The organism is Flectobacillus major DSM 103 (genome assembly GCF_000427405.1).
GTDB lineage: Bacteria > Bacteroidota > Bacteroidia > Cytophagales > Spirosomataceae > Flectobacillus > Flectobacillus major.
Window position 1 is genome coordinate 3,530,132 of record NZ_KE386491.1, and the last position, 57,671, is coordinate 3,587,802.

Below are 57,671 nucleotides of genomic sequence, written 5' to 3' on the forward strand. Positions count from 1 at the left end.
AAATCTCTGCATCATCGACTCAAGTGGGTTCTCTTTGTCTTTAATTGGAGCAGGTTCTATGTATGTCATGTTTTGTTCCTGTTTGTGGAAATTTAAGCTGGAGTCTAGGAATATTTACGGTTTTTATTAAAAAAATCACCATTTTTTTATTCTTGATAAAATCCAAATTAAACACCTAAAAAATCAATTTGTTAATGAAATATTCACAATATTGCATACCTTAAATGACAAAGTCAAGTGTTTTGTTTTTGAGTAGAAATACCTGATTTTAAGGCAAAAAGCACATTTTTACACTTTTTTTGATTTTTGCTTTTTAACTTTATGGATAATACTATCTTTTACCAAATAAGTATTGGCAAATTGCTAAAATTACGAAATTGTTATTTTTGAGAAAAATTTTATTATTTCTTGAAATATTTCAATCCAAGCAAAAACACACGTATATTTGCACAATTTTAAGGAAGTTCCCTTATCTTGGGATATTGACTAACTAAACTCATTGGTCCTATTATGATGAACACAGCATCGGCAGAAGAAAGAACCCGCTATTCTGAAGAAGAATTGAAAGAATTCGAGGAGTTAATCACTAAGAAATTAGAAGATACCCGTGGCGAATTAAATTACATTCGTGAGGCATTACACAAACGCAACGACCCTGGAACCGATGTAACTTCTGGTAGTTCAAAGCTTATGGAAGATGGTGCCGATACTTCTGAAAAAGAAAGTATGAGCCAATTGGCTGCTCGTTTGCAGAAATTTGCTACTCAGCTTGAAAATGCGTTGATTCGTATCAAAAATGGTACTTATGGCGTATGTATCGACACTGGAAAGCTGATTCCGAAAGAACGCTTGAGAGCAGTACCTCACACACAACAAACCATTGAGGCTAAGTTGATGAAACAACGTTAGGCCGTTTGTTGCTTTTTTGTATTTACCTGATAATTGTTGTGCTACTTGTGTAGTACAGTGTCCTTTTATCGTCTTTTCTTTATCAACCAACTTATCATTTAATTTATGAATTATCGCTACTCAAAAGGTATTAGCAATATAAAGCGGGCAACCGCTTTTTTGCTTTTTATGATTGTCCACTGTAGTTTTGGACAAGTCCCAAACAGTTATTATCTCCCTCAAAATGTTAGCTACGACCCTGCTATTCCAACGCCCCAACAATACTTTGGCTTTCAGGTAGGCGACTGGCATATTCAGCACGAGCAGTTGGTGGGTTATATGAAAAAAATTGCGGAGGTTTCTAACCGTGTCAAGATTACTGAATATGGCAGAACTTACGAAAACCGCCCTCTTCTTTTATTGACTATTTCATCACCCAAAAATCTGGCGAATATCGACCAAATCAAAGCTGAACACCACAAGATTGTTGAACCCGACAAAGCAAATAGCCTCAAAACTGAGAATATGCCTGTGGTAGTATGGATGGGCTATTCGGTACATGGCAACGAAGCCAGTGGTACAAATGCCGCCCCTTTGGCGGTATATTATTTGGCAGCCGCACAAGGTGCTGAAATAGATTCGCTTCTGAATGAGTCGGTTATTTTGGTTGACCCTCGTATCAATCCCGATGGTGGCGAGCGTTTTTCGAGTTGGGTAAATGCCAACAAAAGTATGAATTTGGTGAGCGATGGCAATAGCCGTGAACTCAACGAAGCTTGGCCAGGTGGACGTTATAACCACTACTGGTTTGACCTAAACCGTGACTGGCTTTATACACAACACCCAGAAAGTAAGGGGAGAATCCAGAAATATCACGAATGGAAACCAAACATTTTGACCGACCACCACGAAATGGGTAGTGCTTCGTCATTCTTCTTCCAGCCTGGTATTCCTGCTCGTACACACCCGCTAACGCCTAAAAAGAATATCGACCTTACCGAAAAAATCGGAACATTTCATGCTGCCGCACTAGACAAAATTGGTTCGCTATATTTTACCAAAGAAGGATACGATGATTTCTATTATGGAAAAGGCTCTACCTTTCCCGATGTACAGGGCTGTATTGGTATTTTGTTTGAACAAGCTAGCTCAAGAGGCCATTTGCAAGACACACCTAATGGCCCAATGAGTTTTGCGTTTACGATTCGTAACCAATTTACAACAACACTTTCTACATTAAGAGCAGCCAAAGCTATGCGTCAGGAATTGTTGGATTATCAGCGGGCTTTCTATCAAGAAAAATCTACTTCTGCTACTAAAGCATACGTTTTTGGGAATACCACCGACCGCGTAAAAACATGGGAAATGGTAAAAATACTTCGTCAACACGAAATTGATGTGTATAACTTAGCCAAAGATGAAACCCTAGAAGGCAAAACTTTCAAAAAAGAAAATGCTTATGTTGTTCCGTTGAGCCAACCTCAATATCGTTTGATTCAAGGAATTTTTGAAAAGCGTACAACATTTGAAGATTCTCTTTTTTATGATATTTCGGCATGGTCAATGCCTCATTGTTTCAATGTGCCTTATGCAGAAGCCAAAGTTCCTGTAGCTCTGGGCGAAAAACTTAATAAAAATGATTTTCCCAAAGGCCAAGTTATCGGAAAAAGCAGTTACGGTTATATTTTTGAATGGGACGCTTATTTTGCTCCAAAGGCGGCTTATGAACTCCAAAAAAGAGGTTATAAATTAAAAGTAGCTACCGAACCATTTACGGCCATAATAGCAGGTGGTACAAAATACTTTGATTATGGCACTGTCGAGATAACCGCAGGTGGTAATCAACTGGGCAACCTTGATGCCCTGCATACTTTGTTACAAACCCTAGCCGAACGTGACGGTGTCGATTTCTATGCAGCACCTACAGGCCTAACCCCTTCGGGAATTGACTTAGGAAGTAGCTATTTTGCTCCGCTCAAAATGCCTAAGCCATTGATGATTACAGGAGCAGGGGTTAATCCAAACGATGCAGGTGAAATTTGGCACTTACTAGACACTCGTGTCAATGTTCCTTTAACGATGTCTGATATTGCCCAAGTAAACCGTATCAACCTCGACCGCTACAATACCCTCATTTTGTCGAGCGGTGACTATACTAGCTTGAACGACGAGAAAATCAAAGCTTGGGTACGTAATGGCGGTACACTAATTGCCCTTACCGATGCCGTACAATGGGCTTCGGGCAAGGGTTTGTCGCCTGTAAAAATCAAAAATATTCCAGCAGATACAACGGGGGCAAAACCTTATGCTTTGGCCGAAAGATACAAAGGGGCTCAGCAAATTGGAGGGGCTATTTTCCAAGTGAAGCTCGACCCTACTCACCCAATTGGCTATGGTTATAAAGACCAAACTTTGAGTGTTTTCAGAGATAATACTATTTTCTTAGAAAAAATAAAAGACCCGTACAATGCCCCATTGATTTATACCAACGAACCTCTCGTAAGTGGCTATATCACAGAACGTAACAAGAAGCTTCTAAGAAACACTCCAGCGGTAGTTGCTACGGCTTATGGAGCAGGAAAAGTTATCGTTATGACAGATAATCCTAACTTTAGGGCTTTTTGGTATGGAACTAATAAGTTATTTTTGAATGCTATTTTCTTTGGAAGCACTATTCTCTCAGGAGTTAGAGGTGGCGAAGAAGATTAATTAATAGCCCGAACCAACGTTCGGAGTTCGTACAAACCTCCGAACATTGGTTCGGGCTAATTCAAAAATATGAAACTTTTAGAACCAAACGGCTTAGTCGATAACTTGTACAGATATGTACAAACCCAAATAGAACTCACACAAATTGAGGTTCAAGAACGTATTGAGGCGGCAATCAAAAAACTTGTTCTGCTATTTGTTCTTGGTATTATCAGTGCTATTTTTCTTGTATTTGTTTTTATTACCCTCTCGTTATTTCTGAATCATATCACTCATAGCTCTTATTGGGGCTTCCTGATTGTTACCTTTCTACTAGGCATTATTACAGCATTGGTATTTTACGCTGTTAAAAAACCCCTAGAAAAAGAAGATATCCCCAAGCCTCAAGAGGCCATTGCCGAGGATATAGAAGTATAGCCATTCAATCATTTCTGTCGATAGCCTAACAATAAATAGGCTTTTTTCGCTACTTTTGAGCTATTATATCAACGCAAATCAAGCTCTTTATAAAGCATTATTGCGTATTCTTGCTCTTTAGGCATATCGTATTTTTGTATCTTTGCATGATAGTCTCATTTAGTACTACATAAAATCTAACGTTATGTTACCAGTAATAAGCACTCAAAATACGGCTGCTCGGAAGGAACAACTCCAACAAGAAGCACAACAATACAAAAACAATATAGACACACAGGTAACTCAGCTCAAAACCGACGCTACTAAAATCGGAACAACCACCTTGATTATTGGCGGGGTATTGGCGAGTGCCTATTTGTTATTTCGACTCTTTACTTCGTCGGATTCAAAAAAGAAAAAGAAAGATGAAGAAGCCTACTCTTCACTTCCTGTCGAAAAAAATACAGATTCAGATAAAGAATCATGGATTGTAAGTTCTATCAAAGGATATATTTTGTCCTTTTTAATAGCTATTGCCAAAGACAAACTACTGGAAGCAATATCGATGATGAAAGAAACTAATGCAACAGAAGAAGAAAGTACTAATCAATAAAATAAGTGCCTTAAAGGCTACCAACAAAAAGGCTATTGCTGTTTTGATAGACCCCGACAAAGTGGTTTTGGAGCAGTTTACTCGCCTGCTAAATCTTAGTATAGAACACCAAGTAGATTTTTTCTTCGTGGGAGGAAGCCTTATTACTACCCCAAATATCCATGAGATTATTAGTCAAATCAAAAAACATACATCTATTCCTGTAATACTATTCCCTGGCAATAGTATGCATATAGATACCTCGGCCGATGGTATATTGTTCCTTTCTTTAATTTCTGGTCGTAATCCTGATTTTTTGATTGGACAACACGTTGTGGCGGCTCCGTTGCTTAGGCAGAGCAACCTCGAAATTATATCTACGGGCTATATGATTATCGAAAGTGGGCGTCCTACAACGGTTTCGTATATTTCTAATACAACGCCTATTCCTCATAACAAGCCCGACATAGCAGCTTGTACAGCTATGGCAGGCGAAATGCTGGGAATGCAACTTATGTACTTAGATGCTGGAAGTGGGGCTCAATACCCCGTTACGGGCGAAATGATAAAAGCTGTACGTAAGTCGGTAGATACACCTTTGATTGTGGGTGGAGGTATTAATTCGGGCGAAAAAGCCCAAATTGCATTTGAGGCTGGTGCCGATATTATTATTATAGGTAATGGTATTGAGAAAAACGTAGATTTACTTACCGAAATAGCCCAAATCACTACAAAGTTTAACCAAAGATAAGTAGCTAGGACTTCAATGATTTATAAACTACATCCATGATTTTTCTTCTTATTTTGAGGGTATTTATTTTCGTATTATTTGCAGAAGGGTGTACTCGGTTAGATAAAAAGACAAACACCAATTCTTTTACTGGGTCGACCCACACCAACGTTCCTGTATAACCAGAGTGCCCATACGAGGCAGGCGATACCATCGACGAAATATAATTGCTATCGCCATCGCTTGGCAGTTTGTCCCAGCCCAATGTACGATGGCTTCTTGGTGATTTTGTTTGTGAAAAATATTGAATCGTACTTTCCTCTAAATACTTTTTGCCTGCATACGTTCCTTTTAGCAAATTCATTTGCATCAATACAGCCAAGTCGCTAGCTGAACTAAACAAACCTGCATGTCCCGAAACACCACCCAGCATAGCTGCTGTTTGGTCTTGTACTGTACCTTGTAATAGTTTTCCACGAAAAGCCATATCTTGCTCGGTAGGTGCAATTTGATTTTTAGGAAAACTTTGTAGAGGATTAAAACCCGTTGTTGCAATACCTAATGGTTTATAGAATGTATTTTTCACAAAAACATCTAAGGGCTGAGCTGTTACCTTTTCAACCAAATGATGTAGCATAATTAATCCTAAATCGCTATAAACAAACCCGAATTGTCCTTCTTTACTTTTCTTTTGGCTTAGTGGCGACTTAATAACCCATTGCCACACAGAATCTCGAATAGCAGGCTTGGCATACATTCCATCGGCTACTAACAACGAATATTCGGTAGAGGCTTGCTGACTATAGTATTCGGTTTTCCAACCCAAAGGAACACGGGTTCTTTCCCAAAAAGGAATATATGCCACCAAGCCAGCTTGATGCCAAAGAATATCTTTGATAAGCATATTTTCTTTATTTGTACCTTTTAGCTCAGGCAGGTAAGTGCCTATGGTTTCGTTTAGGTTAATTTGCTTGCGGTCGTACAAATACATAATTGCCTGTAATGTGGCCGATACTTTGGTTACAGAGGCCAAATCATAAATTGTTTTGGTGTCGACAGCGGCACTATTAGCTTCATAACTCAAATTACCAAAATTTTTGTTATAAACAATCTGGCCTTTACGTGCTACTACAATCTGGCACCCAGGAAACGCCTTTTGTTCAATAGCACTTTTTACGATGGGGTCGATGTCGGCAAAGCCTACAGCATTAAAGCCTACACTTTCGGGGTTGCCATTGAACAATAGCCCAGTTTGGTTTGTCATAATACCATCGCCTGCTTTATAAAGCCCTTCTACCGAAACAGGCAATTTGCCTCGTGCGGGCAATGTTCCAAACAATACATTGGCAACAGCCTTGTGAGCAGCCTCGACATCTTCATAGCCACATACTACCGCCGACGATTCGGCAAAATATTTGAGGCTATATGGATTACCAAATACACATAAAATCACATTGGTTTTTTTTTCTAGTTTTTTTACAAACTCCTGCAGGCCTACACTTATACCATAACGAGCATACGGGCTATTTCGGAGGTCATGAATTCCCAATATTACGGTTTTGGTAGAGTCTACATTTCGTAAAACTTCGTTGAAAAATGCTTCTGTGGGTTTTCCTGTAAAATGCTGAAATGTACCAAAACGATTAAGAGCCTGCTGAAAAGTATTGTCATGGCCAATGTCTATTCCTACCGACACAAATTTGCGGTCGATATTACTTAATGGAATTTGATTTTGGGTATCTTTCACCAAGGTTACGGCATTATTAAATAACTCTTGACGTACCAAAATCGCCTCTGGTGAATGAAGGTCTTGATAAAGGTTTTCGGTTTCTACGTATTTGAATTTATGTAACCCTACCCAATATTTAGCTCTTAGAATTTTCTTCACCCGGGCATCTACCTCAGCTTGTGATATAGTACCATTAGTGACAGCCTCTTTGATTTTTTTGATACCTTCTGGGATATTTTCAGAATAAAGCAAAATATCGTTACCCGCCAAAAATGCCTGTAGGTCTATTCCTCCTGGTACATACGCCCCTGTGCGAACACCCCGCATATTGAGGGCATCGGTAATCACTAAGCCTTTGAATCCCATTTCATTTTTGAGCAGATTAGTAACAATGGTAGGCGAAAGGGTAGCGGGCTTCCAGTCATAAATAGGAACTTGCAAATGTCCAACGATAACCGATTTGATAGAGTCGTCGATAAGACGCTGAAAAGGATATAATTCTACATCGTGTAGACGGTCGGCATTATAAGCCAGTTGTGGTAATGTATGGTGCGAGTCGCCATGAGTGTCGCCATGCCCAGGAAAATGCTTGGCACAAGCCAATAGCTGTTGGTCTTGCATACCTCGCATATAGGCACTGCTTTTGGCTGCTACGTTTTCACGAAGCTCGCCAAATGAGCGATGCCCAATAATAGGATTATTGGGATTGCTATTTATATCGACTACCGGGGCAAAGTTGAGATGCACCCCAAGGCGTTTGCATTGACGGGCAATTTCTTGTCCCATTCTATAAATCAAACCATTGTCTTGAATCGCCCCTAAGGTTATTTGCTTTGGAAAAGCCATGGTATAATTCATACGCATAGCCAATCCCCACTCGCCATCAATAGAAACCAACAAAGGTATTCGAGCTGTTGACTGCAAGCGGTTATTGATTTGAGCCTGCAAATGTGGCTCACCTTTAAAGAAAATAATTCCACCTACCCCATTATTACTTACCAAAGATTCTACCTTTCTGAAGTGCCCTTCACCATTGTTGGGGTGTACAGCTACCATAAAAAACTGCCCAATTTTTTGTTCGTCGCTGAGCGTAGCAAATACACTATCTACCCACTGATTTTCTTCTAGGAGGCTATTTTGCGAAAATAAGGGAGATGAAAGTGGCGGAAAAGCCATACGGGCAATCGGTGCCAGAATGGCGATTTTTCTGGCCTTATATTTACGATGTTTTTTAACAGTATGTCTTTTTTTTCGACCTCTGTCTTGGTCAAAAAAACCTGTAGAAAATCCATCTGTAGCGATAGACAATACTCCTAAAAACCATAAAATGGTGCAAATACAATATATGACTCTTTTGAACATGATAAATATCTAGGGTTATTAGCACTAGGCGGTCCTAAAGCTAAAGTAAATCAATGGTTAGGTTATCTTTTTTTGTATGTATTGTACATCCAATTAAGCGTCTCAGTAGGTCTATTTCACAGAATAATCTTACCACAAGACCACAAAATTACCATAATTTGTTTGGCATAAAAAACCTCCTACCCAAGTTCTTAATTTTATGTTTTGAATTCTTGTGGCAAAGCATCGTGTACAATGCTCTTATAATACAGCTGATATTAGTTATAAAACGAAAAAAGGCTATGACCTATATGATAGGATAGCCTTTTTTATCAATGTGGTATTTTGTTTACTGTTCCATCAAATATGCTTTGATAAAGTCGTTGATTTCACCATTCAACACGGCATCGGTATTGGAGGTTTGATGATTGGTACGATGGTCTTTTACACGACGGTCGTCCAATACATAACTTCTGATTTGTGACCCCCATTCGATTTTCTTTTTGCCTGCTTCAACTTCGGCACGAGCAGCGTTACGTTTTTCGATTTCTATTTGATACAATTTTGATTTCAATAATCGTAGAGCCACCTCTTTGTTTTGCAACTGTGAGCGTTCTTGTTGGCAAGCAATAATAATACCCGAAGGCTTGTGGGTTAAACGAACGGCCGTTTCTACCTTATTAACATTCTGGCCACCAGCCCCACCCGAGCGAAAAGTATCCCATTCAATATCGGCGGGGTTAACATCAATTTCGATGGTGTCGTCGGCCAAGGGATACACATACACCGAAGCAAATGATGTATGACGACGGGCGTTGGAATCGAAAGGCGAAATACGTACCAAACGGTGAACTCCATTTTCTGATTTCAGATTACCGTAGGCAAATGCACCATCTATTTCGAGCGTAACAGACTTTATTCCAGCTACATCACCATCGTTATGGTCGACTTCACGAACCTTGAAGCCATTTTTTTCGCCCCACATAATATACATACGCATCAGCATAGAAGCCCAATCCTGTGATTCTGTACCACCAGCCCCTGCGTTTATTTCGAGTACAGCCGACATATTGTCGCCTTCGTCAGACATCATCTTACGAAACTCCAATTCAGCCAGTTGGTCTTCCAGTTTTTGTCCTTCGACATCCACTTCGGCTTCAGTAGCTTCGCCTATGTCATAAAACTCAAATATGGTTTCGAGGTCGCCCAAAAAACCATTAGCTTTATCAAAACCACCCGTCCAAAACTTCAGCTCACGCATTTGACGCATGGTTGATTCTGCTTTTTTAGGGTCATTCCAAAAATTAGGGTCGAGCGTAACCGTTTCTAATTCTGATATTTGGTACTTTTTGTTATCGTAGTCAAAGATACCTCCTCAAAGCCTCTACTCTGGCTTTCAGGTCATTGAACCTGTCTCTTGTCATGTTTTTGTGTTTTTTAAAGATAGACTACAAAGATAGGATATTTTTTGGCATGAAACGTACACTTCACTCAGGGCAATCGGTTAGCAATACCCCCAAGACACCCTCACACAATCATGTGACAAGCCCATTTGGGTATTTTCTAAAAAACCCCTATTATCTATATTTTTCTTCATTTGTCATCACATCATTGTGTTATATACACATCTATTTAGCTTTTTTTCTCGTTTATCATATACCAAAGTATACAAAACTTGGCTTTATAATCCTTACTTTATTTCCTTAAAATCAATCAGTATGAAAACTAACAAAATCCTTACTTATGCTTTCTTATTATTGGGAGCAAGCTTATTTCAATGGTCATGCAGCAAAGAAAGTGATTCGCTAGAACCTGTTCCACAAGACCCCAACGCCCCCAAAGGTCAGGTACGAATAGGTATTACCGATGCTCCGATTGACAACGCCGAAATCAAAGGAGCTTTTGTCACAATTACAGAAGTACGACTTGATGGTAAAAAATTTGAAGCATTTCAAGGCCCCAAAACCATCAATATTGCCGAACTAAACAATGGAAACTTTTTGACATTAGGCGAAGGCCAATTACAAACAGGAACTTATAGCAAGCTTACCCTTATTTTTGATTACGAAAAAGACCAAACGGGCAATGCCCCTGGCTCGTATTTATTGAAGGCCGATGGTACCAAAAGTAAACTCGTTATTTCGGGCAATAGCCGCAACTCGTTGGATGTAAATACAAAATCATTTACTATTAACCAAGATGGCACAACCGATTTAATGATTGACTTTGACCTGAGAAAAGCCATCAAAACATTCAACGAAAATGCTAAAAAGAACTACTCTTTTGTTACTTACGGCGAGTTACAGTCTTCTATAAGAGTAGTAAACAAAAACACCACGGGTAGCATTACGGGGCAAGTGAGTGGCTACAATGCCAGTACCATGGGTAATGTGGTAGCGTATGTGTACAAAAAGGGAGAATTTAACCAAAGTACCGAAACCAAAGGTCAGGGCGATAGCTCGGTAGAATTCAAAAATGCAGTATCAAGTGCCAAAGTAGACGGTGGGGGTAATTTTAAGGTTTCGTTTTTGGAAGAAGGCGACTACGAAGTTCATTTTGCCTCTTACAAAAATACTGGCGATGCCAATTCTTCTGTAGTACTAAATTCATTCTTGAGCCTTTCAAGCAACCTAGATTTATCAAAAATATCGGTAAAAACCAATGCCGAAATCCGTCTATCTCTTTCTGTAAAAGGGCTTTTAGGTTTGTAGTACTATTCATTTCGTATTCTACCTATTCCATACCCTAGCTAAAAATAACATGAGGCCACCTTTATGGGGTGGCCTCATGTTGTGTTTATAGAAAGGGACACTTTGAGCGTATAACTGCTATAAAATACCCAATCAGTATTAGGCTACAACAATATTCCAGTTGAGCGTAACTTCTTCCATCTCTACTTCTACCGAAGTGACTAGGGCATCTACGACTTCCAAAGAAATAGCTTGTACTTCTTGGGCGATATAGTCTTGATAAGCCAATACACCTGCCGATACTTCAGTATTGGTATTCAACAACTCGATTTTGATTTTGTCTGTTACTTCAAAACCCGAGTCTTTACGGAAGTTTTGCACACGATTGACAAACTCACGAGCAATACCTTCTTGACGCAAAGCTTCTGTAATAGTAATATCCAATGCCACCGTCAATTCATTGTCTTTGGCCGAAAGATACCCTGGTAGGTCTTCGGTCAAGATTTCAACCAATTCTGGGGTAATTATAATATCGGTATTGGCTGGGTTGTATTGATTTTCTTTTTCCAAAATAGCAATATCGTCGTTGGTCATTGCCGTAATCAAAGCCGCCACTTCTTTCATTCTTGGGCCAAATTTTGGGCCTAATGCTTTGAAATTTGGTTTTACCTTTTTCGACAATACCCCCGAAGCATCGTCCAAGTATTCTACCGATTTGATATTTACTTCCGACTTAATCAAATCATCGACACTACGAATTTGTTCACGTGTTGTTTCACTCAATACAGGAATCAATACTTTCAACAAAGGTTGGCGTACTTTGATTTTGTTGGTTTTACGCAATGAGTGAATCAATGAACATATACGCTGAGCCAAATCCATCGACGTTTCCAAATTGGCATCAATCCATTCGGTTTGTACCTTTGGAAAATCCGTTAAGTGTACCGACAACGGAGCATCTGTTTGATTAATCGTCACATTTTTGTACAACCAATCGCTATAGAAAGGAGCAATAGGCGACATCAATTGAGCTACTGTTTTCAAACAATAAGCCAAGGTTTCGTAAGCCGATTTTTTATCGTCGGTCATTTCACCTTTCCAGAAGCGTCGTCTGCCCAAACGTACATACCAGTTAGACAGGTGGTCGCCTACAAATTCTTGGACGGCACGCCCAGCTTTGGTTGGTTCGTAAGCATTAAAGGCTTCGTCAACCTCGCCAATGAGGGTTTGTAATTTTGATAAAATCCATCGGTCAAGTTCAGTGGCTATCGCTTTGTCTAATACACCTGTTGGCTCGTATCCATCCAGATTGGCGTATAAGGCAAAGAAATTATAGGTGTTGGTCAACGTACCAAAAAACTTATTACGCACCTCTGTAACACCCGACAAATCAAACTTGAGGTTATCCCAAGGTTGGGCGTTGGTAATCATATACCAGCGGGTAGGGTCGGCACCGTATTTTTTTAGTGTTTCAAATGGGTCTACAGCATTGCCCAAGCGTTTGGACATTTTGTTACCATTTTTGTCTAATACCAAACCTGTCGACACTACATTTTTGAAAGCTACCGAATCAGAAATCATAGCCGAAATAGCATGTAAGGTAAAGAACCAACCACGAGTTTGGTCAACCCCTTCTGAAATAAAATCGGCAGGATAAGCCTTCTCAAAAATATCGTGGTTTTCAAATGGGTAATGCCACTGAGCATAAGGCATTGCACCCGAATCAAACCACACGTCTATTAAATCGGTTTCACGAGTCATTACTTTACCCGAAGCCGACACCAAATATACTTCGTCAACAAACGGACGGTGTAAATCAAGCTTATCATCGTCGATAGCATTTAAGAATGCCGTATTTTTAGCACGTTGTTCGTCCGACAAGACATCGTCTTTCAAAGCATGCTTTACAGCATTTACTAGCTCTTCGATAGAACCTACGCATACCTCTTCGGTATCTTCCGAACGCCAAATAGGTAGTGGTGTACCCCAATAACGAGAACGAGACAAGTTCCAATCAACCAAGTTTTCCAACCAGTTACCAAAACGGCCAGTTCCTGTCGATTCGGGCTTCCAGTTGATAGTATTGTTCAGAGCTATCAACTTATCTTTTACGGCCGTTGTACGAATAAACCAAGAGTCGAGTGGGTAATATAACACTGGTTTATCGGTACGCCAACAGTGTGGATAAGGGTGGTCAAATTTCTGAACATTAAAAGCTTTATTTTCAGTTTTCAACTGAATAGCAATACGTTCATCGACCGATAGGTATTTGTCACGACCTTGTTTAATGCGTTGTTCTTCTTTTTCTTCATCAGAAAGGTACGCTTCTTTTACAGGCTCGTTGGCGTAGTCGGTGATTTCAGCAACAAAACGACCTTGGCGATTAACGATAGGCACTTCTTTGCCATTTTCGTCTCTTACCATAATCGAAGGAATACCATTTTGTTGAGCCACTCTAAAGTCGTCTGCACCAAAAGTAGGCGATGTATGTACCACCCCTGTACCATCTTCGGTAGTAACAAAATCACCAATAATTACACGAAATGCAGGAGCATCAGGCTGAATATACGGGAAAAGTTGTTCGTATTCGATACCCTCTAGGTGTGCACCTTTCATCTCCATAACAACTGTCCAAGGAATGATTTTATCACCATCTTTGTAAGTAGTAAAATCGGCATCTTTTCCTTTTTCGTTGAAATACTTTCCTACCAAATCACGAGCCAAAACTACATTTACAGGCAAATAGGTATATGGATTAAATGTTTTTACCAACACATAATCAATATTTTTACCTACTGTCAAAGCCGAGTTGGCTGGCAAAGTCCAAGGCGTGGTAGTCCAAGCCAAGATATAAATGTTATCGCTATTGGCGGCATCGAACAAATAGCCCGATTTGCCAGTAAGTTTTACTTTAAACTGAGCCGTTAAAGAAGTATCTTTTACTTCACGATAACAGCCAGGCTGATTAAGCTCGTGCGAAGACAACCCTGTTCCTGCTGCTGGCGAATACGGCTGAATGGTGTATCCTTTATAAAGCAAACCTTTATCGTATAGCTTTTTCAAGAGATTCCATACCGACTCGATATAGTTGTTCTCGTAAGTAATATAGGGGTCGTCGAGGTCTACCCAATAGCCCATTTTTTCGGTTAGGGTATTCCATTGGTCGGTAAATTTCATTACCGTTTCACGACACTTTTGGTTATACTCTTCTACCGATATTTTTTTACCAATATCATCTTTGGTAATACCTAATTCTTTTTCTACTTGAAGCTCGACAGGCAAACCGTGTGTATCCCAGCCGCCTTTACGTTTTACCTGCTTTCCTTTGAGGGTTTGGTAACGGCAGAAAATATCTTTGATAGCACGTGCCATCACATGGTGAATACCGGGTGCTCCGTTGGCCGAAGGCGGACCTTCATAAAAAGTAAATGTAGGCTGACCTTCACGGATTTCGACTGATTTTTCGAAAACTTGATTCTCTTGCCAAAATTTCAGGATTTCATCTGCAACCTGAGCGTAATCGAGGTTTTTATATTCTTTGAAGTTCATTATAAACAGTTTTCTAAAATACGTGTTCTTTACTATAACTGAGCTAGTACGTTGGGTATTGCTCAAAATTCTTGTATAACTGATACCTAACGACTTGCCTCAAAATTCCTGCAAAAGTACAAAATCCTTTTTAAATAAATGATGCTTAGTGCGGAAAAGGCAGTGGCTATTCGGCTTTGGGCTTTGGACAAAGGGTATTATAAGATAAAAATAAAAAAGTTGTACCTGAAAACAGATACAACTTTCGATACAACCTTAAAAGATTATTGCCCTTCTAACTCTCCTACTTATGAAATTTTTTGTTTTACTTTATTAGTGAATTAAAGTGAAAAAGTGGTTAGGATAACTCTAAAACCCTATAAACTAAACCTTATGAATACGCTTTACTCTTGTTTACAGTCGCAAGAAGCTGCACCAACTTGAGACTATGTTTTATTTTTTTTATGCAATCTGACAACTCGAAGAAATTTTAGCGGTTAGGTATTGTTTTCTCTTTAACTTTATTGCCTTATTGTTGATACAAATTTATAGCAGAAACTGGCCTTCTGAATTTGTATTCGATAAACTGTAGTAAATAGAACATTTTTGGTAAAAAACGGAAGGAAATCGGTAATAAGAGTTGGGAGGAAAAGAAACAAAAGTCACTCCATATAATTTGATAGCACAGAAAACATTTGTTATAGATACCCATATAGAACCAATGAAAATGCGTAAAAAGGCCGACTTGCCAGCCAAAATTTGTCAAACTTGTGGAAAGCCGTTTGTATGGCGCAAAAAGTGGGAAAAAGTATGGGATGAGGTAAAGTATTGCTCAGATAGATGTAGAAATACTAAAAAATCAGCAGGAAGCTAGCTTGGAAGCTGATAATTAATGCTAGATAACCATCCTGCTAAAATTGGGGATTCTATTTATCGTAGTAAACCACTTGGCAACATATCAATATGTCTAATGCAAAAAACAGAATTAAGAAAACTATACAAAGAAAAACGTAAGGAGCTATCTCAATCCGATTTTGAGGAGCGTTGTCGGGCTATTGTTGAGGGAATATTGACCCATTTTGATTTTTCATCGGTAGAATATCTTCATCTATTTTTACCTATCCATCGGCAACGAGAAATAGATACCTATAAGCTCATAGATCAACTCAAAAACCGTTACCCCTTGCTTAAAATAGTTGTACCGAAGGTAATACCCAACTCGTTCGAGATGACACACTACCTATACACCCCCACTACCCTCGAACTCAATTCGTGGGGTATTCCAGAGCCACTGCCCATCAGACAAAACCAAATCGCTGAATCACAGATACAAGTGGTAATTGTGCCTTTACTGATTTTTGATACACAAGGCAATCGGGTTGGTTATGGCAAAGGGTTTTATGACAGATTTTTGCAAAAGTGTACCAACAACCCACTAAAAATAGGCGTTTGTATAGAAAATGCCGTTGAAAAAATAGATAATATCGACCCTTTCGACATACGACTGGATTTTTGTGTAAGCCCCAACACCTTGTATGATTTTAGGTAAGTAATTGACAAATAGTGTATTATTGACAGGTTTTAAGCCCCGTTTTAGGTAAATATTACCAATATATTATTCAAACTAAAAAAAATCCTTTTCTCTTCCAAGATTATAGAGTAATTTTGCGGACTTTTTAACAGGTCGCAAAGTAGTGAAAATCAGAAAATTACTGCGATTTTGGAAAGAAGGCTTTTGGAAAGGGTATTTTATACTAAAACACCGCAGACGAATGCACTTATCTCGATATTGGAAAATAGGTTTGGTGGTATTGTGTATGCTTTTAGGAGCAGGTAGTACTTGGGCTCAATCAGGACAAGGGCAACAAAAAGAGTTGAAGTTCATAACGGCAGAAAAACGATTTCTAGGTGTTCGCTTTATTTATGACCGACAAATTATCAACAACCCTTTGGCTTTGCAAATACCAATGCTACAACTACGTGACCCCGAGGTAAGCAGAGAGTTTTTGATGTACAAAAGCCAGCGGCAGGCCGTTCAGTGGTTGAGCCTTATTTCGGCAGGTGTTTCGCTTTATACCATTTTTAATCGAGACAAAGTTTCCGATGGTTTTTATTGGGGTACAGTTGGTGGCACACTTCTTGTGAATAGCTATCTCAATATTAAATCGAATATCCATTTAGGTAGGGCTGTAAACCGCTTCAATCAGCAGGTTTTACTTCAAAATCAAATAGGATTAAGTATGGAAACCTTGCCAACACAGCAAACTGTAGCTGGACTCAGTTGGCGACATAGCTTTTAAATACAAGTAAATTTTTAATATAACCAAAAACAAAGTACGTAAAACAATGAAAGTAGCAGTAGTCGGAGCCACGGGTTTGGTCGGTGGCGAAATTATGAAAGTTTTAGCGGAACGCAACTTCCCTGTAACAGAACTTATTCCAGTAGCCTCAGAACGTTCTGTAGGTAAACAGATTGAGTTTAAGGGTAAGCAGTACACCGTAGTAGGCTTCGAAGATGCTATCAAGTTAAAACCTGATGTAGCTATTTTCTCGGCAGGTGGTGGCACTTCTACCAAAATCGCCCCATTGTTTGCTGAAGCAGGCATTACGGTGGTTGATAACTCGTCGGCTTGGCGTATGGACCCTACCAAAAAATTGGTAGTACCCGAAATCAACGCCCAAACATTGACAAAAGAAGATAAAATCATTGCAAATCCTAACTGCTCGACTATCCAGATGGTCGTGGTGTTGAATCCTTTGCATTTGAAATATAAAATCAAAAGAGTAGTTGTATCGACTTACCAGTCGGTAACAGGAACAGGTAAAGCTGCTGTAGACCAACTATTTGCTGAGCGTGAAGGCCGTACAGATGTACCTGCGGTATATCCTCACAAAATCGACTTAAACGTTTTGCCGCATATTGATGTATTCTTAGACAACGGTTATACCAAAGAAGAAATGAAAATGGTAAACGAAACTAAGAAAATCATGATGGACGATTCTATTGCGGTAACTGCCACAACAGTACGTATTCCGACAGTAGGCGGCCACTCAGAAGCGGTAAATATCGAGTTTGAAAACGAATTTGATTTACAAGAAGTATACGACATTTTGTCGAAAGCAGAAGGTGTTGTAATCCAGGATGACCCTAAAAATGTGTTGTATCCAATGCCATTGACGGCACACGGAAAAGACGAGGTTTTTGTAGGCCGTATCCGTCGCGATGAATCACAACCTAAAACATTGAATTTGTGGATTGTAGCCGACAACCTTCGTAAGGGTGCTGCTACTAACGCTGTTCAAATTGCGGAATACTTAAGTAAAAATAGTCTTTTATAATTTTAGGTTTGAGCATCAAGAGTCAAAAAAGGAAGAGGAGCATTTGATATTGGAGTGGTGTCCAGCAAATCTTTTGGCTCATCTTCATTGAATTGAAAAACCGAGGTATTTATCTCGGTTTTTTTGTTGGTTTTTAAATATCACTCTTTTTTTCGTAATAAGAAGCAGGCTTTGGCAAACTCAATACGGGTGGTCGCCAATAGATTTTTTTACCAAACTTAAAAGTAAATCCTGCATGAATACTATATAAAGAACTAAAGCCTCCCTGACTTTCGGTATAAGCAATACCCGAATACTTCATTTTGATATACACTCCCAAGCGGTCGGTAGGGTCTTGAAACTGAACTCCTGCACTTGGCGAAAAGCCCCAATTAATGCTATTTTTTAAGGGCGTATCTTTTACTAAACTTTCATATCCACGTACAATATGGGCATCGTATTGGCTAACATAAGTACCTGTTTCTATACCAACAAAAGGTTTAACTACTTTTTTATTCCATAAATAGTACTCGGCCAATACCGAAATCGGAACTACTCTTTTAAATATCTTGCCATAACTCAAAGGAAGTACATCACTTTGGGTTTGAATAGTAAGCCCTACTCGCATATCATAAATGCCAATATTAGCCCCTAATTTCAGTTTTTCATTGATATGTTTACGCAGGCTAAAGTCTAAACCTGTTCCAGCAAATTTGGCATTGTTGCCCCATGCCTTTTCCCCCACATAACTGAATCCAGTACTTACTTGAATCTGACCCATAACATTGACGCAATATAACAATAGAAGTGCTAGGAAAAGTTTTTTCATAATTTGCTAGGTTTTCATGAGATGTATTAATTATACAATTAAAGATAAGCAAAAAAATAATAGGTAGTTTACTGGTAATCAATAATTTAAGAGCAGCCTTTATTGTCAGAGTTAAGGTATAAAAAAAGCGAGGCTAGCCTCGCTTTTTTTATACCTTAACTCTATTTTATTATTTCAGCACATAGGCCAACTGAGCTTCGTATTCGGTAATCCATGCTGTAATTTCACTCACGATTTGCTTCATCGAAATACTCGGCTTCCATCCTGTTAAGTTGGTTACTTTGGTATTATCGGTTACGTACAATCTAATATCGGCAGCACGGTTTTCGGTAATCTGCTTGATAGGAATAGTTTTGCCTGTCACTTCCTGACAAATTTGAGTAAGTTCTTGCAAAGAGGCACTTACTTCAACGCTCCCTCCTACATTCAGAATTTCTCCATTAACTGTATCTATATTATGTAATTGAAAATCAATCAAACGGTACAAATCCAATACATGCAGCATATCGCGGGTTTGCTTGCCAGAACCACCGTAGCCAATATAAGCCAATTGCTGTTCAAAGAAATGTTTGGCTACCCAAAGCACCATAACACCTTGGTCTACTTTACCCATTTGCCAAGGGCCAGTGAGTACTCCACAACGGTTAATTACCGTTTTGAGGCCATAAAATTCGTTGTATTCATGAATCATCAGCTCAGAAGCCAATTTGGTAGCTCCGTACAAAGATCTTGCTCCATCTAGCGGAAAATCTTCGGCAATACCTTTCGACGACACCCCTCTAACAGGTTGTTCATCGGCCAAGGCAAAGCGTGTTTCTGTTTCTACAAAATTAAGTTTCTCGATGGTTTTGATAGGATAGATACGGCTTGTAGAAAGGAAAATGAAATTGGCATTCACTTTTTTGGCATAATTCAAGCAATTGATAGTACCTACCAAATTGGTATTGATTAAGTAATCAGGTGTTCCGTCTAGTCCAGCCAATACCGATGGCTCTGCCGAGGCTTCAATAACCGAATCTACGACAGGGAGGGCATCAAAATCCTCTTTGTTACGAATATCGCCATGAACAAATATTGCTCCTGCCTGAGCCAAACGAGGCAAGTTTAATTCAGAACCTTTTCTACGAAGGTTGTCTAGGCAAATAACTTCGTATTGAGGATAATTGGTTTTGATGGCAATAGCTAGTGAAGAACCCACAAACCCAGCTCCTCCAGTAATTAATATTTTCATAAACTGTTTTATTTAAAGTAAAAAAGTGTTCTATTGTTTGGCACAAGGCTAAGCATAGAACACTATTTTGATGGGATTATTCAATTCGTTTGAGTCGAATATTTTCGGCTGGGCGAATAATAAGCGGTACTTTTTCTACTTTTACGGCACTGGTATCAAGGCCAAACCATTTGTCTTCAGAAGGGGTAAAATCCTTGATAAAGAAGTAGGCTTTCATAATAAGTGCTTCAATAAGAGGCAGTTCGTTGTCATAAGAAAGGAATTTTTCCAATACAACAAAACGGAAATCCCCTATTACATTCTGACGATTCAATGACTCGTAGCGCGAAGTAATATCAACCTCCCCATTTTTCACCATTTCTTCTACTACTTTTCGGAAATAAAGATTGATTTTTTGTTCTATCCTAAAACCTAGTCTAAACGTAACTTTAATTACATCGTCTGGCTCAATTACCTTTACTTTATACTCCATGGTATAGGGGTCGTCGAGGGTATCGACGTGCACAAACCAATAAATATCAGCACGTTTAGGTCTTTTTTGGAAAATAGAATAAATAATTTTTGATTCAATCTCGCCTGTACGGGCAGCATTCGACATAAATACCAAGTGAGTTGCATATTTAGGAATACTCATATCTTGGCTAAGGTCTTTTAATGGAGCTATATAATCGCTTACTTTTACATATTCTGTCAAACGCATTTTGATAATAAAAGCACGATACCAAATCACCATAAGCGTAATAATACCCAAGGCAATAAATAACGATACATACCCCCCATGCACAAATTTGCGTAGGTTAGCTACCAAGAATGAGCCTTCAATAGAAACATATACAACGATAAAGGCTACAATCCACCACATATCAAACTTCTTGACATGGAGATAATAGGCCATCAGAGCCGTAGTCATCAACATGGTTAGGGTAATAGCCAAGCCATAGGCAGCTTCCATATTGGTAGATTCTTTGAACCACAATACTACCCCAATACACCCCAGCCAAAGGAAGATATTCATACTTGGTACATACAATTGCCCTTTTTGGTCGGAAGGGTAATGTAAGCGTACTTTTGGCCAAAAGTTAAGACGAATAGCCTCCGAAACCAACGTAAATGACCCCGAAATAAGGGCTTGACTGGCAATAATAGCTGCTGCTGTAGCAATAACAATTCCCCAAATCAAGAACCATTCTGGCATTAATTCAAAGATAGGCTTACGACCATTGAGCAATTGCCCCTGCTGATGAATCAACCAAGACCCCTGCCCAAAATATTGAAGAATTAAACAAAGCTTTACAAATACCCAACTCACCCGAATGTTGTCTCGACCACAATGCCCTAAGTCAGAATAAAGGGCTTCGGCACCAGTTGTACAAAGGAAAACAGCTCCCAAAATCCAGAAACCACCTTCGCCATTATAAGGATTGGTAAGAAGTTCGTAGGCGTAATAAGGAGAGAATGCTCTGAGGATACTCCAATCTTTGGCAATCCAATAAATACCAAAAATACCAAGCATACTAAACCATATAAGCATAATAGGGCCAAATGCTCGCCCTACCACCTTTGTTCCAAAAATCTGAAACATAAATAAGGCTGTAATGATAACCAATACAATCGGAACGGTGTCGATCTCGGGCTGAATCATCCTAAGGCCTTCAATAGCCGACGCTACCGAAATCGGTGGCGTAATGATACCATCGGCCAAGAGTGTCGATCCGCCAATAATAGCTGGAATGGTAAGCCATTTGGCATGTCGCCTAACCAAGGCAAATAGGGCAAAAATCCCTCCTTCACCACGGTTGTCGGCTCTCAAAATCAACACCACATATTTGAAGGTTGTTTGGAGTGTTAATGTCCAAAAAATACAAGATAAACCGCCCAATACGGTGGCCTCATTGATGGGAGCAGTACCAATAATCGACTGCATTACGTAGAGAGGGGATGTACCAATATCACCGTAGATAATACCCATTGCTACCAGCAAACCTGCTGCGGTAGCTTTGTCCATGTTTTTGTGTTCCATAAAAGGAATCAGTTGTGTTTTTTTATGATAGTGATTAGACTTACTTAGTTGGTTTTCTGTATTTTACTGAATAAGTCTTACGTTTTATATAAATAGTACCCGAGAAAAACACAATAAATTAAAGGTTTTGTGATAGATAGTTAAGTTTTTTTGACTCACAACACTAAAAGTGAGCAAATATAATATCTCTTCCGAATTAATTATCAAGAAAAAAGACATCCCTACTACAGAAGTCCAAAATTATTGAAACTTTTTGGTATTTGTTTGGTGTTTTAGTAAACTGATTAATTTTCATAGTAATACCCAAAAATAATATTCATTTCATCTTCCGATGTAAGGCCAAAACTAATGGCCTTGTTGGTGGTATTATTATAGGTTACTACCGAGCTTAGTCCTTCGCCTTTTTTTAACTGAATAGGTTTATCATAATTAGTAATTTGAGGGTGTTCCCAGTTGGTACTTTCATATACGGTTTCGCCATCACGGCTTCCTCCTTTTATTTTTATCACAAATTTTTCTCCGTATTGGTGGTTGTGCGACGTAAGCGTCACAATCGTAACATCTTTATTAAACTTGAAGTCTTTGATAATCGTTGTTTTTTGATTGGCTGGTAAGGTAAACGACGTATTGTTGAAATCTATCATTTGTACAACATTTTTAACCAAACTTTTATCGACAGTATAAAAATTAGCATAGTTTTCGCCAAGCAACGAATTGGATGTTTTGTTGAAATAATGCGGGTTAAGGTCTACACTAGCTCCTGCAGGAATAAGGAGAGCTGTACCAGCAGGAAACTGAAAATCTTGGTTGGGGTCGGTGCCACCACCCAAAAAAACATGATTTGACATCTGTAAAAGTACAAGAGGATTGATGCTATTATTAGAAAACCTTAAATCTCGTACCTGATTAATTTCGGGAAGTACAATAGGGTTTTGTTTGTCTCTAAAATCATAAACTACCATGTGGTGGCTATTGGGGCGAGCCTTGAGTTTGATTCTATTGACATATATATCTGACTGGTTACCAATGGCTTTTCTTACAAAAACTTCTCTTTCAAAATTGGGTTGAATCGTAAATTTTTCTACACTCAACTGATACCCCGTCAAACCTTCTTCTTGGGGTGTTTGAAGGGGCTGAAAATTGGTATTGTCTACCACATAGCTAGGCGTGGTGTCGTCTAACAACGCTTTATCGACAATATCGCCAGTACGAGGAGCACCAGCCTCAATCCACCGACGTACAAATTCTATTTGACCTACATACAGGGCATTGCCTCCCAAAGGCATAGGCGAGCCATACACCTTTCCCCCATGGTGCGAGGCATTCCAGTTGAGTTTATGAAACAACAGACTCTCAAGCGATTTATAAGGCTTTACCCGTTGAAAATTATCTGCTTTAGCCAAATCATTGGTAGGGGTAATTCCCACCAAATTGGCATAGGCTACCGTTTTTTCCAATACAAGCTTATGTTGTAAATAGCTTCCATCTTGTGTAGAGGCATGACAGCCCGATGTAGCACAGGTAGGCGTAAGAATTTTTTCTTGAATCAAATCAAACGATGATTTTTCAGTACTGGGGGTTTCTATATCGGTAGTCTTTTTTGAACAAGAAAGTACACCTACAAACAAGAAAATACAGAAAATTAATGGGTAAATATTTTTAGTGTTCATCTGAGCTGTGGAAGATTAGAAAATGGCTCAATCAAATGAATAATCATCATCTTGATTGAGCCTTATGGGTAGGGACTTTTCTTTGACAATACCTATTGCTATGCCAAGCAATAGCAATCCGTCATTTCATTGGGTTGAATTTTGAGTACATTGGCTAGTACTAACAATACCATGGTTCGAGATGCCAACCATTGGGGAATATGAGCTATTTCACAAAACTTCTCTATGGTAATTTGCTTATTTTCAGCAAGGTATTGCATCAACACCTTCTCTTTTTCGCCAAAATGGACAGGCACACTATTATCGTTTTCTCGCCTTAATATTTGTTTTACTTCTTTACTAGCTTGTACTGATCGGTCCTGTACACGAACATACGCTTTGGGAGGTTCGGCATTGATTTTTACAAAATGGGGCTTTCCTGTACTCTTGGGTATCGAAAACACCAATACGTCTCGTTCGTCGGTAATAGCAATGCGTTCTAGTTGGTAGTCGATTGGTGGGTCGCAGTATTTCTCTATGGCCCTCACAAGGGTGTACTCTTCTTCGTCAACAAACTTCAGGCCAGGGATACTCTTGTCGTCGCCAACACCTACTAGCAGTTTGCCACCATCAGTATTGGCAAAGGCTACTACTTCACGGATAATTTTTTCGGGATGATTTGCTTTTAGTTTAAATTCTAGTTTGCTACCTTCACCTTGCCTTACAAGGGTTCTTAAATCTTTTAAATCCATGTCTGATACGCGGCTATGGCTATCAGTTTTCTCGAAATACGCAACAAGTCCTTGATTCATAATGCGTTATGTTTATGGTGTGACAACGCAACACTTCCTGTTTGTTTTAAAGATAACATTTTTCAATTGAGAAAATTTCATCCGTGACAAAAAATATTTCTAGTATAAAACTACTACATCACTAGACTTTATATATCTTTGTGGTAAATTTTAACTTGAGGCTAAGCTTCGATAAATCAGCAAGGTAAGTCCTTGTATTTTGATAAAATGGCAGATTTATTAGCACTAAAACAAGCCTTAGAAACACTCTCGTTAGGGGAGTCGCTTCAATATGTGGCTGAACACTACAATCAAGTGGTTTTTTCTTCGTCGTTTGGCCAAGAAGACCAAGTGATTACCGATGCAATTTTTAAAAACAACCCAACAAAAGCACCACTCAATATTCGTGTATTTACCTTGGATACTGGTCGTTTGTTTCAGGAAACTTACGAATTGATGGACTCTACTAAAACCAAGTACAATCAGCAATTTGAAACGTACTTTCCCAATACCGCAAAAGTAGAGGCTTTGGTTAAGGAAAAAGGGTTTAATAGCTTTTACTATTCTGTAGAAAACCGCAAAGAGTGTTGTTTTATCCGTAAGATTGAGCCATTGAAAAGAGCTTTGGCTGGTGCCGAAATCTGGATTACGGGCTTACGCTCGGAACAATCCGACAACCGTGCTGGCATGGAAATCGTAGAATGGGACGAAGCCAATAAAGTTATTAAATTTAATCCATTGATTCACTGGACATACGACGAAGTTTTGGCATATTTGAAAGAAAACAAAGTACCTGACAACCCACTTCACCGCAAGGGTTTTATTTCGATAGGTTGTGCTCCATGTACTAGGGCTATTGCCGAAGGCGAACACCCACGAGCTGGACGCTGGTGGTGGGAAGCGTCTCAGAAAGAATGTGGCTTGCACGCTTCCTAATATAAAGTACTGAATATCAACAGCTCACTACTTATACAAAAGCGTGATATTGGGTTCAAAACAGATAATAAAACACGATTTGTAATACATAATATATTGAATATGAGTAATTTAGAAATAGATTCAAGTGTAGATGTTTCTTCTGAAAATTTACCAAAATGGGGCGTTTTCCCTCGTGAATTAGAAGATGAAGCCATTTATATTATCCGTGAAGTAGCTGCTCAGTTTGAGAAACCCGCTCTTCTTTTCTCTGGTGGTAAAGACTCTATCACATTGGTTCGTTTAGCCCAAAAAGCATTCTATCCAGGCAAAATCCCCTTCCCTTTGGTGCATATCGACACTGGCCATAATTTTCCTGAAACGATTGAATTTAGAGATTGGTTGGCCAAAGAAGTGGGGGCCGATTTGATTGTTCGTTATGTTCAAGATTCTATTAATCAAGGCAAAGTAAAAGAAGAATCGGGAAAATATGCTTCAAGAAATGCCCTTCAAACAGTAACCTTGTTGGATACTATCGAGGAATTCAAGTTTGATGCTTGTATTGGCGGTGCTCGTCGTGATGAAGAAAAGGCTCGTGCCAAAGAAAGAATTTTCTCGGTTCGTGACGATTTTGGTCAATGGGATGCCAAACGCCAACGCCCCGAATTGTTCGATATGCTAAACGGCCGTATTTCTATTGGTGAAAATGTCCGTGTTTTCCCTATTTCAAACTGGACTGAGCTCGACGTTTGGAATTATATTAAGGAAGAAAATATGGCTATTCCATCAATCTATTATTCTCACAAACGCCAAGTAATTGAGCGTGATGGTATGCTTTGGGCTGACTCTGAATATCTGAACAAAGATGCTGACGAAATTCCATTTGAGGCTACAGTACGTTTCCGTACTGTAGGCGATATGACTTGTACTGCAGCGGTAGCCTCTGAGGCGGTTGAATTAGACGATATTATTGGCGAAATCCTTTCTGCCGAAATCTCCGAACGTGGTGCTCGTATCGACGATAAACGCTCTGAAGCTGCTATGGAAAAACGCAAGCAACAAGGATACTTTTAACGTGATGAGTTTTGAGTGAAGAATAAAATAAATACTGATTTACAAAACAACTCCTCACTCAAAACTCGACATTCAACTTGAGAATTATCAAGCTTGTTGAAAGTTTACCTAATAAGCCAATAGCACAGGTAATTGGAAAACAATTACTTCGTTGTAGAAGGGACATCGGTATGAGCAAATTACAGGGCATGTAGAGCAAAATCACCCGCTGATTTTATAGCAAAGATTGTAATTGTTGTTGAGGAAGCTGATGAATCATTATTTTGAATAGAATTATTAGTAGAATCTGGAATTGTGAAAGAAGAGTTGTTAAAAGACCTGATAAAAGAGGCGGACGAATTGACCGCTATTTTTATTTCGTCAAGTAAAACAGCAAAAGAAAATAATAAGAAATAAAATGAGAGTGAGAAAAGCATCAATGTTGATGAAAATTTTAACTCCTCACTCCGTACTCAAAACTCCACACTCAGTAGATGGATATTTTAAGAATAGCAACCGCAGGCTCGGTTGATGATGGAAAAAGTACATTAATTGGACGTTTATTATACGAAACAAAGTCAATTACTCGTGATAAAATCGAGGCTCTTGAAGCGGCTTCAAAAAGAAAAGGTCTTGACTTTTTAGACCTTTCGTTGCTAACCGATGGCCTTATTGCCGAACGAGAGCAAGGAATTACGATTGATGTAGCCCACATTTATTTCTCGACACCAAAGCGTAAGTATATTATTGCCGATACCCCTGGCCACTTTGAATATACTCGTAACATGGTAACGGGGGCATCCAACACCAAAGTATCTATGATTTTGGTAGATGCTCGCAATGGTGTATTAGAACAAACCTACCGCCACTTCTTTATTGCGTCGATGTTGCGTATTCCGAAAGTAGTAGTTTGTATCAACAAAATGGACTTGGTGGGTTATAGCGAAGAGCGTTTTAACGAAATCAAAACAAGTGTTGAAGCTTTGGCAGCCAACGTGTCGTTTGAAGGTCAAGAAATCACCTTTATTCCTATGTCGTCGTTGTATGGCCAAAATCTATCAACTCAGTCGGAGGAAATGCCTTGGTACAAAGGACTTCCTTTATTGGCCGAATTAGAGCAGTTTCATCCCGAAACAGCCGTTGGGGCATCACAATCGGCTCGTTTTCCTGTACAGTTTGTGGTACGTCCTAAAACAGAGGAGTTCCATGATTATAGAGGCTATGCAGGTAAAATTACCAGTGGTTCTTTTGCCGTTGGAGATACCATTACGGTATTGCCAACTGGACAAACTTCTAAGATAGCTACTATCGAAAAATTTACAGAAAAACTACAAAGTGCAGGCCCTAAAGAATCGGTTGTGATTACGTTAGAAACAGATGTTGATGTTTCTCGTGGTAATATGTTGGTAAAAGCAGATAACCAACCTCCACAACTGAAAGAGATTACTGCCAAAATTTGTTGGTTAGACACACAGGCTTTGACTTCTGGCAAAAATTATATTTTGCAACATGGCATCAACGATTCTAAAGCAAAGGTTATTAGCCTAAACAAAAAATTTGATGTCGTAAATCACGATACCATTACTGATTTCAGTGAATTGAAGTTGAACGAAATGGCTGAGGTAACTATCAAAACAGCCAAACCAATTTTTGCTGATAAATACGAAGATAACCCCGCCAATGGTGCATTTATCTTAGTAGATGAGTTTTCACACTCAACTGTTGGGGTTGGGTTTGTGTTGTAATCCATATCCCAAATTTAGTGAATGGTGATTGAGTCATTATTTCTGAATATGATTCTTACCAGTAGAGACGCAATACTTTACGGCTAAAGATATGTAATGCTGACATTTGCCATACAAAAGGCGTTCGAAATTAGTTTTTCGAACGCCTTTTGGTATGAATAGCTCCTACATTTCTTTTATTTGGGCAATTTATAAGCCTTTTCAATGTTCACTTGACTACCTTATGAATCCCAACAAACACAAATAGGGTATTGGGGTGTAGTAGTATTGGTACTATTCTAGCCTATTCCTACAGGCGAAACAATTGAAATATCGCGAGGAATAATCGTATAGTTGAGTCCTTGCTTATCTATTCGCAACGCCATAGAATCTTCTATTTTAAGAAAATTAAATTTATAATTCCCTACAACAGACACTATATCATTGGTATTGTTTTTAGCAATAATCGCCATAGTGGTTTTGTCCAGCAAGTTTCCATTGACTTTTAATTTTAGATAATATGTACCATCATTTTGCAGGTTTTGCACTGTAACAAATCCACCTTTTGCAATACCAAAATCTGAGCTATTGCCATTGCTATCAACAATTTCGTAGTCTATATCAGTATTATTATTCCAGTCTACAAAAAGCTGTAACCCCCAATTGGTATCAATAGCCTTAATCAGAAGTGAGCCCAGCCCTGAGGCAATCATTATATCATCATTTTTGATTTCGGTAATTTTCAGACTCAAGAGTAGATTTTGTCCAGTGGTAGGGCGAGTATCCAATAAGTCAACAGATACAAAGGTTTCTGTTGAACCCGCTGCAATAACCACTTTTTCATGATTGGTATGAAGTCTATAATACGGGTTAGTCGATGAGCTTGCTAAATACAAGACAACATCCTCATTAATAGGCTTCTCAAGTTTAACTTTCACCTTTATATTATTGGCTTCATGAATATCTAATGTTGCAAGCTCAAATCCTACTAAAGCTTTGGCATCATAAATCCCAAACTCAAATGAATTATTAGTGCCTACTTGGAGGTTACTACCCAATGTTTTAAATGTGACTGTTACATTTTCTGTACCAGATTCAAATACCAAATCCTTGATAATTTTTAGTTTAATCTCTCCCTTCAAATCGCCAGCCTTGATTATAAGAGGAGTTGGCGTAATAAGTTGATAATCTTGTCCAAGTATCGCCGAGCCATTAAAACTAAAATCAATCTTTTCATTTTGGGTAGACGGTTTACTCAGTATTACACTAATACTTATTGTATCGCTTTTACTTTCTTGGTAAATATGTTGGGGGGAAACTAAAAACTGAACACGAGGAGCTTCGGGCGAAACCTCAACTTCGTTTTTGCAGCCCCAAATAAGCAATAGGATAGAGAATAGCACACTAATTTGTTTCATTTTCTTGGTTGTGTTTAAAGATTAAAACTTGAATTTACCTTGTTAGTTTACAGCCAAAAATCATTGGCTGTAGTATCGTATGATACTATAAATAGGTTAGAGGTTGGAAATAAGCATCAGAAAAGGATAAGTGTAGGCTAAACCATGATAAGCGGTCGACAATAAAAAAGGCTGGGCTATCTTATTGATAGCAACCAGCCTTTAAGAAATATATAAATAAACTCAAGTTACGCCATTGGAGTACAAAGCTCTATCAGAAAACCCTCTAAATCTCGTACATAAGCTACTGTTTGTCCCCAAGGTTTTTGTTTGGGAGCAGCCACTAATATGCCACCCGCTTGGATAGCCTGTTCTAGCAAGTTTTCTACATTTTCGGTAGCAAAGCCTATCTCAATGGCAAATGGTTTTGTAGAAAGACTGCTTTCTTGAAAGCCTTCGGGTAAATTGCTTGATGCTAATTCTTTATGAGCAAAAGATAGCGTTGTTTCGCCTGTAATCAACTCGGCATAAGTGCTATCGGGGCTGATAAACTTGAGGCTAAACTGAAAAGCTTTTTCATAAAATGCTACAGACTTTTCTACATCCGAAACATACAAAATGGTATAAGCAAACTTAATCATACTAAATAGGTTTTTGAGGATTAATATATACTATTCGATTCCTAATAAAATTTCGGTTACATTTTCGGCTGAAGTAAGGTCAACCCAGTGAATATATACCTCTCTTATCTGGTTTGTAGGTTTTTCACCTTTGGCAAAAAGCTCATTGAATAACTCTTTGTACACGGGGTCTATATTACTAAAATCGCCATAGTGTACATGAGCTAAAGCCTTAAAGCCTTCACGTGTTTCGGACAAATAATGTTCAGGCACAGCCACATCGATATTGTTGATAGGCAAGGCTATTTCAAGTGTAAAAGGCTTTGTGGTATCGCCAGAGGCATTCCAATAAATAAACTCCAAAGGGCCCTGAGGCTCTAAACCTGCCTGAGCAGCAACCGTATACAGAGGTTCTACTTCACGCATAGCAATGGTGTTTACATGAGGCAGTGTAGTTTCGGTACTATAAATTAGGTACTTCTGTGCAGGGATTTGTTTCGTTGTCATAATTGATTGTGAAGTTTAAAGTATTTCAAAAGCGTTTTTTGCTGCTTTAATATTGATTACTTCACAAAGTAAATACTGCTTAGTGACAAGGGTATGTCAGTAGTGTTTTGAATTATACCGAAATATTTAAAACTTTTTCTTGGTGAATTCTCCCCCAATGTCTGATTTCTTTGACAATGGGATATAGGGTTTCGCCATATTCGGTGAGGGAATATTCTACCCGAGGGGGTACTTCTGGATATACGGTTCTGTTCAAAATACCATCGGCTGCTAGCTCGTCCAATTGCTTTGCTAGCATTCGCTCGCTAATAGTAGGCAATGCTCGTTTCATTTCGCCAAAGCGGTTGATGCCTTTTTTGATAAGTACTATCAAGGTGGTTTTGCATTTGCCTTTCAGTACTTTCATAAATACATCGGAAGGGCAATCAGACTCGACATAGTTTTTTTCCATATATAAAAAAATTAAGTGCTTGATTATCAAGAAAACTGCACTTTTTGTAAGTAGCTAAACAGCTTGTAACTGCTTGACTTTCAATGTTTTTTTGTGGATGTTTACAGCATAAATATACTTATATTTTAACAAAACAAATACAAAACCATGAGTCAAACATTTCAAGCTTTGGTTATTTCTGAAAATTCAGACAAACAATATATCCGTGAAATCAAAACAAAACACCTCGACGAACTCCCCTCGGGTGAAGTTTTGGTACAAGTACATTATTCTACCTTAAACTATAAAGATGCTTTGTCGTCGATAGGCAACAAAGGTGTTACCCGTAATTATCCACATACTCCTGGTATAGATGCTTCGGGCGTGGTAGTTGAAAGTACAGACACAAGATTCTCGGTGGGGCAACAAGTCATCGTTACCAGTTATGATTTGGGGATGAATACATCAGGTGCTTTGGCCGCATATATTCGTGTTCCTGCCAAATGGGTTATTGCTTTACCTTCGGGACTGAGTCTGGCCGAGGCCATGATTTTAGGTACAGCGGGGCTTACAGCAGGTTTGTGTATCGACGCATTATTAAAATATGGCCTAAGTCCCGAAAAAGGTAAAGTTATCGTTACAGGTTCTACGGGCGGAGTGGGTATTTTATCGGTAGCTATTTTAGCAAAGCTTGGTTTTGAGGTAGTGGCAGTCACGGGTAAGCCCGAAGCCACCGACTTGCTAAAACGCCTTGGAGCTAGCGAAATAGTAGGCCGAGAAGGCTTGAATGATACATCTGGCCGCCCGATGCTAAAATCTGTTTACGCAGGTGCTGTAGATACTGTAGGAGGTAATATTTTGGCAACCATTCTTAAATCTTTGCAATATGGCGGAGCTGTGGCAGCTTGTGGCTTGGTGGCGTCTCCAGATTTGCCTACTTCGGTATTTCCATTTATTCTTCGTAGCAATGCCCTACTGGGTATCGATTCGGCCGAATGCCCTATGGCAAAACGCTTAGCAATATGGCAACACTTAGCCAGCGATTGGAAACTCGACAACCTTGATTTGATTAGCCATCAGGTTGGCTTAGAGGATGTTCCAGCTAAGTTAGACCTGATGCTAGCAGGAAAAGCCTTTGGAAAAACCCTAGTGAAGATAATTCAATAAAATAGGATAATACCATTAAATCCCCTTCTATTAATCCATAGATTTTTCTTCTAGAAACACTAAAAAGATAGAAGAAAAATCTATGGTTTTTTGTTGATTTTTTCGTGTTCTAAAAAGCCTTGATAATTGACTTTTTGATAAAATGGCTTCAATACTTTATCCACAATATAGGACAACTCACCTCTTGTAATTGTACCATCGGAAGGAAGATGTACCTTGTGTTTTGGGGATATGTGGATAAATACAGACGTCAATTGTGGATAACTCAGTGGACAACTCATTTCCGACTCCGTAAATGTGGGTAACTTTAGTTTGGGATAGTAAGGTTTTAGCCCCTTTAAGAAATCTTTTAACAGAATAGTGGAGTCGGGATAAAACCATGTTTCATTAGACCACTTGTTGTTTTTACCTTCACCTTTCAAGATACCTGTAGCACCTATTTTTTGGATTGCTCTAAAATAAGGATGCTCTGGTGAGACATCAATATAAGGCATCAGATAGGCTTTGTTGTTGACTAGGATATTTTGTACTTTTCTAACAGGCACTTTGTCTGGGGAAACATTATTTTGTACCGCAAGGCTTGCCAATACACCAGCGGCTTGCCCTATTTCCATCACAACAGGTTGCAAACGAGATGTACCATTAACGAGGTTTGAAACAGAGATAGATTTTTCGGCAACAATAAGGTTATGCACATTTTCGGGGAGAAGGCTTCCTAGCGGAATATTAAAGGACGGTACTGGAACAAAGTACAAGTCTGGGGCTTGGGGATTTTTGCCATGGTGTTGGTCTATGGGATAATCGCCTACTGCAATGCCAGTTCTATAAAGAGGTTCGGGCTGTTCGAAGGGTTTTTCGAGATGGTTCATATTGATACGAGCAAGCCCTTTAATTCTACGGCTTTCACGATGATAAGGAATCATAGGAAGTGAATCTATCGTATCGAAAATATCTGCCAGCCCAAGTGTATTCCAGCCTAATTCGGTTTGCATAAAATACACAAAGTTTCGGGTATGTTCTTTGGCCTTGTCAATGGCTTGTTTACGTTGTTCGGCATTCATTTCTATCATATTCACATAAAAATCATTGCCATTAATAGGCCAATTAATCATGTAGAGGTTGTTTTGGAGCTTGCCGTAGGTTTTCATTTTTTCGCAATCCCAAAGCCTAGGCATTTGTTTGTCGGGGCATAATTTTTCGCAAGCACAAATAAAATCTTCTTTTCTGTAAGTTGCTGAAGGGCTTATTGGTTTTTGAGGCTGGTGATAATCTTTTAACACTGCCACATAAGTCAAATCTTGGATAATATCATTCGCTTGCTTAGGGGCAACTCTCTCGTGATACGTACTTTGAGCATCCATTCCTAAATCATACTTAGTACCTAAGAGGGCTGCAACATCGCCTAATTCGGTAGCATCGATAATTATTTTTGCTTGAATAGTACCCAAAACCTTTCCTTTTAAAGAAACCACCCATGTATTATTCTGCCAGATTATTTGGGAGTATTGGGTATGTAAAAGAACCTTTAAATTAGACTCCTTGCTACACATATCCAAAAGAATTTTTTGTCCAATTTGAGGCTCAAACATTACTTGGCTCACCCAGCCCGTTTGAAGAGCCGAGGCTGTGCCATAGTGCTTGATAAGTGCAGTTCTGAATTCAGCCCACAAGCCACTTGCTAAATGATGGTTGCCGTCTATTGCACTAACACCCGCCGAAGTAAGCATACCACCGAGCCATGTTTTTTCCTCGATAATAGTGGTTTTGACTCCTAAACGTGCCGCCTGTATACCTGCCATTACACCACTAGCACCGCCACCAATAACAAGTACATCGGTTTTTATTTGTGAAAACCCGACGATTGGGATAAGATATATAAAAAGCTGAATAATCTTTTTCATAGATTTTGAAGTAAAAAACACTAAGTCAGTTAGGTTTCAAAAACCCTGAATATTGCTAATGGTTTATTATAACACTACTCAATGAGTTTTTTTTTGATTTCAACATAGTCGTACAAACACTTTGTGGTTAGTACTCCCCTTGAACCTAGTCCTAAAGTAATAAAAAAACAAAGGCCATGTAGAGGGTTCTACATGGCCTTTTGAGAAGTCATTAGCGATGATTACAAATCAACTGCGCATCCATAAGCTGCTTCGGTTGCTCCTTTGATAGCCTCCGAAATAGTTGGGTGAGGGTGAACAGATGTCATGATTTCATGAGCAGTAGTTTCCAAACGGCGAGCTACTACAACTTCGGCAATCATTTCTGTTACGTTGTATCCAATCATGTGAGCACCCAAGAACTCGCCATATTTTGCATCAAAAATAACTTTAACGAAACCATCTCTTGCTCCAGCGGCCGTAGCTTTACCTGAAGCCACAAAAGGGAATTTACCTACTTTAATATCGTAGCCAGCCTCTTTTGCTTTTTTCTCTGTAAGGCCTACCGATGCAATTTCAGGAGAACAATAAGTACAACCAGGAATATTGCTATAATCTAAAGGTTCTACATGATGGCCTGCAATTTTTTCTACGCAAATAATACCTTCTGCCGATGCTACGTGAGCCAACGCTGGGCCAGGAGTAACGTCACCAATTGCATAATAACCAGGGATATTGGTTTCGTACCATTGGTTTACTAAGATTTTGCCTTTGTCAGTAATAATGCCAACGTCTTCTAAGCCAACATTTTCGAGATTTGCAATAACACCCGCTGCCGAAAGCACGATGTCGCTATCGATAGTGATATTGCCAGAAGGCGTTTTTACTGATACCTTACAGCCTTCGCCACTGGTATCAACCGACTCTACAGACGAATTAGTGTGAACATCAATACCTAATTTTTTGTATTGTTTAGCCAATTCTTTTGATACGTCCTCATCTTCTACAGGAACGATATTGGGCATAAATTCTACAATAGTAACTTTTGTACCCATTGCAGCATAAACATACGCAAATTCAACACCAATAGCTCCCGAACCAATTACCACCAACGATTTAGGTTGTTTTTCTAAAGACATGGCTTTGCGGTAGTCAATTACTTTTACACCGTCGATTGGGATATTAGGCAATGCTCTTGCTCTAGCACCAGTTGCAACCATGATATTCTTGGCATCATAAACCGTTACAGCGCCATCGGCACCCGTAACTTCTACTTTTTTGCCCGGCTTTACTTTACCGTTACCCATGATTACGTCAATCTTATTCTTTTTCATCAAGAATTGAACACCTTTGCTCATGGAATCGGCAACGCCACGAGAACGCTTAATTACAGCACCGAAATCTGCACTAGCCTCAGATACCGAAATACCGTAATCAGCGGCGTGTTTGATGTATTCAAAAACCTGTGCTGACTTTAATAGGGCTTTAGTAGGAATACAGCCCCAGTTCAAGCAAATACCGCCTAAAGATTCACGTTCAACTATTGCACATTTCAATCCCAACTGTGAAGCACGAATTGCTGCTACGTATCCGCCTGGTCCTGAGCCAATCACTATTAAATCATAAGTTGTTGCCATTTTGTTCTATTTTAAAGGGAAAAGTACAATTTGGGTACAAATATAGTTATAAGCCGTCAACTGCTAAGGAATTAGGAGGAAGTTTTTGGTAGAAGAATACAAGGAATTACCGAAAACTTGCTAATAGACACATAGTCGGTTGGTTTTCTTGAAAAACCGCCATAAATACCAATACCCGAAGCTATTAGTACCATAAATATCTCAAAGTACCCAGTTGGCTTGCTCAATCGATGGGCTTATAAGTATCTGAAGAATCGATAAACCAAAAATTGGTGTCTATTTACTTCTGAAAACCATCAATAACTTAATTATTTTGTTGTTGGGTATTGTTTAACGCAAAATAAGTCGGTCAAACTTGTCGACAAACTCCTTTTTTTGGATTCTACTAAGCGAAAAACAAGCATTATCTATTTCAACGTAGTCGTCTTTAATATTGATTTTTTGTACAAAAAATAAGTTGATGATAACATTCCGATTGATTTTTTCAAAGTTGTTTCCTTTCAACAAATTTTCATAATGCTTCAACGAACCATAGGTAGCATATTTGGTTTCACGGGTTTTGATATACACCATGTGCCCTATCGACTCTAAATATAAAATAGAGCTAATACTGATTTTGTGTAAGTAATCGCCTTGTTTTATCATGATAAAATCGGTGGTAGGGGGCGAAACATCATTTATACGATGATGCTGAAGTAAATCATCGAGAATAGCCCGAATCGAGAAAGTATTCATGGGCTTGCTTAAACAGAACTTTCGGCAATCTATACGTTTGTATTCCTCATAATACTCGTCTGACAGATACGAGCTATTCAGAATAACAGAAGCCGTTGGATTCCGAATCGACGCTAATAGGTCTATTCCTGTAATATCGGACGACACATGAATATCTATAAAAAACAATTGATATTCTTTTTCCTTGATAGCCTGTAAAAAAGACTTGGGCGAATTTACATAAGTAGGCTCTATCATAGGATAGTGCTGTAGTATTAACTCTATATCCAGTTGGTCACTAATGGTATCTTCTAGTACTAAACAAGATAGTGGATTCATAAATTAAGGCTTTAATACTTTGGCGAAACTGTACACTCGCACAAGCATATATCATGAGCAAGATTTATTCTATTGAGCATTTTAAACTTACGGCAAGAGTTTACTTTTAAAATAAAGCGGTGCATTACGTCCTCAAATACACCATATACAATTATGTTTTAGGGGTTAATTATACGAGTACAGCTTTACTCAGGAATAACTAATTTGGTATGATATATTTCACCTACCTTTTCATTGGTTAATTCAATAGACTGCTTCTTCAAGATAGCCTTCAATACACTTAGCCCCATTTTCAGCCCTTGTAGCTCTGGTTGTGGTTCCGTTTCTGAGTGCATAAAATTTTGGCAATCGATCGTTAATAAATGAGTATTTCGACTCAACCGAATCTGAATACTACTTCCAGATTTGGCATATTCGATTGTATTAAAAATAATATTCCGCATTACAATCACAAAAAGCCGCTCGTCTACTTTTCCGATAAATACCGCTGGCTCTATCACAAAGGTAAGTCTTCTGAAATCAATATCATTGCTATACGAACGAATAATCCTATTAATTAATACAACAAGGTCTACGTTCTGAGGCACAACAGTTTCATTTTTGTTAGAAGACTGAATCCACAAAATCAAGTTATCGACCAGCCACAAAAGGCTTTCGCTACGGTGTTTTGATTCTGCACCTAGTTGTAGAAGCCGCTCGTGTTCATTTCGTCGAATCAAGAGATTAAGCTTGTCTGTTAGGTTATTAAAACTAATAATTGGATGCCGGACATCGTGTACAAGTAACTTGAGAAGGTCGTCACGAAACTGAATATTTTCTTGCAAGCGAACAGTCTGTCTATCTACTAAGGCTTTTAGCTTGAGGTTACGCAAACGATAATTATACGCATATAACTGAACCACCCCCCAAACACCTAGGACAAGCCCCCCTCCTACCAATACCCAGAAGTACCACCGAAAATAAATAGGATACTCTCGATTAATTTCGATTGATTTGATACTGCTTTGCGAAAAGTTGTTACATGCTACTACTTTGACATAAACGGTAGTTTTGCCATAAGGCAGGTTTTCTAGCCTCAGTTCTTCTTCCAAAAAAGGAGTCCATTCCAACTGATTGGCCTGAGTGGTATAATAAAACCGCTTGTCGCAATCGTACTGATAATCGTTGTAGGCTACTTCTATTTTCAAAGTATTTTCGTTAGTTTTCAAAAAAATACGAGGTGTACTAATTTGGGTTTGTACCTGACTCAACACTTGATTGCTGAATATAGCTACTTTTTTTAGTAAAATATTGCCTTCTTGATGCTGGCTTGGAAAGGCTACAGGGTTAATGACATTTAGGCCATTGATACCCCCAAAATACAACACTCCTTGCTCGTCTTGATAATGAGCCAAGGTATTGCACTCGTTGTTGGTGAGGCCATCGAGTTCTGTATATATTTTCAGAAGGTTACCTTGGTTATCAAAATGCCAGATCCCTTGTTCGGTGCTTGCCCAATAGCCGTTTTGAGTAGCGTAGCACGACAGAAATTTGACGTTGGCAAAAGTCTTGTCTCGAATAAATGGTGTGATTTGCCCCGTTGAAGTATCTAATAACAAAATCCCTTCTTCGGTAGCAAGGCACAGCCTGGTTGGGTTACCTACAACAAATGTATTGATAAAATATGTTGCTTTTTTTTGCTCTTTGGGGTACTCTATCTCAGTTATTTTGTCAAGGCTATCCAATACATACAAACCCGAGCTAGAGGCTATGTATACTTGATTCTTCGTTTTATAAAAATCATAGACCGTCGATTCTTGAAGTGCTTTAGGAATATTTTTTTTCCTAAAATCTACTCTTTGGGTTGCTTTATGGTAGTGTCCTATTCCCTTTTTTTCTAAACCTAACAAAAAACCATCTTGGTAATTTTCCATTGCCCAAATACGGGTTTCGTAATTAGAATAATAGATTTGATTTTTACGAGTTTTTAGATTGGTACTGCCTAGCAATTGTTCACCAAACCAGATATTACCTTGCTCGTCTGGCAAGATAGAAAGAACAAAATCAACTGAGGCTTCTGGCCTGAGCGGAGGCAATACCACACTTTTGCCCGTAGTCAAATCTAGGAGTTGCCTAGAGCGATTGGTATTGACTACCAGATGTGTTTTATCTATTTTCAAAATAGAACGACACGAATAATTTTCCTCAACAGCCTCTATATTCGGATTGTACAAGTACGTTTGAATTTGTCCTTTTTGTACCCTTATAATAGAAAAGCCATTATCTGTACTCAAAAACAAATTACCATGGCCATCGGCAAGTAAATGATGAATCGCATTGGCAAAATTGTGTTCGTATTTTACCTGAAGGTTTTCGTTCAAAAACTGGATTTTGTTATTGTGGTACAGCACAATCGTTTTGTGCTTTGGCTCGTAGGTGATACCTGTCAGGTAAAAAAAGGTTTGATTAATATTTCCTTGCATACGGGTATTCGTTCCTAGCTTCACCAATTCCATGCTTTTCTTTTGATGAGCATCGTATCGAAGATATAAGGCATAAAACTCGTGTCCAACCTCAAGTACCGACTGGCAAAGACGATTACTCAGGCTTTCTTCGTAAAGTATCTTGCCAGCGTAGTCTATCACCACAATCTTTTTATCTAGCGATATATCTGTTACTTCACAAAAAACAATTCTATTATTCTGTGCATATAATACCTTAATCGGAGCATTGCTATATTTGAGCTTGCGTACCATACGGTTTTTTTGGGCAGAATAGGTATATATTTCGCCTTGTTGTGTACCAATTACAAGCTGGCGACGCTCGTCGGAGCGTATTGATTCGATATTAATGCTATATGGTAATTTTTGTTCGGCAGGAATAAACTGGTGGTTAGGCAAAAAAACAAAAGTATGGCGTATACCAAATGGATAAAACCATTCAAAACTTTCAGAAATCCAGTAATTGCCGAGGTCGTCTTCATAAATAGTATTAAGCCCTTTGGTAGAATACGAATCTGGGAAAGATACCGTTTTGAAGTTTCCATTCTCAAAAAAAGCCAAATCATTGGCACTCAGAATTATCTTGCGTCCATGCGAATCAATAAAGGACGTATTGATATGCCTATGCCCAATTCCAGAAGCAAGTCCATAATGTTTTGACGACAAAAAATATTGTCCCTGAGCAATAATACTATATAATAAACAACCAATCAAAAGCCCTATTCTACAATACATTCAGTAATTATTTAAGAAAAATAGATTCTTCCACTAATTTCTCGGATTTATTTGTCTAGTTCAAATACAGCATACGTGTATGTCTCATTTGTTGAGCGGTATTGTCCACAAAGCGAAATCAATAGCTTGTAAAAATTGATTTGTAGTTTGGCCAATATCAGCAAACTTTGAAACGATGGCGAGCTGTACCAATACGCCATTGTTTGTGCAAAAGTGGTACACTTTTCGTTTTTTCAAAATTACTCACCTCTTTTCGGCCAAGTACCTTTTTATCAATTACATTTGGCCACGATACCACTGGTATTCAGTAATACTTTCTGTGGCCTACACCGAAAAAGTTGTAATTGAGCCATCACACTAGTAATGATAAGCGAAGTGGATTATAAGCAGTAAAGAAAGTATACTTATTATTAATAATAGATGAGGGTATCACTAATGGGCGTTTTGATTGAATAAATAGGCATTTTCTTTGTATAGAAATATAATTTCTATACAATCATGAAGCCATACAAGGAAATTTCTTAGACAAACAACCCTAAATATAACATTGTGAATAATCTAAGGAATAGCAATATTGGTATGGGAATTACCTTAAAATACCCCTAAAAATGATTGGGAGGAGTCTTGATACGTTTTAATTATAAATAAATTACAGACACCTGTTTTATTGTAACTAATAAATAATTAATTTTACTATACTGTGATTTCTCTAAATCCAAACACTTGATTGTCCCTTGAAAAATTTTGTAAGCCTTTCCTTTTTGTGCTTGTTGCTATACAATATGTTTAGCACAGGGATTGTGCTGTTGTGTTTTGACAAGACTTATCGTGAAGCTACGCCCATTTCACAAAATGACGAATGGATAGAAATCAAAATGCCTATTGCCTTGCCTTACAGCAATGACTTTGTAAACCCAGCCGCTCATCAAGGACTCATCGAATATCAAGGCAAATATTATAACATCGTAGAACAGCATTATTCAAATGATACCCTTGTTACTAGAATCAAAACGAACCATTCTGCCAAACACAAACTCCAGTCTATTGCAGATGAACTAGGCTCTCAGTTTGCAGAACAAAACTCTGGTAAAGATTCACCTCTGAAAAAGGCATTAGACTTCTGTAAGTCTTTGTCTGGCAACTATATTCCAACAACGGATTTGTCTGTCTCGGCATATCCATGGATATACCTATCTACCTTAAAAAACCAGTTCTACTATCATCAACCTGCTACTCAACTTTTTATTATGTCTATTTTTACCCCTCCCGAAGTATCATAGTTTTTCTTACTGATTTTTTTCTATAGTACCAATGCTCGTAAAATAACAAGTGGCCAATAGACTCTCTCATTATCAGTCTATTAACCGCCTATTGTTGATTTACTCTGCCTCTTATTACTATAGGCTAGTGTTGCTATTTTTTTAGCAGCCCGATTTTATATGTCTTAATCAAAGAATTAGCTATGGCACATATTACACTACCCAATCCAAATTTGCCAGGAATTAGTGGTTTGTTAGACTACAACAAAACTACAGCACAGCCCCTTTTGCATTTAGCAGAAACCCTATTACGTAGCGACTCGACCCTGACAAGTGGCGAGCGAGAGCTCATTGCTGCACATGTTTCGTACCTAAATAATTGTCACTTTTGCCATTCGTCGCACGCAGCGGCGGCCGTAGCTCATTTAGGCTGCGACATTAGTTTGATGGATGATATTAAACGCAATTTTGCCGAAACAACCATTTCGCCCAAACTTAGGGCTTTGCTAGACATTGCGGCCAAGGTACAAAGAGGAGGAAAACACGTATTGCCAGAGGATATTGAAAAAGCCCGCCAACACGATGCAACCGACCGTGAAATTCATGATACCGTTTTGATTGCGGCAGCATTCTGTATGTTTAATCGCTATGTAGATGGCCTAGGTACTTGGGCACCACAAGACAACGAAGCGTATTTGGAAATGGGTCAGAAAATGGCTTTTCTCGGTTACAATCGTCCTAGATAAACTTTTTCTTACAAACTCTTTTTGGGCATAACTGTATCACAACAGTTGATGAGAAACCCTTTGTCCAAAGGGTTTTGAACTCTGGCTTTTAGGCAGAGGTAAGGTAATCGTGCAGCATCAGTTTGAATTATAAGATTAAATCATTCAGCACACCTTCCTATCTGTCGTTGTATTTTAATGAATCCCCAATCGTACTAATATAAGATTTTACTTACAATGCCTCATATTCCACTACCCGAGCATCTTCCTGGTATTACAGGACTTTTAGAATATAGCCAAACAACTGCTCAGCCTATTCGCGAGCTAACCCAAATATTATTGCGTGGCGACAACACGCTAAGCCAAGGCGAACGAGAACTCATTGCAAGCATTGTTTCGCACCAAAACGAATGTAAATTCTGTACGTCGGCTCATACGGCAGCGGCAGATATTCTGTTGGGCAACACCCAAACCTGTGAAATGGTAAAACATAATTTAGCAGATGCTCCAGTAAGTCCAAAAATGAAAGCGTTGCTGCAAATTGCCAAAATGGTTCAAGTAAGTGGCAAAGCTGTTAGCCCACAGGCTATTGAAGAAGCCAAAAATCAAGGGGCAAGCGATGCCGAAATTCATGATACGGTTTTGATAGCAGCCCTATTCTGCCTTTATAATCGCTATGTCGATGGCATGGCCAGTGTAACCCCTCCTGTAGAGAGCGGCTTTTATCAGCAACTAGGCGAGCGAATTGTACATCATGGCTACAATCGCCTACCACAAGGCTACGACCATTTGAAAAAGTAAACTTCCAACATTTTATGCTCCATACCATGAACAACAAATACTTATATATATTCATCTTTTTTTTAGTCAAGATAACTGCCCTTGCCCAAACAGTAAGAGTAACAGGCAAAGTGACCGATGCCGAAACCCAAAAAGAGCTTTCGGGAGTATCAATTGCCGTTAAAGGTAAACTTAGCGGTACAAAAACCAACCAAGAGGGAGTTTTTAGCTTATTGACCAAAGGCCCCGCCACGATTGTTGTATCGATGATTGGTTTTGAAAGACAAGAATATCTTATTAAAGAATCTCAACATTTGGCCATAACCTTAGTACCAGCCTCTGCCGAGCTGAATCAAGTAGTTGTAACAGCCTCTAGGGTCGAAGAAAATATCCTTAGGTCGCCCGTTAGTATTGAAAAAATGGACATTAGGAATATCCAACAAACCCCTTCTGCCAACTACTATGACGGTTTGCTCAACCTCAAATCTTTGGATATGGTAACCAGTAGCCTTACCTATAAGCAAATCAATACTCGTGGGTTTAATAGTACTGGAAATGGGCGTTTTCTGCAATTGGTAGATGGTATCGACAACCAACCTGCGGGCTTGGGTTTTGCAATGGGCAATATGTTTGGCCCACACGATTTGGATGTTGAAAGTGCCGAGTTAATTGCAGGAGCGGCATCGGCATTATATGGGCCAATTGCTTTTAATGGAATGCTGAATACCAGAACCAAAAACCCTTTTGATTTTCAGGGGCTGAGTATCCAAACCAAAGTAGGTTTAAATCATATTGCTGATGGTACAGGCTTAGGGGCAAAACCAATGAGTGATTTGGCATTGAGATACGCCAAGGTTTTCAACAACAAATTTGCCTTCAAAATTAATGCTTCGTATCTCAGAGGTACAGATTGGTACGCCAATAATTATACCGACATCGACCCCAACACACCAGCCACCAGCCGTGGTGTAAATAACCCCGGAAGAAATGCTATTAATATTTATGGCGATGAAGTAGCTCAGACTTTACCTAATATTGGTCGAGTATCGAGAACGGGTTACGAAGAAAAAGATTTGGCCAATTATGGTGTGTATAATGTTAAACTCAACGGTGCATTACACTACCGTATCAGCGACAACCTTGAGGCCATATATCAGGCTAATTACAACCAAGGAACAGCCCAATACACAGGAAGTAACCGTTTCGTTATCAACGACTTTCAGTTTGTACAACATCGTTTAGAGCTAAAAGGAAGTAGCTTTTATATTCGTGCCTATTCCAACCAAGAAATTTCTACCAATTCTTATAATACACGCTCGTTGGGGCAGCAGATCAACCGTACTTGGGTAAAAGACCTCAGCGGCAATACCGTAACACCCGACAAAGCCGATGCTACGTGGTTTCAGCGTTATGCAGCAGCATTTAATGGCACTATCAATGGTATCACCGCCAAAGACCATACTGTAGCACGGGCTTTTGCCGATGAAGGAAGAATACTACCTGGTAGTACCCCATTTGAGCAAGCCAAAGAGAGGCTTATTCAAACAACAGGGCTTTCGGGAGCTGGCATTAAAAGTAATTGTAGCCTAAAGCATATTGAGGGAATGTACGATTTTAGCTCGGCCATTAAGCTATTCAATTTGCAAGTAGGTGGCAACTATCGTAAATTTTATTTAGATACTGAAGGAACACTTTTTGACGATAAAGGTAAAAACCTCACCAACGACGAGTTTGGCTTATTTGCTCAGGCTTCAAAAAGCATTTTGGACGACAAACTCAAAGTGACATTGTCGGGCAGATACGATAAAAACGAAAACTTTAAAGGTCAATTTACCCCAAGAGCCTCTGCGGTATTCTCTCCGACCGATAGACACCATTTTAGAGCTTCGTACCAAACGGGTTTTCGCAATCCTACTATTAGCGACCAATTCATTAAGTTGGATGTTGGCCCTATTCTTATTTTGGGAGGTGCTCCTGTCAATTCTCAGGGGATGAATGTTTATGAAAACTCTTTCACTGCAGCTTCGGTAAGTGCCTTTGGTAGTGGGTTTGGGGCAGACCTTCAGAAAGGAACGCCTTTTCCCAATGCTTTGGCCAACAATAAGGATAAGTTAGTAAAATCGAATGTACCTTATATCAAATCAGAGAAGGTACAAAGTGTTGAATTTGGCTACAAAGGGTTAATTACCCCAAAAGTACTTTTCGACATCAACTATTACTATAGCCAATACACCGATTTTATTATTAATTCGGTTGTAATTCGTCCTAATAGCCCTGTAACCCTTGCCAATGGCAGTATCAACCCCGATGCCGCCGCCGATATTCTGAATGGTAGAATTAAGGCGTTCCAGCTTTATACCAACGCTTCCGACAAGGTTTCTATTCAAGGTGTTGGTGCAGGACTTACTTTTGCCTTGCCAAAACATTATCAACTTAATGCCAATGCTACATGGATTGATTTTAATATTATGGATGCCAATCCCAACAATATTCCGGCCTTTAATACACCTACATGGAAAAGCAATGTGGTGTTGAGTAACCCCAAGCTAACCGAACGGTTGGGCTTTAGTGTGGCATGGCACTGGCAAACGGCCTTTGACTGGTATGGTACTTTTACAGAGCTTATTCCGGGGCGTGTAAGTGCCTATAATTTGTTGGATGCACAAGTAAGCTACAAAGTACCAAGCCTCAAAACAACTATCAAATTAGGAGCATCTAACCTCACCAATCAGTATGTGGTACAAGCCTATGGCTCGCCGTCGGTAGGAGGTTTATATTATGTAAGCTTAAATTTTGACGAACTTTTTAGATAAAAACCCTCATGAATCAGACTCGAATTATTGCTTCAAAAAAGGGATTATCGTTTGCTTTATGTATGCTGAGCTACCTATTGGGTGGCTCAGTATCGACGATGATGTCGGTTTACCTACCTATTGCACTACCCGACTTACTGCACAAAAACCTTTCAGAACATGACCTATCTGAAATAGGGGCTTATATCAATGCCATTTTTTTGTATGGATGGATGCTGGGCGGTTTGGTTATTGGTTTTGTCAGCGATAAAATCGGTAGAATCAGTACATTGGCAATGGCTACGGGGATTTGTGGGCTAGCCACAGTTCTTGTGGTATTTGTAGATAACTGGTACGTTTTATTAGCCTTGCGTTTTTTTGCAGGTATAGGAGTTGGCGGTATTTTACTTATTTCTACAGTATATATTGCCGAAATCTGGCCTGAAAAAACACGCCCTATCTTTTTGGGTATCTTGGCAGTTTCTTTTCCAATCGGAATTGTACTAACAGGCGGTATTACCCTCCTTTTTGCCAACTGGCATGATGCCTTTTGGATAGGCCTATTACCTGTATTATTGGCTATTTTGATATTCCTTTTATTGCCCGAATCGTTGGCTTGGCGGAATATTCAAAAAACAAAACGACCTATTCATCAGCCTGTTTTTACTCAGCACAACCGTGCCAATTTAGTCGTTGGTATCCTGATTTTTGGGTCTGTACTTATTGGACTTTGGGGTATATTCTCGTGGCTACCTACATGGGTACAAGGGCTGTTGGTAGATGGAGAAAAAGGTCAAAAAGAACGAGGTGCAGTTATGATGATACTCGGTATTGGTGGTATTGTAGGAGGCTTTTTGTCGGGTTTTCTTATCAAATCGTGGGGATTCAAAACTACCTTAATGCTTACTTTCTTGGGATGTAGTGGGGCTTGTATACTGCTATTTTTAACCAATACAGCCTTTAGTCCTATTATTTATGTTGAAACAGCCTTACTTTCTCTCTTTTTTGGGATTAGCCAAGGAACACTTTCAAGCTTTATTCCTGCCCTATTTCCTACCGAAATTCGAGGCAGTGCTTCGGGCTTATGTTTTAATATTGGTCGCTTTTTTACGGCTACGGCAGTTTTTTTTGTGGGCAATTTAGTGGCTATTCTAGGTGGTCTTAGCAACTCTCTACTGGTATTTTCTATTACGTTTATAGTAGCTTTTATGATTGTTTTACGAGGTAAAACACATTATACATCAGCATAGCTATTCAACAGGTAATCAAGTATTTATCACTAAAAAAATTACATTGGTTTTTCGATTTATAATTAGGGCTATACGAAGGATTTTATTTTATTGAGAAGCATTTTTATCATGAGTATTTTTGCAATTTTATTTTATAAACCTTCGTACAGTATTAATTTATAATAATGAATTGTATTAGTAGAAAACGAGCTTGTCGGATGTTATAGGCTCGTTTCTTTTCATTTTTTATCATTACTAAGCATCCTTTTTCAAACCTTTAACATACAACTTACTCATGGCCTATATCACTATTCCCGAAGAAACACAGCTACCCGGTATTAGGGGACTCATGGCATTTAGCCCACAAACAGCAAGACCGCTTAACGCATTAGCCGAGTTATTGCTTCGACATCCCGACAACACGCTGTCGCAAGGCGAGCGAGAGCTTATTGCTACTTATACCTCCTATCTCAACGATTGCCTTTTTTGTCAAAGTGTACATGGCTCGGCTGCCCAATGCTATTTGGACGACGATGGTACAATAATAAGTCAGGTAAAAAGGGATTTGTGGACTGCTCCTATTTCTGATAAAATGAAAGCCTTACTTTTAATCGCCCAAGCGGTTCAGAAAGGAGGCAAATATGTGACAGATGTGCAGATTCAGTTAGCCCATGAAAGCGGTGCTAGCGACCGTGAAATTCATGATACCGTTTTGATTGCGGCGGCATTCTGTATGTTTAATCGGTATGTCGATGGCTTGGGTACGTGGGCTCCTACTGCCCCCGAAGCCTATAAAGACCGAGGTGCTCGGATTAGAGACGAAGGCTATGCCAACTTCGACCCAATGGCCTATATTCAAGCTCAATAACCCTTTACCAACATGAAAAACGTTTTACTTTTACTTGGCTTTTTGGTACTTTTCCTTGCCGAAATACTCAAAGTATATTTTATTATGCCATTTCCTGGCAGTCAACAGATCAACAGTATCGATTTTGCCTATTTCTTACACAACCATATTTGGTACTTTCGTGGTCTTGGTATTGTTCTGACAATATGGCCTTTATTTGCTATTTTTCAACAAAAAGCCCTAATACCTAAGTGGATTGGCGGAGGTTTGCTGCTAGCATGGATAGTTGTTTTTTATTTATTTAATTTTCGTTTTTTGGCAGAAAAAATGTTTTATCAACCCAAAGTTCAAACCTTTACGACGGCCAAAAGCAACAAAATTGCACTCAATAAACTTATCGTGGGTGTTGTTATTAATAAGCAGGCTCGTGCTTACCCCATTCAACTTATTGGGTATCATCATCAGGTAGTAGATACTCTTGGTGGCGAGGTTATTATGGTAACATATTGTACGGTATGCCGTACAGGAAGGGTATATATGCCAAAAGTAAATAGTCAAAATGACCAATTCCGTTTGGTAGGGATGGACCATTTCAATGCTCTTTTTGAAGACCAATCTACTGGCTCGTGGTGGCAGCAAGCCACAGGTGAAGCCATTGCGGGGCCACAAAAAGGACAAACCTTACCTTCTATCGCTTCCGAGCAAATGACGTTGTCGGCTTGGCTCAAACAGTATCCTGATGCTACTATTATGCAACCCGACGAGCATTATAAAGAGGAATATGACCACCTACAAAAGTATGATCAAGGCAGAGGAAAAAGTACCCTTACCAAAAGAGACTCGCTTTCTTGGCAACCCAAATCGTGGGTTGTGGGTATCAAGCTTGACCAATATGCCAAGGCTTATGACTGGAATGTGCTGTTGAAAAAAAGAATTATACAGGATTCATTAGGTACGACATCGCTCATTGTTGTAATAGAAAAAGACAACAATAGCTTTCATGTATTTAAAAGCTATTCGCCAGAAGGTAAGTTACATTTGGTATTACAACAAAACCAACTTATTGATACAGAGTCAAATGCGATTTGGAGTTTGGAAGGAAGATGTATTGCAGGAAAATATGCGGGTACGTATTTACCTAAAATACAGGCATATCAAGAGTTTTGGCATTCTTGGCAAACCTTTCATCCACAAACTTTACAAGGCCAATAAACCACATGAGTCATCCCGAATGTTAGGTAATATTAAAAGAGCCTCCCTCGTTGTGTTTGCAGGGATTCGTAAGGTTGTCAAGTGAACATTGAAGAGGTTTATCATTTGCTCAAATGATAGAAAGTTAGGGAATATCCATATAAAAGGCGTTTGAAAAACTAATTTCAAACGCCTTTTGCATGTTAAATGACACATCTTTAGCCGAAAAGCGTTGCGTCCTTATTGGTGAAATCATATTCAAAAACAATCACCATTCACTAAATTCGGGATGACTTATCTTTATAATGCTTAAATTGATATTTAAGTTTTAGTACTTCTATCTAAATAACTAGTCTACCCAGTTTCGTAATGTACCAATATGCTCTATGGTAATGGCAATCTCGTCGCCCGGAGCTAGTGTAAATTCATTGGGAGGGACAATCCCAGTACCTGTCATCAAATAACACCCTTGTGGGAAAGTACACTCACGAAATAAATAGGCAACCAATTCGGTATGTTGGCGTTTCATTTGATTGATAGAGATCGTTCCTACAAAAACCTCCTCATTGGCTCTTTTAATGCTTAATGAAATTTGTGCATTAGGATTTATCACTGTTTCGGGAACGAATAAACAGGGGCCAATCGCCGCCGCACCATCATAAGACTTGGCCTGAGGAAGATACAAAGGATTTTCGCCCTCGATACTTCTCGAACTCATGTCATTTCCAACGGTATAACCCACTATTTTACCATGAGAGGTAATAAACAAGGTTAGCTCTGGCTCTGGCACATTCCAGCCAGAATCTTTTCTGATTCGTACCTTTTGGTCTGTACCTACAGTACGATAATAAGGTGCTTTGAAAAATAACTCAGGACGTTCGGCATCATATACTTTGTCGTAAAACGTACCGCCACCAGCATCTTTAGATTCCTCCATGCGGGCATTGCGACTACGCAAATAAGTAACACCCGAAGCCCAGATTTCTTGTGTACCAATAGGAGCTAATAAGTGATAATCTTGAAGAATATCTGACGAGCCAATGGCTTCATTGTTTTCGCAGAATGCCGACAAATAGCCAAATAGGTTATCATGATTCACGATAGTGTCCCAACTTTGCTCGTCGCCAAGATTAAAGATATTTCCTTGCGATTCTACCAAAATTCCTTTTGATGTATTATACAACTTCATTGCCTAGTGAGGTTATTAGTAGCCCTTTACTTGTATCACAAAGGGCTACTATGTTAGATAATTGAAATACTAGCATTGTTTATTTTACCCTAGAGGCTTATTACACTTTTCAGGCATAAAGCCATTTTATTCAAGCATTGGTACACTTTTCACCCTGTCACCAATGTCCTATCGCCCAATCACTACAACCTGTCCTTTTGTGGTAGGTACATCGTATTCAAAATACGTTTTCGATATCCCTTCAGCCAAAGAAACGCCTGCAGGAACTATTGGTTCAGTACCTTTGATTGGATTCAGCAACACATTTTTTAATGCACCATTAACCAGTTTTGCCCCTTTGATTTTTAAGGGTACTTCCGAGCGAACACGGCATATTCCTCCTACCTTCGATACAACCTTACCACTCTGTAATTGGCCATTTTGCCATGTCATATCAACGACAAAGCCTCCTCTAGCCACCAAGCCCTTTACTTGGCCATTTTGCCATGTACTTGGTAAAGCTGGCAACAAATGCACAGCCCCTGCATGCGACTGCAACAATAGTTCGGCCATACCAGCGGTAGCACCAAAGTTACCATCAATTTGGAATGGTGGATGTGCATCGAAAAGATTTTTATAAACACCCCCTTTGTGGTAATTATAGCCACTCGACTCCATCGGAGAAAGCAAGTTTTTCAAAATAACTAAAGCGTGGTCGCCGTCGAGTAGCCTTGCCCAAAAGTTAACTTTCCAGCCCATTGCCCAGCCCGTACCTTCGTCGCCACGACTAATAAGGGCATTTTTTACGGCCGAAAACAACTTTGGCGAAGTCCAAGGGTTTACTTGATTACTTGGATGCAGAGCATACAAATGCGATGAATGACGGTGGTGCGGGTCTGTTTCTTCAAAATCCTCTGACCACTCCATCAAATTTCCTTTGGCATTAACCCTAAAAGGCTGTAATTGCGGTAATATACTGGCTAATTTCTTGCTAAATTCGGGGTCGGTATTCAAAATCTTACTAGCTTCATAACAATTAGATAACACCTCACGAGTAATCCCTAAGTCCATGGCTGTTCCTACCGAAATACCGAGTTCTTTGCCTTGATATTTATATTTATTTTCTGGCGAAAAGCCGTATGCTAACTCATAAAAGCCTGCCTCATTTTTCACCAAAAACCCTAAAACAAACTCGGATGCTCCTTTCAAAATAGGATAACTATTGGCCAAAAACTGCTTGTCGCCCGTAAACAAATAATGCTCGTAAATATGACTACAAAGCCATGCTCCACCCATTTGCCAATTGGCCCAAATAGGATCGCCTGTACCAAAATCACCTACGGGTGCCGATAACCCCCAAATATCGACATTGTGGTGTGCTACCCAGCCGTTTAGTCCATAATGTAACTTAGCTGTTTTTTTACCATTGACAGAAAGGTCTTTGATAAGCTCAAATAATGGACTTGTAGTGGCCGACAAATTACAAGTTTCGGCAGGCCAGTAATTCATTTGCACATTGATATTAGAAGTATAATTTGAACTCCACGGCGGACGAACCATATTATTCCAAATACCTTGCAAATTGGCGGCCTGCCCTCCTTTTCTGGATGAGGCAATCAATAAATATCGACCATAGTTAAACAACAAATTGGCCAATTGTGGGTCGTTGTCTTTCTCGTAGTTTTTGATACGAATATCGGTAGGCACACGGCTATCGCCTTTGCTTTCTAACTCAAGGTTTACGCCACTATATAAAGCATGATAATCTTGATAGTGTGCTTTTTTCAAACTTTCGTACGACCTTGCCGTAGCCCATTTCATTAGTTTACTAGCCTCAATCGAAGGTTCTAAACCTTTCAGCCCTGGTGAATTGAAACGCCCATTATAACTTGTAGTAGCTACCACGATCAGGGTGGCATCGCTAGCGTCCGACAATACCAATTGGTTATTGCTAACACTTACTTTACCCGAATTGGTTTTGATACTCAACCATACCTCGGCCTCCATACCCTCGCCTCCCCAATCATCAACCTTCACGGCATCGTCGCCCTTAAACTCGCTACGGTAATTGGGTTCGACATGTTTTGGAGCTTTACAACGAATTTTCAAGATATTATTTTCTACCCAAACCTTATTTTTCATCAATGAGCCAAAGCCAACAGTAAAGCCCAAACTACCACGAGTAGAGCTATTCAGCTGAACAGCCATTAGTTTGTCGGGAAAACTTGTCAACAATTCACGGGTATATTCGGCCTTGGGTGTACGGTATTTGACATGGGTAGTGGCCGTATTCAAATCTAAATCCCTGTAATACTGCGATACCTGATTGGTATCGGCAAAGGTTAAATGAATATCGCACAGGGGTTGATACGACTGCGTGTATGCTCCCTGCATTTTTTTAGTAAGAACCTCCGCTTCGGCATATTTTTTTTCTTTCATCAAGGCTTTTACCTGTGGAAAATACTGAGCAGATTGCGGGTTATTCCATTCTTTGGGAGCTCCCGACCAAAATGAAGTATGATTGAGCTGAATCAATTCTTGGCCTGTTTTTCCAAAAACCATAGCCCCCAAATGACCATTGCCAATGGGTAGGGCTTCGACCCAGTACTTAGCAGGTGCATCGTACCAAAGTGTCTGATTCTGAGCAAAATTTGGAAAAGCCAGAACATTAAATAGTAGTAAAGAGAGTAATTTTTTCATATAAAATCAATTAAGAGCTATGTATTCATTTTTCTTCTCTGAAAAGTAAAAGCCTTTTAAAACTACTCATAAGCTGTGGGGTATTCCAAGAAACTTTTCAAAGGGTATTTCGGTTTTACATACATGGCTACTCATTTAGCTTATATTATTAAGTATTTTTATTTACCCTTACAAAATTTCATCAGCTTCTCATTGTATTAAACAAAAACAACAGATGTTAAACTTTGAATTTCAGAACCCAACCAAAATCCTTTTTGGAAAAGGCCAAATAGCTACAATAGCCCAAGAAATCCCAGCAGAAGCTCGTATATTGATAACCTATGGTGGTGGTAGTATCAAAACCAACGGTGTTTACCAACAAGTAATTGCTGCATTACAAGGCCGTGAAGTAGTAGAGTTTAGTGGTATCGAGCCAAACCCTACTTACGAAACCTTAATGAAAGCCGTTGAGATTATCCGTACCCAAAAAATCGACTACGTTTTGGCTGTAGGTGGTGGCTCGGTTATAGACGGTACAAAATTTATTGTAGCAGCCGTAGATTTTGAAGGTGAACCTTGGGAAATACTAACCAAGTCGATTCGTACTACTCATGCTATGCCTTTTGGTGCTATCTTGACTTTGCCAGCAACAGGCTCAGAAATGAACTCGGGAGCAGTAATTACCAGAGTAGCCACTCAGGAAAAATTAGCGATGGGAGGCCCGGGGTTGTTTCCAAAATTCTCTGTTTTAGACCCCGAAGTTATCAAGAGTATTCCTGTACGTCAGTTGCGTAACGGTATTGTAGATGCTTATACACACGTATTGGAGCAGTACATGACATACCCTGCCAATGCGTGGTTGCAAGACCGCTTCGCAGAAAGTATCTTACAGACTTTGATAGAGGTCGCTCCTAAAATCTTGGCCGACCCTACCAATTACGAAGCAGCCGCCAACTTTATGTGGAGCTGTACAATGGCATTGAACGGCTTGATTCAAAAGGGTGTGCCTACCGACTGGGCCACACACATGATTGGTCACGAGCTTACGGCCTTGTACAATATAGACCATGCTATGACTTTGGCAATTATTTTCCCGAATTTATATCGTGTTCGTTTTGAGAACAAAAAAGAAAAGTTAGCTCAATATGGCCAACGTGTCTGGAATATCACCGAAGGCACAACCGACGAAAAAGCTCAGGCGGCTATTGAGCGTACCGTAGCTTGGTTGCATGAATTGGGCGTAAAAACTCGTCTTTCTGAATATACAAGCGACTATGCTACTACAGGAGAATTCATTGAAAAACGCTTTAACGAAAGAGGCTGGAAAGGTCTTGGCGAGCGTAAAGATATTACCCCTGCCGTAGTAAAAGAAATTGTAGAGTTGAGCTACTAATAAAGCATTGATAAAGGAATGCCTTTGTGCCAGCCTTCACTGCAAAAAATCCTTAGTAAGTAAATTAATTTACCTACTAAGGATTTTTTTATACGCTTCTTTATCAAATATTACGAATTTTTTAGAGATAGCCTGCCTTCAATTTGCCTAATCCTACTACCATTTCTTTTCTATTTGCTTACTAAAGATATTGATACCTTTGGCAATAGAACCATCATAAGGCACTACATATCAAAATGTTACTATTTTGTCATCTTTTTGTCATGTCTCTTTTTTGCTTTTATTTGGCTATTCTCATAACCTTTGTAAAAGCAATTTTCTCTCTTATCTCTTTTACACATCATACCTATTACTTACCTATAAACCTTTTATCTTGATGTCAAGATAACACCCTATTTTTTGGGGGTTAAAAGTCAGTATGCTCAGGTGATATATTCAGTATCGTTATGGGCAGTCCGCCTAAGTTTTCTGATTAGTTGCTACTCCAAAAATCTGTGCTGATAATGAGATATATACGAAAGTGTTGATATTATATTAGGTGTGGGAGTATGTATAACGGCCTTATTCATCATTTCAAAAAGTGGAACTACGACTCATCACTGATAACATCTAAAATTTTCTACTCGTTCGTGCATTAAAAACCTCTGATGTACGCATGATTGCCTATCTGAACAAAATCTTTAACATACCCAAAAACATAAATACAACAACATTTTAAACATAAACAACTCTCTATTTATGAAACAAAAAACTACTCTTAGTTTTTTCCTTCTGTGTCTTGGACTACTCAATTTTAGTAACAAAACCTTAGCTCAGGCTACCTTGAATAATACTCTACAAGGACAATCTTCTCATAAAATAGGTTTGGCTCTCAATTTAGGCACAACACCAGGTATCGAACTAGCGTATGCTTTTAACCCCAAAATAGCGGCTCGTCTTGGTTACAGTTATTTTAAGTACGATGTAAATACCACTACCACAACTTCGGGCGAAGATGTAAAACTAGGAGGAAAAATAAACTTATCAATGGCAACGGTTGCCTTAGAGTACCACCCTTTTACCAAAAGTAGCTTTAAACTAATTGGCGGAGCATCTTATTTCGACAAAGGGCAAGTGTCTATGGTAGTGTCACCTACAGGTTCTTATACATTTGGTAGTACAACTTTTTCGCCCGACCAAATGGGCAATGTACAATTTACGGTTGATTATAGCACGCAATATGCCCCTTTTGCAGGCATTGGATTTGGCCGTACAGTACCTACCAAACGTGTCGGCTTTGGCATTGAAATCGGTACTTATTACACTCAGTCGCCTGCCGTTACCCTAACGGGCGAAAAAAGGTTAAGTAGCATGAGCGAACAACAAGCTAAAGTGCAAGAAAACCTCAAAGATTGGCAGTATTGGCCAGTAGTTAATCTGAGATTGGCCATAAGACTAGACTAAGTATTTAAACATTATTCTCAAACACGATGAAAACAAATTTTACTTCTATATTACGTCCTGTAATCATTCTTTCACTGGTATTATCATCCATCTGGGCTTGTCAGCAAATTAACCCATTTGAAGGGGTAGACCTAACCGTAAGTGCCAATATCTATAAATCGCCCATGCTTATTCAGTTTGTTGATGCAAATAACAATAGCACAACACTCCCAAAAGATTTAACCGTTTCGATTTCGGGGCCAAACAAAGACCTTGTGCTGGACGACCTCGGCGGAAAAGATTTTAAGGTTGCGGGCAATTTACTTTCTTTGGTATTGGCCGAAAAAGCAAATCCTACCGAAGATGCCCCTGTCGAATTTACGGTATCGGTAAAAGGCCCTAATTATGCAGCCACCAACTATACTATCGCTATTACTGACACTTCTAGCTCTACTTATACAATACCTCTTACCAACCTTTCGGCACTACCCGATGGCGTAAAATCGATTTCTAAAGTAACTTCACTGACGGCAGGCGAAACTATCGTGATTCCAGCAAGTACCAACAAGCCTGAAGTCGCCAAAATTACGATTGCTCCTGGCACACAAGTAAAAGACGAAAACGGATTAGTGATCAATTCAACCAGTGTCAGTAGCACTATTATTCAGTACGGAACAGGTACTGACGACGCTTTCAATAGTTTTCCTAACGATGGTATTGCCAACACTATTAAATTTAAGGATGGTACTACCGACGGGGGGTCGTTTATCCATGCTGGTTTTGTAGATATAGAAATGACCGCCGCAGGGAAAAATGTAAAAAGCTTCTCCACTCCTTTAAACATGACGCTTTCTTTGCACCCTAACGTGGTTAATCCTGATACCGACGAACCTGTAGCTGTAGGCGAACAAGTGCCCGTGTTTAGCTATAACAAAGACAACGACGAATGGACAGAAGAAGGCGTGGCAGCTATTACCAAAGATGCCAGTGGTAATTTGGTAGCCAACTTTAAAGTACCTCACTTGTCTACTTGGACAATAGCTTGGCCTACTAAAGGCAAAAATTGTGGAACTAAAACTTATAAAGCAAAAATTTCTTCTAATGTCACGTTTCAGACCGCTAGATACACTGCCCAGATTTCAATTACAAAGGCCGAAAGTAATAGGTACAAAAAAACATATTCGGTAAATATCAAGAATGGTTCAGTACTTATATTTAAAATTAAAAAAGCACCAAAGGGTTATTCAACAAGAATAAACATATATGACAAGGAAAGTAAAAATATTGGTAGTAGCGGTACTTTCAGTACTTGTACCAGTAAAACGGTTACAATACCTGTAAGAATCCCTATTCCTCGCCCAGTGTCTCCCCAAAACACAGAAACCGCTGACGAAGAAGCAGTTAAGGTGAATCTTGATTTTACGGCAGCTTGTACCAGCAAAAAAGTAAGTATTAAACCTACTGTTTGGGTAAAATTGGTTGATAACTCAAATACGGAACAATTGATTAATGTTGTAAACGGGAAGGCTACATTAGCCATGAAAAAAAATGTTAAATACCAAATAACAGCTACTTACGCTGGAAAAAATTATTCGGGCGAAGTTACTATCGGTAATGGCACTGCTTCAATAACAGTATCGGAAGGCTTGACAGGTTCTTTCCCTGTTGACCCAGTTTCAGGAGAAGTTAACGCTACCCTTATTTATCCCCTCAACAACTGTAATTAAGTATCGATATTCAAGCTGTTGCAGCTTTTATTATTTTTCTATTAGCTGGCACGTTTATTTGCCAGCTAATAGAAAAATCCTCCTCAAAAAAACTAGAGATTATACAAGCATAACTTACCCAATACACCTACACAACATCTATTTCCCGATGGGTATCTACCCAATAAGCCCACGCTATAAGAATCCACTGTAACTGAGCTCCCCACGCAATATCTTCAACGTGCTGTGGTATTGGCCCCAGTAAATTACCTACCTGAATCAATACCAGCAAGGCTACTAAGCCCCACAAACCATAAAGCCCCATCCAGTTTCGTGCCGTAGTGGCGGCTAAGTATTGGTAAAGCCCCCCCATAAAAAGCAAAGATTCTACTGCTACAGTAAGCCATACATTATGCCATAAGCCCAAACCTACTTTTGGCG

Annotated in this window: 46 protein-coding genes (2 of these 46 running past the window's edge); 24 read left to right on the top strand and 22 right to left on the bottom strand. The window is 39.2% G+C overall.

Annotation, left to right across the window (positions count from 1 at the left end; genetic code table 11):
- Positions 1 to 69 carry the beginning of a Glu/Leu/Phe/Val family dehydrogenase gene (locus FLEMA_RS0132945; RefSeq protein ID WP_026997870.1) on the bottom strand. It extends 1,206 nt beyond the left edge of the window, so the window shows 69 of its 1,275 coding nt (coding positions 1-69); it begins with the start codon at positions 67 to 69; its stop codon lies beyond the left edge, outside the window.
- A 441-nt stretch (positions 70 to 510) separates the two neighbouring features.
- Between FLEMA_RS0132945 and FLEMA_RS71025 the strand changes: the two genes are divergently transcribed.
- From FLEMA_RS71025 to FLEMA_RS71045, 5 genes are all read left to right on the top strand, one after another.
- The gene (locus tag FLEMA_RS71025) at positions 511 to 909 is read left to right on the top strand and encodes a TraR/DksA family transcriptional regulator (protein ID WP_229359471.1); all 399 of its coding nucleotides are present in this window, start codon (positions 511 to 513) and stop codon (positions 907 to 909) included.
- Positions 910 to 1,014: 105 nt separating this feature from the next.
- Positions 1,015 to 3,597 (top strand): M14 metallopeptidase family protein, encoded by a 2,583-nt coding sequence (locus FLEMA_RS71030; protein WP_081681342.1) that lies wholly within the window; start codon positions 1,015 to 1,017, stop codon positions 3,595 to 3,597.
- A 69-nt stretch (positions 3,598 to 3,666) separates the two neighbouring features.
- Entirely contained in the window at positions 3,667 to 4,014 is a 348-nt protein-coding gene (locus FLEMA_RS71035; protein WP_052354150.1) for a phage holin family protein, read from the top strand.
- A 184-nt stretch (positions 4,015 to 4,198) separates the two neighbouring features.
- Positions 4,199 to 4,606 carry a hypothetical protein gene (locus FLEMA_RS71040; protein ID WP_044172288.1) on the top strand — a complete coding sequence of 136 codons (408 nt, stop codon included), beginning with the start codon at positions 4,199 to 4,201 and terminating at the stop codon, positions 4,604 to 4,606.
- Positions 4,575 to 5,336 (top strand): phosphoglycerol geranylgeranyltransferase, encoded by a 762-nt coding sequence (locus tag FLEMA_RS71045; protein ID WP_044172290.1) that lies wholly within the window; start codon positions 4,575 to 4,577, stop codon positions 5,334 to 5,336. The genes FLEMA_RS71040 and FLEMA_RS71045 overlap by 32 nt, the downstream gene beginning before the upstream one ends.
- 4 nt (positions 5,337 to 5,340) lie before the next feature.
- On the opposite strand, the gene FLEMA_RS71050 is transcribed toward FLEMA_RS71045, so the two are convergent.
- Together FLEMA_RS71050 and prfB are read right to left on the bottom strand one after the other, a co-directional pair.
- Positions 5,341 to 8,406: a serine hydrolase domain-containing protein gene (locus FLEMA_RS71050; protein ID WP_229359474.1), complete on the bottom strand. Its 3,066-nt coding sequence runs from the start codon at positions 8,404 to 8,406 to the stop codon at positions 5,341 to 5,343.
- A 328-nt stretch (positions 8,407 to 8,734) separates the two neighbouring features.
- Positions 8,735 to 9,809 (bottom strand): peptide chain release factor 2 gene (prfB, locus tag FLEMA_RS0133120; protein ID WP_144080123.1). Its coding sequence is split into 2 segments (ribosomal slippage): positions 8,735 to 9,748 and positions 9,750 to 9,809, totalling 1,074 coding nucleotides; the frame shifts between segments, so codons are not numbered across the junction.
- A 294-nt stretch (positions 9,810 to 10,103) separates the two neighbouring features.
- Here prfB and FLEMA_RS71055 point away from each other — a divergent pair.
- Positions 10,104 to 11,096: a DUF4382 domain-containing protein gene (locus FLEMA_RS71055; RefSeq protein WP_052354151.1), complete on the top strand. Its 993-nt coding sequence runs from the start codon at positions 10,104 to 10,106 to the stop codon at positions 11,094 to 11,096.
- Positions 11,097 to 11,234: 138 nt separating this feature from the next.
- Here FLEMA_RS71055 and ileS read toward each other — a convergent pair whose 3' ends face one another.
- Positions 11,235 to 14,624, bottom strand: a complete 3,390-nt coding sequence (ileS, locus tag FLEMA_RS0133170; RefSeq protein ID WP_026997871.1) for an isoleucine--tRNA ligase — start codon at positions 14,622 to 14,624, stop codon at positions 11,235 to 11,237.
- Between the two features lie 706 nt (positions 14,625 to 15,330).
- Here ileS and FLEMA_RS71065 point away from each other — a divergent pair.
- The 4 genes from FLEMA_RS71065 to FLEMA_RS71080 all read left to right on the top strand — a co-directional run bounded on the left by FLEMA_RS71065 (position 15,331) and on the right by FLEMA_RS71080 (position 17,942).
- Positions 15,331 to 15,477, top strand: a complete 147-nt coding sequence (locus FLEMA_RS71065; RefSeq protein ID WP_374755633.1) for a DUF2256 domain-containing protein — start codon at positions 15,331 to 15,333, stop codon at positions 15,475 to 15,477.
- A 96-nt stretch (positions 15,478 to 15,573) separates the two neighbouring features.
- Positions 15,574 to 16,152 (top strand): 5-formyltetrahydrofolate cyclo-ligase, encoded by a 579-nt coding sequence (locus FLEMA_RS71070; protein ID WP_044172300.1) that lies wholly within the window; start codon positions 15,574 to 15,576, stop codon positions 16,150 to 16,152.
- 223 nt (positions 16,153 to 16,375) lie between these two features.
- Positions 16,376 to 16,903: a hypothetical protein gene (locus tag FLEMA_RS71075; RefSeq protein ID WP_044172303.1), complete on the top strand. Its 528-nt coding sequence runs from the start codon at positions 16,376 to 16,378 to the stop codon at positions 16,901 to 16,903.
- Positions 16,904 to 16,949: 46 nt separating this feature from the next.
- Positions 16,950 to 17,942, top strand: a complete 993-nt coding sequence (locus tag FLEMA_RS71080; protein ID WP_044172307.1) for an aspartate-semialdehyde dehydrogenase — start codon at positions 16,950 to 16,952, stop codon at positions 17,940 to 17,942.
- 133 nt (positions 17,943 to 18,075) lie between these two features.
- Here the strand turns inward: FLEMA_RS71080 and FLEMA_RS71085 are convergent, their stop codons facing one another.
- From FLEMA_RS71085 to FLEMA_RS0133295, 5 genes are all read right to left on the bottom strand, one after another.
- On the bottom strand, positions 18,076 to 18,750 hold the full coding sequence (locus FLEMA_RS71085) for a hypothetical protein (RefSeq protein ID WP_144080124.1): 675 nt from the start codon (positions 18,748 to 18,750) through the stop codon (positions 18,076 to 18,078).
- A gap of 169 nt (positions 18,751 to 18,919) precedes the next feature.
- Complete coding sequence (locus FLEMA_RS0133270) at positions 18,920 to 19,981, bottom strand: NAD-dependent epimerase/dehydratase family protein (RefSeq protein WP_026997872.1); 1,062 nt, start codon at positions 19,979 to 19,981, stop codon at positions 18,920 to 18,922.
- A gap of 76 nt (positions 19,982 to 20,057) precedes the next feature.
- Positions 20,058 to 22,001 (bottom strand): KUP/HAK/KT family potassium transporter, encoded by a 1,944-nt coding sequence (locus FLEMA_RS0133275; protein ID WP_026996447.1) that lies wholly within the window; start codon positions 21,999 to 22,001, stop codon positions 20,058 to 20,060.
- Positions 22,002 to 22,285: 284 nt separating this feature from the next.
- Entirely contained in the window at positions 22,286 to 23,671 is a 1,386-nt protein-coding gene (locus tag FLEMA_RS0133285; RefSeq protein WP_044172313.1) for a monooxygenase, read from the bottom strand.
- Between the two features lie 98 nt (positions 23,672 to 23,769).
- The gene (locus FLEMA_RS0133295) at positions 23,770 to 24,462 is read right to left on the bottom strand and encodes an AlbA family DNA-binding domain-containing protein (protein ID WP_229359476.1); all 693 of its coding nucleotides are present in this window, start codon (positions 24,460 to 24,462) and stop codon (positions 23,770 to 23,772) included.
- Between the two features lie 207 nt (positions 24,463 to 24,669).
- On the opposite strand from FLEMA_RS0133295, the gene FLEMA_RS71090 reads away from it, so the two are divergent.
- From FLEMA_RS71090 to FLEMA_RS71100, 3 genes are all read left to right on the top strand, one after another.
- Positions 24,670 to 25,377: a phosphoadenylyl-sulfate reductase gene (locus FLEMA_RS71090; RefSeq protein ID WP_044172317.1), complete on the top strand. Its 708-nt coding sequence runs from the start codon at positions 24,670 to 24,672 to the stop codon at positions 25,375 to 25,377.
- Between the two features lie 102 nt (positions 25,378 to 25,479).
- Positions 25,480 to 26,430, top strand: a complete 951-nt coding sequence (gene cysD, locus FLEMA_RS71095; protein ID WP_081681344.1) for a sulfate adenylyltransferase subunit CysD — start codon at positions 25,480 to 25,482, stop codon at positions 26,428 to 26,430.
- Between the two features lie 473 nt (positions 26,431 to 26,903).
- Positions 26,904 to 28,154 carry a sulfate adenylyltransferase subunit 1 gene (locus FLEMA_RS71100; protein WP_044172319.1) on the top strand — a complete coding sequence of 417 codons (1,251 nt, stop codon included), beginning with the start codon at positions 26,904 to 26,906 and terminating at the stop codon, positions 28,152 to 28,154.
- Positions 28,155 to 28,432: 278 nt separating this feature from the next.
- Here the strand turns inward: FLEMA_RS71100 and FLEMA_RS0133405 are convergent, their stop codons facing one another.
- The 4 genes from FLEMA_RS0133405 to FLEMA_RS0133425 form a co-directional block, all read right to left on the bottom strand.
- Positions 28,433 to 29,551 carry a Calx-beta domain-containing protein gene (locus FLEMA_RS0133405; RefSeq protein ID WP_026996454.1) on the bottom strand — a complete coding sequence of 373 codons (1,119 nt, stop codon included), beginning with the start codon at positions 29,549 to 29,551 and terminating at the stop codon, positions 28,433 to 28,435.
- A gap of 227 nt (positions 29,552 to 29,778) precedes the next feature.
- Positions 29,779 to 30,171 carry a VOC family protein gene (locus FLEMA_RS0133415; RefSeq protein WP_026996455.1) on the bottom strand — a complete coding sequence of 131 codons (393 nt, stop codon included), beginning with the start codon at positions 30,169 to 30,171 and terminating at the stop codon, positions 29,779 to 29,781.
- A 30-nt stretch (positions 30,172 to 30,201) separates the two neighbouring features.
- The gene (locus FLEMA_RS0133420) at positions 30,202 to 30,657 is read right to left on the bottom strand and encodes a GyrI-like domain-containing protein (protein ID WP_026996456.1); all 456 of its coding nucleotides are present in this window, start codon (positions 30,655 to 30,657) and stop codon (positions 30,202 to 30,204) included.
- Positions 30,658 to 30,769: 112 nt separating this feature from the next.
- A complete protein-coding gene (locus FLEMA_RS0133425) occupies positions 30,770 to 31,108 on the bottom strand; it encodes a winged helix-turn-helix transcriptional regulator (protein WP_026996457.1) in 339 nt (112 codons plus the stop codon).
- A gap of 147 nt (positions 31,109 to 31,255) precedes the next feature.
- On the opposite strand from FLEMA_RS0133425, the gene FLEMA_RS71105 reads away from it, so the two are divergent.
- The gene (locus tag FLEMA_RS71105; RefSeq protein WP_044172324.1) at positions 31,256 to 32,254 is read left to right on the top strand and encodes a YhdH/YhfP family quinone oxidoreductase; all 999 of its coding nucleotides are present in this window, start codon (positions 31,256 to 31,258) and stop codon (positions 32,252 to 32,254) included.
- Between the two features lie 80 nt (positions 32,255 to 32,334).
- Here the strand turns inward: FLEMA_RS71105 and FLEMA_RS0133460 are convergent, their stop codons facing one another.
- From FLEMA_RS0133460 to FLEMA_RS76975, 6 genes are all read right to left on the bottom strand, one after another.
- The gene (locus tag FLEMA_RS0133460; RefSeq protein WP_026996460.1) at positions 32,335 to 34,155 is read right to left on the bottom strand and encodes an FAD-dependent oxidoreductase; all 1,821 of its coding nucleotides are present in this window, start codon (positions 34,153 to 34,155) and stop codon (positions 32,335 to 32,337) included.
- A 221-nt stretch (positions 34,156 to 34,376) separates the two neighbouring features.
- Entirely contained in the window at positions 34,377 to 35,771 is a 1,395-nt protein-coding gene (gene lpdA, locus FLEMA_RS0133470) for a dihydrolipoyl dehydrogenase (protein WP_026996461.1), read from the bottom strand.
- A 71-nt stretch (positions 35,772 to 35,842) separates the two neighbouring features.
- Positions 35,843 to 35,998: a hypothetical protein gene (locus FLEMA_RS76970; protein WP_159102702.1), complete on the bottom strand. Its 156-nt coding sequence runs from the start codon at positions 35,996 to 35,998 to the stop codon at positions 35,843 to 35,845.
- A 103-nt stretch (positions 35,999 to 36,101) separates the two neighbouring features.
- The gene (locus FLEMA_RS0133480; protein WP_044172328.1) at positions 36,102 to 36,824 is read right to left on the bottom strand and encodes a LytR/AlgR family response regulator transcription factor; all 723 of its coding nucleotides are present in this window, start codon (positions 36,822 to 36,824) and stop codon (positions 36,102 to 36,104) included.
- 185 nt (positions 36,825 to 37,009) lie between these two features.
- Positions 37,010 to 40,039 (bottom strand): ligand-binding sensor domain-containing protein, encoded by a 3,030-nt coding sequence (locus tag FLEMA_RS0133495; RefSeq protein WP_026996463.1) that lies wholly within the window; start codon positions 40,037 to 40,039, stop codon positions 37,010 to 37,012.
- 47 nt (positions 40,040 to 40,086) lie between these two features.
- Positions 40,087 to 40,239 (bottom strand): hypothetical protein, encoded by a 153-nt coding sequence (locus FLEMA_RS76975; protein WP_159102703.1) that lies wholly within the window; start codon positions 40,237 to 40,239, stop codon positions 40,087 to 40,089.
- Between the two features lie 534 nt (positions 40,240 to 40,773).
- On the opposite strand from FLEMA_RS76975, the gene FLEMA_RS76200 reads away from it, so the two are divergent.
- From FLEMA_RS76200 to FLEMA_RS71140, 7 genes are all read left to right on the top strand, one after another.
- Entirely contained in the window at positions 40,774 to 41,319 is a 546-nt protein-coding gene (locus FLEMA_RS76200; RefSeq protein WP_144080125.1) for a hypothetical protein, read from the top strand.
- A gap of 182 nt (positions 41,320 to 41,501) precedes the next feature.
- Positions 41,502 to 42,044, top strand: a complete 543-nt coding sequence (locus FLEMA_RS71115) for a carboxymuconolactone decarboxylase family protein (protein WP_044172331.1) — start codon at positions 41,502 to 41,504, stop codon at positions 42,042 to 42,044.
- 216 nt (positions 42,045 to 42,260) lie between these two features.
- Positions 42,261 to 42,824: a carboxymuconolactone decarboxylase family protein gene (locus tag FLEMA_RS71120; RefSeq protein WP_044172334.1), complete on the top strand. Its 564-nt coding sequence runs from the start codon at positions 42,261 to 42,263 to the stop codon at positions 42,822 to 42,824.
- Between the two features lie 26 nt (positions 42,825 to 42,850).
- Entirely contained in the window at positions 42,851 to 45,616 is a 2,766-nt protein-coding gene (locus FLEMA_RS71125; protein WP_044172337.1) for a TonB-dependent receptor, read from the top strand.
- A gap of 8 nt (positions 45,617 to 45,624) precedes the next feature.
- A complete protein-coding gene (locus tag FLEMA_RS71130; protein ID WP_044172340.1) occupies positions 45,625 to 46,845 on the top strand; it encodes an MFS transporter in 1,221 nt (406 codons plus the stop codon).
- A gap of 274 nt (positions 46,846 to 47,119) precedes the next feature.
- Entirely contained in the window at positions 47,120 to 47,692 is a 573-nt protein-coding gene (locus FLEMA_RS71135; RefSeq protein WP_044172343.1) for a carboxymuconolactone decarboxylase family protein, read from the top strand.
- 12 nt (positions 47,693 to 47,704) lie between these two features.
- Positions 47,705 to 48,883 (top strand): DUF3179 domain-containing (seleno)protein, encoded by a 1,179-nt coding sequence (locus FLEMA_RS71140; protein WP_044172345.1) that lies wholly within the window; start codon positions 47,705 to 47,707, stop codon positions 48,881 to 48,883.
- A gap of 328 nt (positions 48,884 to 49,211) precedes the next feature.
- On the opposite strand, the gene FLEMA_RS0133740 is transcribed toward FLEMA_RS71140, so the two are convergent.
- Positions 49,212 to 50,051 (bottom strand): fumarylacetoacetate hydrolase family protein, encoded by an 840-nt coding sequence (locus FLEMA_RS0133740; RefSeq protein ID WP_026997874.1) that lies wholly within the window; start codon positions 50,049 to 50,051, stop codon positions 49,212 to 49,214.
- A 168-nt stretch (positions 50,052 to 50,219) separates the two neighbouring features.
- Positions 50,220 to 52,730: a glycoside hydrolase family 95 protein gene (locus FLEMA_RS71145; protein ID WP_052354153.1), complete on the bottom strand. Its 2,511-nt coding sequence runs from the start codon at positions 52,728 to 52,730 to the stop codon at positions 50,220 to 50,222.
- Between the two features lie 214 nt (positions 52,731 to 52,944).
- On the opposite strand from FLEMA_RS71145, the gene FLEMA_RS71150 reads away from it, so the two are divergent.
- The 3 genes from FLEMA_RS71150 (at position 52,945) to FLEMA_RS71160 (ending at position 57,251) form a co-directional block, all read left to right on the top strand.
- Positions 52,945 to 54,102, top strand: coding sequence for an iron-containing alcohol dehydrogenase (locus FLEMA_RS71150; RefSeq protein WP_044172347.1), 1,158 nt, complete (start codon positions 52,945 to 52,947; stop codon positions 54,100 to 54,102).
- A 738-nt stretch (positions 54,103 to 54,840) separates the two neighbouring features.
- Positions 54,841 to 55,545, top strand: a complete 705-nt coding sequence (locus FLEMA_RS71155; RefSeq protein ID WP_044172350.1) for a hypothetical protein — start codon at positions 54,841 to 54,843, stop codon at positions 55,543 to 55,545.
- Positions 55,546 to 55,571: 26 nt separating this feature from the next.
- On the top strand, positions 55,572 to 57,251 hold the full coding sequence (locus tag FLEMA_RS71160; RefSeq protein ID WP_044172353.1) for a hypothetical protein: 1,680 nt from the start codon (positions 55,572 to 55,574) through the stop codon (positions 57,249 to 57,251).
- A gap of 127 nt (positions 57,252 to 57,378) precedes the next feature.
- On the opposite strand, the gene FLEMA_RS0133895 is transcribed toward FLEMA_RS71160, so the two are convergent.
- A protein-coding gene (locus FLEMA_RS0133895) for a hypothetical protein (RefSeq protein WP_026996474.1) crosses the window boundary here: on the bottom strand, positions 57,379 to 57,671 show its 3' portion. It continues 367 nt past the right edge of the window; only the last 293 of its 660 coding nucleotides appear in the window; its start codon lies beyond the right edge, outside the window; the stop codon is at positions 57,379 to 57,381.

Coding starts and splice junctions, on each gene's coding strand:
- FLEMA_RS71025 (WP_229359471.1), top strand. CDS start 511: ATGATGAACACAGCATCGGCAGAAGAAAGAACCCGCTATTCTGAAGAA.
- FLEMA_RS71055 (WP_052354151.1), top strand. CDS start 10,104: ATGAAAACTAACAAAATCCTTACTTATGCTTTCTTATTATTGGGAGCA.
- FLEMA_RS71035 (WP_052354150.1), top strand. CDS start 3,667: ATGAAACTTTTAGAACCAAACGGCTTAGTCGATAACTTGTACAGATAT.
- FLEMA_RS0133740 (WP_026997874.1), bottom strand. CDS start 50,051: ATGAAGTTGTATAATACATCAAAAGGAATTTTGGTAGAATCGCAAGGA.
- FLEMA_RS71080 (WP_044172307.1), top strand. CDS start 16,950: ATGAAAGTAGCAGTAGTCGGAGCCACGGGTTTGGTCGGTGGCGAAATT.
- FLEMA_RS71160 (WP_044172353.1), top strand. CDS start 55,572: ATGAAAACAAATTTTACTTCTATATTACGTCCTGTAATCATTCTTTCA.
- FLEMA_RS0133270 (WP_026997872.1), bottom strand. CDS start 19,981: ATGAAAATATTAATTACTGGAGGAGCTGGGTTTGTGGGTTCTTCACTA.
- FLEMA_RS0133415 (WP_026996455.1), bottom strand. CDS start 30,171: ATGATTAAGTTTGCTTATACCATTTTGTATGTTTCGGATGTAGAAAAG.
- FLEMA_RS71155 (WP_044172350.1), top strand. CDS start 54,841: ATGAAACAAAAAACTACTCTTAGTTTTTTCCTTCTGTGTCTTGGACTA.
- FLEMA_RS71085 (WP_144080124.1), bottom strand. CDS start 18,750: ATGAAAAAACTTTTCCTAGCACTTCTATTGTTATATTGCGTCAATGTT.
- FLEMA_RS71065 (WP_374755633.1), top strand. CDS start 15,331: ATGCGTAAAAAGGCCGACTTGCCAGCCAAAATTTGTCAAACTTGTGGA.
- FLEMA_RS0133275 (WP_026996447.1), bottom strand. CDS start 22,001: ATGGAACACAAAAACATGGACAAAGCTACCGCAGCAGGTTTGCTGGTA.
- cysD (WP_081681344.1), top strand. CDS start 25,480: ATGAGTAATTTAGAAATAGATTCAAGTGTAGATGTTTCTTCTGAAAAT.
- FLEMA_RS0133480 (WP_044172328.1), bottom strand. CDS start 36,824: ATGAATCCACTATCTTGTTTAGTACTAGAAGATACCATTAGTGACCAA.
- FLEMA_RS71120 (WP_044172334.1), top strand. CDS start 42,261: ATGCCTCATATTCCACTACCCGAGCATCTTCCTGGTATTACAGGACTT.
- FLEMA_RS71115 (WP_044172331.1), top strand. CDS start 41,502: ATGGCACATATTACACTACCCAATCCAAATTTGCCAGGAATTAGTGGT.
- FLEMA_RS71050 (WP_229359474.1), bottom strand. CDS start 8,406: ATGTTCAAAAGAGTCATATATTGTATTTGCACCATTTTATGGTTTTTA.
- FLEMA_RS71130 (WP_044172340.1), top strand. CDS start 45,625: ATGAATCAGACTCGAATTATTGCTTCAAAAAAGGGATTATCGTTTGCT.
- FLEMA_RS0133420 (WP_026996456.1), bottom strand. CDS start 30,657: ATGACAACGAAACAAATCCCTGCACAGAAGTACCTAATTTATAGTACC.
- FLEMA_RS71145 (WP_052354153.1), bottom strand. CDS start 52,730: ATGAAAAAATTACTCTCTTTACTACTATTTAATGTTCTGGCTTTTCCA.
- FLEMA_RS71125 (WP_044172337.1), top strand. CDS start 42,851: ATGAACAACAAATACTTATATATATTCATCTTTTTTTTAGTCAAGATA.
- FLEMA_RS0133285 (WP_044172313.1), bottom strand. CDS start 23,671: ATGAACACTAAAAATATTTACCCATTAATTTTCTGTATTTTCTTGTTT.
- FLEMA_RS71045 (WP_044172290.1), top strand. CDS start 4,575: ATGCAACAGAAGAAGAAAGTACTAATCAATAAAATAAGTGCCTTAAAG.
- FLEMA_RS71040 (WP_044172288.1), top strand. CDS start 4,199: ATGTTACCAGTAATAAGCACTCAAAATACGGCTGCTCGGAAGGAACAA.
- ileS (WP_026997871.1), bottom strand. CDS start 14,624: ATGAACTTCAAAGAATATAAAAACCTCGATTACGCTCAGGTTGCAGAT.
- FLEMA_RS0133425 (WP_026996457.1), bottom strand. CDS start 31,108: ATGGAAAAAAACTATGTCGAGTCTGATTGCCCTTCCGATGTATTTATG.
- FLEMA_RS0133460 (WP_026996460.1), bottom strand. CDS start 34,155: ATGAAAAAGATTATTCAGCTTTTTATATATCTTATCCCAATCGTCGGG.
- FLEMA_RS71105 (WP_044172324.1), top strand. CDS start 31,256: ATGAGTCAAACATTTCAAGCTTTGGTTATTTCTGAAAATTCAGACAAA.
- FLEMA_RS71135 (WP_044172343.1), top strand. CDS start 47,120: ATGGCCTATATCACTATTCCCGAAGAAACACAGCTACCCGGTATTAGG.
- FLEMA_RS71150 (WP_044172347.1), top strand. CDS start 52,945: ATGTTAAACTTTGAATTTCAGAACCCAACCAAAATCCTTTTTGGAAAA.
- FLEMA_RS71140 (WP_044172345.1), top strand. CDS start 47,705: ATGAAAAACGTTTTACTTTTACTTGGCTTTTTGGTACTTTTCCTTGCC.
- FLEMA_RS0133495 (WP_026996463.1), bottom strand. CDS start 40,039: ATGTATTGTAGAATAGGGCTTTTGATTGGTTGTTTATTATATAGTATT.
- FLEMA_RS71075 (WP_044172303.1), top strand. CDS start 16,376: ATGCACTTATCTCGATATTGGAAAATAGGTTTGGTGGTATTGTGTATG.
- FLEMA_RS0133405 (WP_026996454.1), bottom strand. CDS start 29,551: ATGAAACAAATTAGTGTGCTATTCTCTATCCTATTGCTTATTTGGGGC.
- FLEMA_RS71090 (WP_044172317.1), top strand. CDS start 24,670: ATGGCAGATTTATTAGCACTAAAACAAGCCTTAGAAACACTCTCGTTA.
- lpdA (WP_026996461.1), bottom strand. CDS start 35,771: ATGGCAACAACTTATGATTTAATAGTGATTGGCTCAGGACCAGGCGGA.
- FLEMA_RS71070 (WP_044172300.1), top strand. CDS start 15,574: ATGCAAAAAACAGAATTAAGAAAACTATACAAAGAAAAACGTAAGGAG.
- FLEMA_RS71100 (WP_044172319.1), top strand. CDS start 26,904: ATGGATATTTTAAGAATAGCAACCGCAGGCTCGGTTGATGATGGAAAA.
- FLEMA_RS71030 (WP_081681342.1), top strand. CDS start 1,015: ATGAATTATCGCTACTCAAAAGGTATTAGCAATATAAAGCGGGCAACC.
- FLEMA_RS0133295 (WP_229359476.1), bottom strand. CDS start 24,462: ATGAATCAAGGACTTGTTGCGTATTTCGAGAAAACTGATAGCCATAGC.
- FLEMA_RS76975 (WP_159102703.1), bottom strand. CDS start 40,239: ATGGCGTATTGGTACAGCTCGCCATCGTTTCAAAGTTTGCTGATATTG.